Origin of the sequence: Afifella sp. IM 167, from assembly GCF_020144925.1 — a bacterium.
Classification (GTDB): Bacteria; Pseudomonadota; Alphaproteobacteria; order Rhizobiales; family Afifellaceae; genus Afifella.
Window position 1 is genome coordinate 54,586 of sequence record NZ_NSLC01000004.1, and the last position, 57,253, is coordinate 111,838.

50 protein-coding genes (2 of these 50 running past the window's edge) are annotated in these 57,253 nt (G+C 66.4%); 25 read left to right on the plus strand and 25 right to left on the minus strand.

Annotated elements, in window-relative coordinates:
• The 3 genes from CLD20_RS07740 to CLD20_RS07750 all read left to right on the plus strand — a co-directional run.
• Positions 1-1,385: the 3' portion of an FAD-dependent oxidoreductase gene (locus tag CLD20_RS07740; RefSeq protein WP_224406043.1), read on the plus strand. It extends 127 nt beyond the left edge of the window; only the last 1,385 of its 1,512 coding nucleotides appear in the window; the start codon falls outside the window, past its left edge; its stop codon occupies positions 1,383-1,385.
• Complete coding sequence (locus CLD20_RS07745) at positions 1,378-1,875, plus strand: DUF4405 domain-containing protein (RefSeq protein WP_224406044.1); 498 nt, start codon at positions 1,378-1,380, stop codon at positions 1,873-1,875. Before CLD20_RS07740 ends, CLD20_RS07745 begins: the two co-directional genes overlap by 8 nt.
• Before the next feature lie 189 nt (positions 1,876-2,064).
• Positions 2,065-3,225 carry a 5-methyltetrahydropteroyltriglutamate--homocysteine S-methyltransferase gene (locus CLD20_RS07750; RefSeq protein WP_224406045.1) on the plus strand — a complete coding sequence of 387 codons (1,161 nt, stop codon included), beginning with the start codon at positions 2,065-2,067 and terminating at the stop codon, positions 3,223-3,225.
• Between the two features lie 81 nt (positions 3,226-3,306).
• Here CLD20_RS07750 and CLD20_RS07755 read toward each other — a convergent pair whose 3' ends face one another.
• The 3 genes from CLD20_RS07755 to CLD20_RS07765 all read right to left on the minus strand — a co-directional run bounded on the left by CLD20_RS07755 (position 3,307) and on the right by CLD20_RS07765 (position 5,193).
• Positions 3,307-3,597 (minus strand): hypothetical protein, encoded by a 291-nt coding sequence (locus tag CLD20_RS07755; RefSeq protein ID WP_224406046.1) that lies wholly within the window; start codon positions 3,595-3,597, stop codon positions 3,307-3,309.
• A 103-nt stretch (positions 3,598-3,700) separates the two neighbouring features.
• Complete coding sequence (locus CLD20_RS07760) at positions 3,701-4,375, minus strand: hypothetical protein (RefSeq protein WP_224406047.1); 675 nt, start codon at positions 4,373-4,375, stop codon at positions 3,701-3,703.
• Between the two features lie 110 nt (positions 4,376-4,485).
• A complete protein-coding gene (locus tag CLD20_RS07765; protein WP_224406048.1) occupies positions 4,486-5,193 on the minus strand; it encodes a hypothetical protein in 708 nt (235 codons plus the stop codon).
• 300 nt (positions 5,194-5,493) lie between these two features.
• Here CLD20_RS07765 and CLD20_RS07770 point away from each other — a divergent pair, with 300 nt between their 5' ends.
• From CLD20_RS07770 to CLD20_RS07780, 3 genes are all read left to right on the plus strand, one after another.
• Positions 5,494-5,820 (plus strand): heavy metal-binding domain-containing protein, encoded by a 327-nt coding sequence (locus tag CLD20_RS07770; protein ID WP_224406049.1) that lies wholly within the window; start codon positions 5,494-5,496, stop codon positions 5,818-5,820.
• 51 nt (positions 5,821-5,871) lie between these two features.
• Positions 5,872-6,891, plus strand: a complete 1,020-nt coding sequence (gene meaB, locus CLD20_RS07775; protein WP_224406050.1) for a methylmalonyl Co-A mutase-associated GTPase MeaB — start codon at positions 5,872-5,874, stop codon at positions 6,889-6,891.
• A 72-nt stretch (positions 6,892-6,963) separates the two neighbouring features.
• A complete protein-coding gene (locus tag CLD20_RS07780) occupies positions 6,964-7,263 on the plus strand; it encodes a hypothetical protein (RefSeq protein ID WP_224406051.1) in 300 nt (99 codons plus the stop codon).
• Here the strand turns inward: CLD20_RS07780 and CLD20_RS07785 are convergent.
• The 11 genes from CLD20_RS07785 to CLD20_RS07835 form a co-directional block, all read right to left on the minus strand.
• Entirely contained in the window at positions 7,249-8,256 is a 1,008-nt protein-coding gene (locus CLD20_RS07785; protein ID WP_224406052.1) for an asparaginase, read from the minus strand. The genes CLD20_RS07780 and CLD20_RS07785 overlap by 15 nt on opposite strands.
• An 8-nt stretch (positions 8,257-8,264) precedes the next feature.
• Positions 8,265-9,008, minus strand: coding sequence for an SDR family NAD(P)-dependent oxidoreductase (locus tag CLD20_RS07790; protein ID WP_224406053.1), 744 nt, complete (start codon positions 9,006-9,008; stop codon positions 8,265-8,267).
• A 141-nt stretch (positions 9,009-9,149) separates the two neighbouring features.
• Complete coding sequence (locus CLD20_RS07795) at positions 9,150-10,562, minus strand: adenylate/guanylate cyclase domain-containing protein (RefSeq protein WP_224406054.1); 1,413 nt, start codon at positions 10,560-10,562, stop codon at positions 9,150-9,152.
• Positions 10,559-11,452: an MBL fold metallo-hydrolase gene (locus CLD20_RS07800; RefSeq protein WP_224406055.1), complete on the minus strand. Its 894-nt coding sequence runs from the start codon at positions 11,450-11,452 to the stop codon at positions 10,559-10,561. Before CLD20_RS07800 ends, CLD20_RS07795 begins: the two co-directional genes overlap by 4 nt.
• A gap of 1 nt (position 11,453) precedes the next feature.
• Complete coding sequence (locus CLD20_RS07805; protein WP_224406056.1) at positions 11,454-11,918, minus strand: cyclic nucleotide-binding domain-containing protein; 465 nt, start codon at positions 11,916-11,918, stop codon at positions 11,454-11,456.
• A gap of 15 nt (positions 11,919-11,933) precedes the next feature.
• A complete protein-coding gene (locus CLD20_RS07810) occupies positions 11,934-14,585 on the minus strand; it encodes an ABC transporter ATP-binding protein/permease (protein WP_224406057.1) in 2,652 nt (883 codons plus the stop codon).
• A gap of 50 nt (positions 14,586-14,635) precedes the next feature.
• Entirely contained in the window at positions 14,636-15,811 is a 1,176-nt protein-coding gene (locus CLD20_RS07815) for an ABC transporter permease (protein ID WP_224406058.1), read from the minus strand.
• The gene (locus CLD20_RS07820; protein ID WP_224406059.1) at positions 15,808-16,833 is read right to left on the minus strand and encodes an ABC transporter permease; all 1,026 of its coding nucleotides are present in this window, start codon (positions 16,831-16,833) and stop codon (positions 15,808-15,810) included. Before CLD20_RS07820 ends, CLD20_RS07815 begins: the two co-directional genes overlap by 4 nt.
• A 126-nt stretch (positions 16,834-16,959) precedes the next feature.
• Complete coding sequence (locus CLD20_RS07825) at positions 16,960-18,942, minus strand: ABC transporter substrate-binding protein (protein WP_224406411.1); 1,983 nt, start codon at positions 18,940-18,942, stop codon at positions 16,960-16,962.
• The gene (locus CLD20_RS07830; RefSeq protein WP_370636851.1) at positions 18,942-20,747 is read right to left on the minus strand and encodes a dipeptide ABC transporter ATP-binding protein; all 1,806 of its coding nucleotides are present in this window, start codon (positions 20,745-20,747) and stop codon (positions 18,942-18,944) included. Before CLD20_RS07830 ends, CLD20_RS07825 begins: the two co-directional genes overlap by 1 nt.
• Before the next feature lie 203 nt (positions 20,748-20,950).
• Entirely contained in the window at positions 20,951-21,640 is a 690-nt protein-coding gene (locus CLD20_RS07835) for a methyltransferase domain-containing protein (protein ID WP_224406060.1), read from the minus strand.
• Positions 21,641-21,788: 148 nt separating this feature from the next.
• On the opposite strand from CLD20_RS07835, the gene CLD20_RS07840 reads away from it, so the two are divergent.
• Genes CLD20_RS07840 through CLD20_RS07865 form a run of 6 tightly spaced genes read left to right on the plus strand, consistent with a single transcriptional unit; the run spans position 21,789 to position 28,294 of the window.
• Positions 21,789-22,985 (plus strand): glycosyltransferase family protein, encoded by a 1,197-nt coding sequence (locus CLD20_RS07840; protein WP_224406061.1) that lies wholly within the window; start codon positions 21,789-21,791, stop codon positions 22,983-22,985.
• Between the two features lie 13 nt (positions 22,986-22,998).
• Positions 22,999-24,213, plus strand: a complete 1,215-nt coding sequence (locus tag CLD20_RS07845; protein WP_224406062.1) for a glycosyltransferase — start codon at positions 22,999-23,001, stop codon at positions 24,211-24,213.
• Positions 24,210-25,307 carry a glycosyltransferase family 4 protein gene (locus CLD20_RS07850; RefSeq protein WP_224406063.1) on the plus strand — a complete coding sequence of 366 codons (1,098 nt, stop codon included), beginning with the start codon at positions 24,210-24,212 and terminating at the stop codon, positions 25,305-25,307. The genes CLD20_RS07845 and CLD20_RS07850 overlap by 4 nt, the downstream gene beginning before the upstream one ends.
• Positions 25,304-26,446 (plus strand): glycosyltransferase family protein, encoded by a 1,143-nt coding sequence (locus tag CLD20_RS07855; RefSeq protein WP_224406064.1) that lies wholly within the window; start codon positions 25,304-25,306, stop codon positions 26,444-26,446. The genes CLD20_RS07850 and CLD20_RS07855 overlap by 4 nt, the downstream gene beginning before the upstream one ends.
• Positions 26,443-27,213, plus strand: a complete 771-nt coding sequence (locus tag CLD20_RS07860; protein WP_224406065.1) for a polysaccharide deacetylase family protein — start codon at positions 26,443-26,445, stop codon at positions 27,211-27,213. Before CLD20_RS07855 ends, CLD20_RS07860 begins: the two co-directional genes overlap by 4 nt.
• Complete coding sequence (locus tag CLD20_RS07865; RefSeq protein WP_224406066.1) at positions 27,206-28,294, plus strand: Stf0 family sulfotransferase; 1,089 nt, start codon at positions 27,206-27,208, stop codon at positions 28,292-28,294. The genes CLD20_RS07860 and CLD20_RS07865 overlap by 8 nt, the downstream gene beginning before the upstream one ends.
• Before the next feature lie 6 nt (positions 28,295-28,300).
• Here CLD20_RS07865 and CLD20_RS07870 read toward each other — a convergent pair whose 3' ends face one another.
• Positions 28,301-29,272 (minus strand): heparin lyase I family protein, encoded by a 972-nt coding sequence (locus CLD20_RS07870; protein ID WP_224406067.1) that lies wholly within the window; start codon positions 29,270-29,272, stop codon positions 28,301-28,303.
• 450 nt (positions 29,273-29,722) lie between these two features.
• On the opposite strand from CLD20_RS07870, the gene CLD20_RS07875 reads away from it, so the two are divergent.
• The 5 genes from CLD20_RS07875 (at position 29,723) to CLD20_RS07895 (ending at position 34,364) form a co-directional block, all read left to right on the plus strand.
• On the plus strand, positions 29,723-30,475 hold the full coding sequence (locus CLD20_RS07875; protein ID WP_224406068.1) for an ABC transporter ATP-binding protein: 753 nt from the start codon (positions 29,723-29,725) through the stop codon (positions 30,473-30,475).
• Positions 30,468-31,181, plus strand: a complete 714-nt coding sequence (locus CLD20_RS07880; protein WP_224406069.1) for an ABC transporter ATP-binding protein — start codon at positions 30,468-30,470, stop codon at positions 31,179-31,181. Before CLD20_RS07875 ends, CLD20_RS07880 begins: the two co-directional genes overlap by 8 nt.
• A 39-nt stretch (positions 31,182-31,220) precedes the next feature.
• Positions 31,221-32,444, plus strand: coding sequence for an ABC transporter substrate-binding protein (locus tag CLD20_RS07885; RefSeq protein ID WP_224406070.1), 1,224 nt, complete (start codon positions 31,221-31,223; stop codon positions 32,442-32,444).
• 64 nt (positions 32,445-32,508) lie between these two features.
• Positions 32,509-33,399 (plus strand): branched-chain amino acid ABC transporter permease, encoded by an 891-nt coding sequence (locus CLD20_RS07890; protein ID WP_224406071.1) that lies wholly within the window; start codon positions 32,509-32,511, stop codon positions 33,397-33,399.
• Entirely contained in the window at positions 33,396-34,364 is a 969-nt protein-coding gene (locus CLD20_RS07895) for a branched-chain amino acid ABC transporter permease (protein ID WP_370636842.1), read from the plus strand. Before CLD20_RS07890 ends, CLD20_RS07895 begins: the two co-directional genes overlap by 4 nt.
• Positions 34,365-34,389: 25 nt before the next feature.
• Here CLD20_RS07895 and CLD20_RS07900 read toward each other — a convergent pair whose 3' ends face one another.
• The gene (locus tag CLD20_RS07900; protein ID WP_224406072.1) at positions 34,390-35,082 is read right to left on the minus strand and encodes a thermonuclease family protein; all 693 of its coding nucleotides are present in this window, start codon (positions 35,080-35,082) and stop codon (positions 34,390-34,392) included.
• 397 nt (positions 35,083-35,479) lie between these two features.
• Here CLD20_RS07900 and CLD20_RS07905 point away from each other — a divergent pair, with 397 nt between their 5' ends.
• Positions 35,480-36,190 (plus strand): thermonuclease family protein, encoded by a 711-nt coding sequence (locus CLD20_RS07905; protein WP_224406073.1) that lies wholly within the window; start codon positions 35,480-35,482, stop codon positions 36,188-36,190.
• Here the strand turns inward: CLD20_RS07905 and CLD20_RS07910 are convergent, their stop codons facing one another.
• The 6 genes from CLD20_RS07910 to CLD20_RS07935 form a co-directional block, all read right to left on the minus strand.
• Positions 36,191-37,210, minus strand: a complete 1,020-nt coding sequence (locus CLD20_RS07910) for an NAD(P)H-binding protein (RefSeq protein ID WP_224406074.1) — start codon at positions 37,208-37,210, stop codon at positions 36,191-36,193.
• A gap of 129 nt (positions 37,211-37,339) precedes the next feature.
• On the minus strand, positions 37,340-38,104 hold the full coding sequence (locus CLD20_RS07915; RefSeq protein WP_224406075.1) for a FadR/GntR family transcriptional regulator: 765 nt from the start codon (positions 38,102-38,104) through the stop codon (positions 37,340-37,342).
• A gap of 26 nt (positions 38,105-38,130) precedes the next feature.
• Positions 38,131-39,123 (minus strand): ABC transporter ATP-binding protein, encoded by a 993-nt coding sequence (locus CLD20_RS07920; protein ID WP_224406076.1) that lies wholly within the window; start codon positions 39,121-39,123, stop codon positions 38,131-38,133.
• The gene (locus CLD20_RS07925; RefSeq protein ID WP_224406077.1) at positions 39,116-41,053 is read right to left on the minus strand and encodes a dipeptide/oligopeptide/nickel ABC transporter permease/ATP-binding protein; all 1,938 of its coding nucleotides are present in this window, start codon (positions 41,051-41,053) and stop codon (positions 39,116-39,118) included. The genes CLD20_RS07920 and CLD20_RS07925 overlap by 8 nt, the downstream gene beginning before the upstream one ends.
• Positions 41,053-41,997, minus strand: coding sequence for an ABC transporter permease (locus tag CLD20_RS07930; protein ID WP_224406078.1), 945 nt, complete (start codon positions 41,995-41,997; stop codon positions 41,053-41,055). Before CLD20_RS07930 ends, CLD20_RS07925 begins: the two co-directional genes overlap by 1 nt.
• A gap of 90 nt (positions 41,998-42,087) precedes the next feature.
• Complete coding sequence (locus tag CLD20_RS07935) at positions 42,088-43,647, minus strand: ABC transporter substrate-binding protein (RefSeq protein ID WP_224406079.1); 1,560 nt, start codon at positions 43,645-43,647, stop codon at positions 42,088-42,090.
• A 129-nt stretch (positions 43,648-43,776) separates the two neighbouring features.
• On the opposite strand from CLD20_RS07935, the gene CLD20_RS07940 reads away from it, so the two are divergent.
• Both CLD20_RS07940 and CLD20_RS07945 read left to right on the plus strand, forming a co-directional pair.
• On the plus strand, positions 43,777-45,021 hold the full coding sequence (locus CLD20_RS07940) for a Zn-dependent hydrolase (protein ID WP_224406080.1): 1,245 nt from the start codon (positions 43,777-43,779) through the stop codon (positions 45,019-45,021).
• 181 nt (positions 45,022-45,202) lie between these two features.
• Positions 45,203-46,123 (plus strand): IclR family transcriptional regulator, encoded by a 921-nt coding sequence (locus CLD20_RS07945; RefSeq protein ID WP_224406081.1) that lies wholly within the window; start codon positions 45,203-45,205, stop codon positions 46,121-46,123.
• A 21-nt stretch (positions 46,124-46,144) separates the two neighbouring features.
• On the opposite strand, the gene CLD20_RS07950 is transcribed toward CLD20_RS07945, so the two are convergent.
• Positions 46,145-46,906, minus strand: coding sequence for an SDR family NAD(P)-dependent oxidoreductase (locus CLD20_RS07950; protein ID WP_224406082.1), 762 nt, complete (start codon positions 46,904-46,906; stop codon positions 46,145-46,147).
• A gap of 211 nt (positions 46,907-47,117) precedes the next feature.
• Here CLD20_RS07950 and CLD20_RS07955 point away from each other — a divergent pair, with 211 nt between their 5' ends.
• Both CLD20_RS07955 and CLD20_RS07960 read left to right on the plus strand, forming a co-directional pair.
• Positions 47,118-48,197, plus strand: a complete 1,080-nt coding sequence (locus CLD20_RS07955) for a TAXI family TRAP transporter solute-binding subunit (RefSeq protein ID WP_224406083.1) — start codon at positions 47,118-47,120, stop codon at positions 48,195-48,197.
• 205 nt (positions 48,198-48,402) lie between these two features.
• Positions 48,403-50,367 (plus strand): TRAP transporter fused permease subunit, encoded by a 1,965-nt coding sequence (locus tag CLD20_RS07960; RefSeq protein ID WP_224406084.1) that lies wholly within the window; start codon positions 48,403-48,405, stop codon positions 50,365-50,367.
• 119 nt (positions 50,368-50,486) lie between these two features.
• Here CLD20_RS07960 and accB read toward each other — a convergent pair whose 3' ends face one another.
• Positions 50,487-50,996 (minus strand): acetyl-CoA carboxylase biotin carboxyl carrier protein, encoded by a 510-nt coding sequence (accB, locus tag CLD20_RS07965; protein WP_224406085.1) that lies wholly within the window; start codon positions 50,994-50,996, stop codon positions 50,487-50,489.
• A gap of 207 nt (positions 50,997-51,203) precedes the next feature.
• Here accB and CLD20_RS07970 point away from each other — a divergent pair, with 207 nt between their 5' ends.
• From CLD20_RS07970 to CLD20_RS07980, 3 genes are read left to right on the plus strand one after another with little or no spacing between them, the layout of a single operon-like run.
• Positions 51,204-52,571 carry an acetyl/propionyl/methylcrotonyl-CoA carboxylase subunit alpha gene (locus CLD20_RS07970; RefSeq protein WP_224406086.1) on the plus strand — a complete coding sequence of 456 codons (1,368 nt, stop codon included), beginning with the start codon at positions 51,204-51,206 and terminating at the stop codon, positions 52,569-52,571.
• Positions 52,568-54,016 carry a pyruvate carboxylase subunit B gene (locus tag CLD20_RS07975; RefSeq protein WP_224406087.1) on the plus strand — a complete coding sequence of 483 codons (1,449 nt, stop codon included), beginning with the start codon at positions 52,568-52,570 and terminating at the stop codon, positions 54,014-54,016. The genes CLD20_RS07970 and CLD20_RS07975 overlap by 4 nt, the downstream gene beginning before the upstream one ends.
• 31 nt (positions 54,017-54,047) lie before the next feature.
• A complete protein-coding gene (locus tag CLD20_RS07980; RefSeq protein WP_224406088.1) occupies positions 54,048-54,881 on the plus strand; it encodes a 3-keto-5-aminohexanoate cleavage protein in 834 nt (277 codons plus the stop codon).
• Positions 54,882-54,977: 96 nt separating this feature from the next.
• Here CLD20_RS07980 and CLD20_RS07985 read toward each other — a convergent pair whose 3' ends face one another.
• Positions 54,978-57,253, minus strand: partial view of a bifunctional diguanylate cyclase/phosphodiesterase gene (locus CLD20_RS07985; RefSeq protein WP_224406089.1) — the 3' portion only. 247 nt of this gene lie beyond the right edge of the window; only the last 2,276 of its 2,523 coding nucleotides appear in the window; its start codon lies off the right edge, out of view; it ends in the stop codon at positions 54,978-54,980.

Sequence of the window (57,253 nt, forward strand, 5' to 3'; positions counted from 1 at the left end):
GCGGCTCTCGCGGCAAGGGCATCCAGCCGCGCACGCAGGAGGTTTTTGAGGATCTCGGGATCCTCGACCGGATTGTTTCGGTAGGAGGCGTCTACCCGCCGCAGCGAGAATATCGAGCGGATGGCAGCTTCATGGACTCGGACGTCGTGGAGCATGAAGACCCGACGCCTGCCGAGCCTTATCACTTGCCCCTTATGGTGCCGCAGTTCCTGACCGAAGGCGTGATGCGGGAGCGGCTTCTTGAACTCGGGCACCGCCCGGAATTCGGTTGCGAACTCGTCGGTTTCGAGCAGGACGCGGATGGCGTGACCGCGCGGCTGCGCACAAAGCACGGCGACGAGACCGCACGGGTGCGCTGGCTCGTCGGCGCCGATGGCGGGCGCAGCTTTGTCCGCCACGCGCTCGATATCGGCTTTCCCGGCAAGACGCTCGGCGTCCGCGCCATCGTTGCTGATGTCACATTGTCCGGGATCGACCGCGATGTCTGGCACCGTTTCGCTGAAGGTGACACGGAGCGCCAAATCTCGCTCTGCCCGCTCGCCGGAACCAACCTTTTCCAGATCCAGGGGCCGATTCCGATGGAAGGTGAGGTCGATCTGTCCGCCGATGGATTGACCGCCCTCGTGGCGGAACGCACAGGTCGCAACGACATCCGCATCCGCTCTGTTTCCTGGGCCTCAGCCTTCGCCATGAATGCCCGGCTGGCCGACCGTTATCGCATCGGCCGAGTGTTCCTCGTCGGCGATGCCGCGCATACGCATCCGCCGACCGGCGGACAAGGCCTCAATACCAGCGTCCAGGACGCCTATAACCTTGGCTGGAAGCTGGCGACGGTCGCTTCAGGCGCTGCCGACGCGCTGCTCGACAGCTATGAGGAAGAGCGCCGCCCGGTCGCAGCCGCCATGCTAGGTCTCTCCAGCAAGCTGCTCGAGGCCCACAAACGGGGTGAGATGCGGCGCGGACGGGAAGTGCATCAGCTCGACATCGGTTATCCAGAGTCCTCGCTTGCGCTGGAAAAGCCGACGCAACAGGGGCTGCTCGCAGGCGACCGCGCTCCCGACGCACCGGTCCTCGGCGCTGCCGGCCGGCAGACGCGGCTGTTCGAGCTGTTCAGAGGCTCCCATTGGACGCTCATCGGCTTTGACGTGGATCGCACCTGCGTGTCGCCAAGACCGGGATTGCATATCCACACATTCGGATCGCGGGGCGACATCCTCGACGCGAACGGACACTTCACTGCGGCCTACGCCCTGCCGCCGGGCCACTGGGTGTTGGTGCGGCCTGACGGCTATGTCGGCGCCATCGTCTCATTCGACAATCTCGATGCCCTCGAAGGCTATTTCGACGATACAGGCCTTCACGCGGAGCACGTGCACCATGGCTAGACCTCTCTCGCTGCGAACATGGTCGACGCCACTGACGATCGGCTCCTTCATCCTGATGTCGATCACTGGCGTCCTCATGTTTTTCGAATGGAACCCGGGCCTCACCACAGTGGTCCATCAATGGTTCTCATGGTTTTTCCTGCTCGGGGCCGGTGGGCACATCGCCGCCAACATTCGCCCGTTCAAGGCGCATCTCAGGTCGACCTGGGGCAAATCCAGCGTGACGGTGTTTGCGCTCATCGTGGCCGCATCCTTTTTCTCATGGGGGCTGATCACAGGACCTCAGCTGCAACGGCCCATCGAGGAAGCGTTGGTCGATGCCCCGCTGTTCGCCTTAGCGAGCACGATACGCACCGATCCCGATGCCCTGCTGCTGCGACTGAAGGCCAGCGGTATTCCCGCGACCAGTCAGCAATCCATTCGCGAACTCTCGGCTGCGCACAGCGTGGGCGAAAATGAGCTTCTCGGCATGGTGTACCTGCGGGATTAAGGCCGCGGCCAAGATAAAGCGAAGACGGCTCCTATGTCACCGGTCAGACAATCCACGTAAACGGGGGCATGCCGGTCAACGGCTGAGGCGGGAGATGCGCCTTTGCAACGACCATGCTGCGCTGCATCTTGCACGCCCGGGGCGGTAGCCGTACCAATTTACTTAACACGTTCATTGGGAGGAACGACAATGGCCGAAAATGCGGCTGCACGCGCCACGAGCGAACAGACGGCAAAGACCGGCGCGCCCTACCGCGCCGACCAGGTGGGAAGCCTTCTGCGTCCCGCCCGCGTCAAGGAAGCGCGCAAGAAGCACTATGAGGACAAGAGCCTTTCGGCCGAGGAGCTGAAGGAGGTCGAGGACGAGGAAATCGCCCGCGCCGTCCGCAGCCAGGAATCGATCGGCATGCCCGCCGTCACCGACGGCGAGTTCCGCCGCTCGTTCTGGCACTACGACTTCCTGGAAGGCCTCGACGGCATCGAGCTCTACCAGAAGGACGAGGGCATCTCCTTCCACGGCGCCAATCTGCGGCCCTACTACCCGGCCGTGACCGGCAAGGTGGACTTTTCGGGCCATCCGATGCTGGAGCACTTCACCTATCTCGCCGGCACCGCCAGGGCGCAGCCGAAGATCTCCATCCCCGCGCCGAGCGCGGCGCATTTCCGCACCAAGCCGGAAGACATCACTTTCCCGGCCTACAAGGACGACCTCGAGGCGCTCTTTTCCGACCTGACGGCGGCCTACAGGAAGGCTGTGCAGGCCTTCTACGACGCAGGCTGCCGCTACATCCAGCTCGACGAGGTGTTCATCGTCTATCTCTGCGACCCGAAGATCCGCGAGGACGTGAAGGCACGCGGGCTGGATCCCGACTGGCTCATCCGCCAGTACGCCAAGATGATCGACGGCGCCGTGTCGGGCCGGCCGGCCGACATGGTCTCGGCGATGCATCTTTGCCGTGGCAATTTCCGCTCCACCTGGGTGGCGGAGGGCGGCTACGACCCGGCCGCCGACATCCTCTTCAACGACATCGACATCGACATCTACTTCATGGAGTACGACAGCGAGCGCGCCGGCGGGCTCCAGCCCCTCTCCGCCCTGCCGAAGGGCAACAAGCGCGTCATGCCGGGCTTCATCACCACCAAGACGGGGGACCTTGAAGACATCGAGGTCATCAAGCGCCGCTTCGACGAGGCCGGCAAGTATGCCGATCTCGGCCAGCTCGGCATCGCCCCGCAATGCGGCTTCTCATCCACCGAGGAGGGCAACCTCCTCTCGGAGGACGACCAGTGGCGCAAGCTGGAGCTCGTCGTGAAGGTCGCCGAGAGCGTCTGGGGCGGCGTCGACCGGTAAAGGAACGGCGGAGCGGCGTACCGAGCGAGAACGAAGCGGGGGCCGAGGCCCCCGCCTCCCGTTCAGGCTCTCGCGACACGCTCACTGGCAGGCGACGTTGTGGTTCGCCGAGATCCAGGTCAGCGCATTGCGGTGCGCGCAACAGGCCACGCAATTGAGGTTGTTCAGAACCTCCGGCGGATTGTCGAGCGTGCACCGGCCGAGTTCGCCCGTCGGAATGCCGTTGCAGGCGGCGGCATCCTGCGCCTGCGCGAGCTTCAGGGCGTTCTCCACCACGCCGGTCGGCGCAGCCTTCTCCTCCGCATAGGTCGGCGCGGCGGCCGCGAGCAGCAGCGTCGCCGCCGCCAGGCCCGCAATAATATACTTTCTCATTTCCGCATCTCCTGTGTCCGCAAGCTTTTCTTGCGGGATATATTATACAGTAGAAGCATGTATTTGCAGAACTATTCATTCTCATACAGTAAATACGGACAATTCATGCAAAGATCATCTGACTCGGGATGACAAGTTTTTCCTGGAGCTTGTCTCCCGCAGCGACCAGTTCGTAATCGATGGTCGGGTCGACGACCCAGCCCTCGTCGATATCGAAGGTGATCGTGGTCTCGCCCGCCGGCAGATCGAGGATGATTCCAGCGCCGAACGACTGCTCGATGATCGTGCCGATATCGAACTGCTGCGAAGCGAACATGAAGAACACCTTGTCGGTCGGGGTGATGACCACGAGGCCGCCGACGGTGATGTGGAAGGCGCAGTAATTTCCGCCGACATCGGGCGCGCCGATGATCCCGCAGGTGTAGGCAGAACTGCTGGAATTCTTGATCTGGAAGCGGCCCTCCAGATCGCCGCTCTCCGCTTTCAGAACGCCCGGCTCGGAGATGACGGCCATCTGCGATGGCGCGATCACGACACTCCCCTGCGGACGGACGGTCTCGTAGGGCGTGAGCGGATCGGTCGAGATATACGCCGCGTAGGTGGAATCCCAGGTGAGGTAGTTCGCCGTCAGAAGGCTCTTGTTGCTGTACCAGACGGCCGGTTCGCCGGTGCGGTCGGCCGAGGTGACGGCGCGCAGGGCGTAGAGCCGCGCGCCCTGGTTTTTCAGCTGGGTCAGCGTGTCGGCATCGAGGTCGATGATCACGGTTCGCGAGACCATTGCGGAGCGTACCTGGCTCTGGGTGCATGGGGACCGCAAGGGCGGCAGACAGAGAGCGGCAGTCGAAAGGAAGGGACCTTGCGGCCCCTTCCTCGCGCGCCGAGGCCGGATCAGGCCGCGGCCACCAGCCGCCTCGCAGCCCGGCTCGAGCTGACCTGGGGCAGGATCAGCAGGGGCTGCAGCGGGCTGTTCGCCGGGATCTTCGTCATCCAGGTCGCGGTGCCCGCGTCCCATCCCTTGTTGATGTCGAAGTCGAGGGAGCGAGAGCCCACGCCGGTGAGATCGATCAGAGCGCCCTGGGCGAAGGCCTGGGCGATCACCGTCGCCGTCTTCACCGGCTTGGTCGCGAACATGAGAAGCACGGTCTCGATCGGCACGATCAGGTCGAGGCCGTTGCCGTAGAGCGGGAAGGCGCAGAGCGAGGTGTAGTCGCCACTCGGGTTCTCCTGCGACAGGCCGCAGGAATAGGGCGTGGAGGAATTGTTCATGATCGACACCGCGCCTTCCGTGCCATCGCCGCTGACGGAGACGTTGCCGACGTTGTCGACGTTCAGCGTCTGGCCGAGATCGATGTCGGACTTGGCCGAAGCGTGGATGACGACGTTGGATTCGATCTCGTCGTTGGAGATGTAGGCCTGATAGTCCTCTTCCCAGCTGAGGGTGGTCTCGTTCAGGAAGTTCTGGCTGGAGAACCAGACGGTCGGCATGCCCGATGCCTGTCCGCGGACGGCCTTGAAGCCGTAGAGATAGTAATTCGACTCCTTCAGGGCCTGGACTGTCTCGTTGTCCATCCCGACCGTAATAGAATAACTCGCCATTTCAGCCTCCTTTGAGCGCACGTCTCGCCTGAGGCCACCGCGCCCCCCGAGACGGCAACTTGAATGCTAGATATACAACTTCTACTAGTCAACAGTCGTTTATGTATATCTTAAGTCGAGCGTTGTATTCACTTTCTTTGAATAAATGTTTGTCAGTTATCGATGGTATTTTGACTGTCTTCCTGTTCCATTTTGAGCATTCCGCCGCGTAGCGGCCGCTTCCTGTGAAGGGCGGGCGGGCACCGCTTCTCAAGCACGGCGCGCTCGGGCAGATTGCGGCCATCAAAGGAGAGGCCGCGTATGCTCAGCACCACCACCCCGACCCTCGAAGGGCGCGTCATCCGGGAATATTTCGGCGTCGTCACCGGCGAGGCGATCCTCGGCACCAACATCTTCCGGGATTTCTTCGCCGGCATCCGCGACATCGTCGGCGGGCGTGCCGGCGCCTACGAGAAGTCGCTGCGCGAGGCGCGCGACACGGCGCTTGCCGAGATGCAGGCGGAGGCGCGTGCGCTCGGCGCCAATGCGGTCGTCGGCGTCGACATCGACTATGAGTCGATCTCCATCGGCGAGCGCGGCGGCATGCTGATGGTGTCGGCTTCCGGCACGGCCGTCTTCGTCCAGTAGCGGCTCGCAGCGGGGATTTGGTGGAGTAAGCCCCGCATCCCGCCCGGCGGCATGGACCGCGCGGGCCCCGCCCGCTACCACACCGGCATGGGCGGGAGCGCATCACCGATCGATGAACTGGCAAGGGCCGTCCGGGCCGGCGAGCGCCGGGCGCTCGGGCGCGCCATCACGCTGGTGGAATCGCGCCGGGAGGACCACCGCGCCGAGGCGGCCGAGCTGATGGAACAGCTCCGCCCCTTCACCGGCACCGCCGTGCGGATCGGCATGACCGGCGCGCCGGGCGCCGGCAAGTCGACGATGATCGACACCTTCGGCTCCAACCTCACCGCCGCCGGCCACAACGTGGCGGTCCTTGCCGTCGACCCGACCTCGACGCGCACGGGCGGCTCCATCCTCGGCGACAAGACGCGGATGGGCCGGCTGGCGCAGGACGAAAACGCCTTCATCCGCCCCTCCCCCACCGGCGGCACACTCGGCGGCGTCGCCGCCAGGACGCGCGAGGCGATGCTGGTGCTGGAGGCGGCGGGCTTCGACGTGGTCATCGTCGAGACGGTCGGGGTCGGCCAGTCGGAGACGGCCGTCTCCGACATGGTCGACGTCTTCGTGGCGCTCACCCTGCCCGGCTCGGGCGACGAACTGCAGGGGCTGAAGAAGGGCGTCCTCGAACTCGCCGACATCCTGTGCGTCAACAAGGCGGAAGGCGACAATCTGAGACGCGCGGAGGATGCGGCGGCGGATCTGCGCGCGGCGCTGCGCATCCTCTCCTCCGAGCGCGACGGCTGGGCGGTGCCGGTTCTCCTGACGGCCGGGCTCAGCAATACCGGTCTCGATGCGCTCTGGGCCGCGATCGGTGAGTTTCGCAAGGCCGCCGAGAAGGCCGGCACGCTGGCGGCGCGGCGCCGGCGCCAGGCGGTGATCTGGTTTCGCGCCATCCTGCAGGAACGGCTTTCCGAGCGGCTCTTCCACGGGCCGGCCGAGGAACGCATCAAGGCGCTTGAGAGCGCCGTGGAAAGCGGCGAGACGAGCGCCACAGCGGCGGCCGAAGAGGCGCTTGCCGCAGCGCTCGGCTGAGGACGGCGCGCTCCCCCCCACCGCGGATTTTCACTCCACTTTGCCTGTGTATATTAACTTTGTCTTAACCCAATGCGCGCCAAGCGCGCGCCGATCGGGCAGGGTCCGGCGATGCACCGCTCCAATTTCCTGCGCCGTTTTTCAATTCTCGCCGTCGCCGCGCTGCCGGCCCTGCTGTTGCCCGCGTGTCAGGAAGAGAGTTCGATGGGCCTGCGCGGCACGATCGACGCCTCGCATGAAGGCGTGCATCCGGGCATAGAGCGCCCGAGAAGCCCGATCTTCCGCGAAGCGCTCGTTTGGCCCGCGCATCATGGCGGGCGCACGCTGACCCGCGCACGGAACCTGCCAGGCAAAAGCTCAGCCCAGGGCTGAAAAGGCCTCAGCCACGGCCCGCACCTCGCCGACGGCAATCTCGCGGCGATTGACGAGCTTCGACGGCCTCCAGGGCGAGACACCCTGAGCGCATTCGGGCACCAGGCGGGCGAGGATTTCCGCCATCGCCGCCTCCGAGCCACGCGTCGCCCCGTCGTCGATCTTGAGCGCGATACCGAGCCCCGTTTCGGGCAGGCTCGCGCAGAAGACACCCTCCGCGCCGGTCTTCACCAGCCCGCGGCGGCCGAGGGCGGCCATGGCGGTGGTGCAGAAGCGCCCGCTGCCGGCCACAAGGAACGGGTATTCCACCGCCGCCTCGAAGATCTTCCTGGCCGCCGCGGCGCGCCCGGCGGCCAGACCCTCTCCCGTGCCGAAGCGGGCAAAGCCGAGGGCGAGAGATTTCAGCGGCACCGCAAAGGTCGGGATGGAGCAGCCATCGATGCCGCAGGTCGCGCTTTCATGCGCGGCGCCCGTCACATCCTCCAGCGCGGCGCGCACGAGGCGCTGCACGGGACGGGCCGCCTCCACATAGCCGGCGGGATCGAAGCCGGAATGCATGGCGACGGCCAGCATACCGGCGTGCTTGCCCGAGCAGTTGTTGTGGATCTGGCCGGGCTTCCTGCCCCGGCGCATCATCGCCTCGCTGGTCGGCTCATGGCTCGGCCATTGCGCCCCACAAAGAAGGGCCCCTTCCGACAGTCCGGCACGTTCCAGCATCGCCTTGGCGAGCGCGGTATGGGCGGGCTCGCCGCCATGCGAGGCCTGGGCGAGGGCCAGCTCGGCCGGACCGAAACCGAAAGCGGCGGCGGCTCCCGTCTCCACCAGCGGCAGGGCCTGGATCGCCTTCACCGCCGAGCGCGGAAAGACGGGCCTTTCGATATCGCCGGCACTTGCACGCAACTTTCCCTGCGCATCGATCACCACGAAGGCGCCACGGTGAAAGCTCTCCACCACGGCACCGCGGGTTACCTCGGCAAGTACGGGATTGGCCATGATGCGGATCAGTCGGGACGCAGGACGCCGGCGGCCATGAAGCCGCCATCGACGCAAAGCGTGTGACCGTTGATGTAGCTGCCGGCGTCCGACAGGAGGAAATGGATGGCGGCCGCGACCTCCTCCGGATCGCCATAGCGGCGCTGGGGGATGCGCTCGCGCCAGATGCGGCGGGCCTCGGCGCTGTGCAGTTCGCGCACGAGCGGCGTGTCTATCGGACCCGGCGCCACAGCGTTGACGCGAATGCCGCGCGGCCCGAGCTCGGCGGCCATCACCTCGGTCATGGTGATCAGGCCGCCCTTGGATGCGCCGTAGGCGACGCGGCCGGCATTGCCGCGCATGCCGGAGACGGAGGCGACGTTCACCACCGCGCCGCCATCCGACATGCGCAGCACGGCCGCCTTGGCCGCGATGAAGGCACCCGTGAGGTTGATCTCCAGAACCTGGCGGAAGAGCTCGGCATCCGTCTCCTCGAAGGGCACGTCCCGGGCAATGCCGGCGGAATTGACGAGGCCGAATGGCGGGCCGAAAGCCTCCTCGGCCTCGTCCAGCGCCTCCTCGACCGCTTCCTCATCGGTGATATCCGTCTCCACCAGAAGCGCGTCGCCGCCGCGAAGCTCGCCGTCGGCGGCCGCCAGGGCATCGCGGCTCACATCGAGCACACTCACCTGCCAGCCGCAGCCGGTGAGAAGCTTCGCCGTGGCAAGGCCGATTCCGGAGGCCCCACCGGCGATGATCACGTGCCCGCTCATCCGCGGGCCGGGCCGCGCCTGACGGCGGCCTCTTCGCCGACCTTCCGGTACGTCACACTGCCCTCCCCCGCAGATTCCCTGCCGAAAGCGTATGCCGGGCTGCAGCGCCCGACAAGCGCCGCAGGCAAGAGGCCCAAGCTCTCAGGTGGAACGGCTCGGCCGCTTGACGACAAGCGCGGGGTCTTTGGCGGACTCCGTCTTCGCGGCAGGAGGCGGCAGGGGAGCGGTTTTCGCCGGGGCCAGAATGACGAGATCGACGGGCTCCGCGATGCCCTCGACCGCGCAGAGCCCGGGCATCTCGATGCTGCCTGGCGGGGTGAAGCCCTGCTCGCGCGCGATCTCCAGCATCGCCCTTGTCGTGAGCGCCGCCGTGCCCTGCGCACGGTTTGCGTCCTCCAGCTTCGCGGCAAGGTTGACCGGCGGGCCGATCACCGTGTGCTCCAGCCGCTCCTTGCCGCCGACGACGCCGACGACGGCCGGACCGCAGGCGGCGGCGCAGCCCACCAGCAGCGGGGCGCGCCCACGCCCGGAGCCCATCTCCCCGTCCAGCACTTCGGCCGCGGCAAGCGCGGCGTAGCAGGCGCCGAGCGCGTCGGCGGCGTAGCTTTCGCTCGGCTTCACCGCGCCGAAGGTGACGAGAATGCCATCGCCGAGAAACTTGTCGATATGGCCGTTGAAGCGCTGGATCGCATCGGCCATCAGCGTCTGGTAGCGGGTCAGGAGATCCATCACGTCGTCCGGATCGAGCTCGCGCGCGATCTGGGTAAAGCGGCGGATGTCGATGAAGACGGCGGCGACGTCGCGCGTGGCGCCCGTGCCGGGCATCAGATCGTCGGGATCCTGGCTGCCCACCGTCTCGGCGACCTCCGGGGCGAAAAAGCGGGAGAGATTGCCGACCGTCGCGTGATCGCGCACCGCGGTGACGAGAAGCTGACGCGAGCGCACCAGCGCGAAGGCGAGAAGGAAGGTCGTCGCGGCGATGACGATGACCTTGTCGAGCTCGGCGCCGATGAGAACCCGGTTGCCGCTCGAATACTCGACATAGTTGCGGGTGATGCCGACGAAACGATCGTCGAAGAAGATGGCGAAACCGGCAAGCGACAGCCAGGCGCATACGGCGAGCGCACCCGTCAGGATGAGGAGCGTCGGGTCGAAGCGGAGCGCGCGCAGCGCGATGAAGAGGAAGAAATAGAGCACCGTCGGCGCCTTCAGGTAGAAGGCGGCCGGCTCGTCATACTGGATGTGGTAGGAAAAGATGATCGCCGTCAAAAGCGCCACGTCGATCACGATCGAGACGACGAGGAGCGGGGCGAAGAGCTTGCGCCTGTAGGCGAGAATGAGGCGCAGCATGGTGAAGATGGCATAGCCCGCCAGCGCATAGGGCACGAAATTGAAGCCGGCCGTGCCTTCGGCGCGCGGCAGGAGAAGGTAGGCGGAGCCGAAGAAGGTGATGAGGGCAAGCTGCGCCCAGCCGATGCGGATCTCGGCCTTCTCGTCGAGTTCGTCGATCTGCCGTTGAAGGCTTTGCGGCAGTGCCTGCCTGACCCGGCTCATCGGCCGCCGACCGGCGCCTCCCTGGCCTCCATCGGGCGGGCGAGCATTCGCGCGGCGGCATCGGCCTCCAGGAGCATGCCCTCACGCGCCACTTCCGCCGCCGGGAAAAGCGTTTGGATCTCTTCCCGGAGCCGGTCGAATTCGTCGTCGGAGCGTTCGGGATGATGGTGGAACATGACCGGCTGGGCGATGCCGGCCCTGCGGGAAAGGCTGAGCGCCTCTTGCCAGGTGGAATGACCCCAGCCCACATGGCTGCGGTATTCGGCGTCCGTGTAGGTAGCGTCATAGACCATGATGTCGGCCCCCTCCACGAAACGCTCCACGGCGTCGTCGGTGCCGCGCTCGCCATGCTCGTGGTCGGTGATGATGACGATGGAGCGGCCCTTGAAGTCGAAGCGGTAGCCGAGCGCCCCGCCGGGATGGTTGAGGCATTCGGTCGTGACGGAAAGGCCGTTGGGAAACCGCAGTGCCTCGCCGATTTTCAGGTCATGGAAGGCGCATTCCTTGAACACCACCGGCTGCACCGGAAAAAGGACCGGGTCCATGAGCCTTTCGAAGATGTCCTGCAGCTTGATGTCGGCGAGAAGGTGCCCGGCCATGAAGCGCACCTGGAAGTCCGGCTTGTAGGCCGGAGCAAAGAAGGGCAGGCCGCAGATGTGGTCGAGATGCGTGTGGGTGAAGAGCACCGTCACGCATTTGCGGCCGGAGGCCAGCATCGCCTTGCCGAGATCGTGCACGCCGCTGCCGCAATCGACGACGACGCATTCATCGCCGGCGCGGATCTCCATGCAGGAGGTGTTGCCGCCATAGCGCACCGTTTTCGGGCCCGGCACCACATAGGAGCCGCGAACCCCCCAGAATCGGATGGAAAGGCCTGAGGATCCGCTCATCTCAGGCGGCGTCTTGGGCCAGCTGGCTGCGCAGCTGCGCCAGGTCCTGGGTGGTGCGCTCGAGGCGCCGCGCCAGGACGCGCATGATGTCGAAGCTCATTTCCGGGAACTCCCTCATCAGGGTGAAAAGCTGATCGCGCGACAGCGTCAGCGCCTCGGTCTCGGCGGTCGCCACCACGGTGGCGGTGCGCGGCACCTCGAAGAGCACGGCGATCTCGCCGACGATGTCGTTGCGCGTCAGGCCGGCGACCTTCTTCTGGCCGCCGCCGCTGTCGACCAGCACCTCGCAGGCGCCCTTCAGGATGATGAAGGCGGTGTCGCCCTCGTCGCCCTGCCGGCACAGCGATTCGCCCGGATGGAAGACCACCCGCTCGCTGATGAAGGCAAGCAGCTTGAGCTTGGAGACGTCGACATTGGCGAGGATCGGCACCGCCGAGAGCGCCCTCACCTCTTCTTCCATGCTCATCTGCCCACTCCCTCTCTACTCTGCAGCAACGTCTTCGCCGGCGCCCGCCTCGCCGGCCTGCGGATCGGTCGGCCCCGCCTGGGGCCTTTCTTCCGAAATGATCTCGCCACCTCTCATTTCAATGACATGGTCGAACCTGTCGGCGAGTTCCTTGCCCGACATGCCGATGATGAGCGTGCGGCCTTCCACCATCTCCTGCAGCCTCTCCAGCTGCTGGCGCTCGCCGGGATCGCCCGCGCCCTTGAAGAGATCGTCGAGAATGAGGACCGTCGGCCGGCGGATCAGCACCCTGAGGAGGCCGATCTTGACGCGCTGGCCGGAGGACAGGCGCGAGCCGTTGATGCCGACGCGGAAATCGAGGCCGGCGCGCAGGATGAGCGGCGTCAGCCCGAATTCCTCGACGCAGTCGGCGATCGCGGTCTCGGCGCGCTCGCGGCTCTTCGGGCGGTCTGCCCTGAGGCGGCCGAACAGGAGGTTCTCCTCGATCGAAAGCGCCTCGGAATAGGCCTCCCTCGAAAAGAAGTCGAAAGCGTCGGGGACGCTCGCCGTCAGCGTCTCCCAGACCTGCGGCCGCGCCTTGACCGATTTCTCCTCGATCTCCGGCGTGACGATGCCGAGGCGGTGCTTGTTGGGAATGAGCTGCAGGGCAAGACCGATGAGGAGATTGCGGTCCTTGCGCTTCAGCTTCTCGGGCCCGTCCTTCGCCCGGCGCAGCAGCGCGGTCACTTCCGGCAGCTCCTCCATCGGAATGAAAGAGTAGGTGGCGAGCGCGTCGCTGCCCTCGCTGACGGAGGAGAACAGCTCGACCATGGTCTCGGCGAGGCTGTGGCCGGCCGCCAGCAACAGATCCTCGAGCCCCGCTTTGGCGACGGCGGTCTCGAAAGCCGGCATCTCGGCGAGCTGGCGCGGCGTCATCGCCGGATCGCGCGGCACGCCGAAGACGATGTTCTCGGCGAGCGTGGCGCTGCGGTTGAAGGCGTCCGCCTTCCAGAATTCGACGAAATCGGACTTGCCGCCGCCCGCGCCCACCTTTTCGGAAATCATGGCGCGGGCCGAGAGGATCATCTCGCGCGCCTCCTCTCCGATCGCATCGGGCAGGCGCGCCTGCAGGCCCATCCGATAGACCTCGTCGCTCATGCCGAAGGCCTTGATCTTCTCGATGAGGCGCATGTCGAGCTCGCGCACGGAGGCAACGCCGGCCTCGGAAAGATCCTCCCAGGCGCTCTGGTATTCGTAAGGCGCGTTGTCGGTCCGCATCGCCTCGGCCAGACGGCGGCGGCGCGCTTCCTCCGACAGGACGTCCGTCGGCGCGATCGGCCGGTGCAGGAGGCCGTAGACGAGATTGAAGCGGATGGTGTCGTTGAGGATGTAGGGATGGCCGGAGGCATAGCCGATGCGCCGGCCGAGGACGGATTGCGGCAGGGCATCGAGGGACTGGCCGTCGAGTTCGATCCTTCCGGAGACGGGCGAGAGGAGACCCGCCAGCATCTGCAGGAGCTGGGTGCGCCCGCTGGATTCGGCCCCGACGATGGCGACCCGTTCGCCGAGACTGATCTCGGCGCTGATGTCGTTCACCTCCTGGCCCGCCCCCTCGCCCGCATAGGTGACGTGGTTGAGGACGAGGCGCGAGCAGGAATCGAGATCGAATTCCGGCTCCGCATGCAGGCGCTCTACCGGATAAAGGTCGGGCGGGTCGAACTGCTCGACCACGGAGACGTACTTCACCTGGGTATCGGCGAGGCTCTGGTAGTAGTCGAGAAGCTCCTTCCACGGGGAGGCGAGGTCCTTGTAGGCCGCCAGGACGGCGACGAGCGCACCGAAGGAGATATCCCCGTTGATCACCAGATAGCCGCCGATCGAATAGAAGAAAAACGGGGTGATCTGGTTCATGAAATTGTTGATGAACTTGATCATGAACTTCCGCTTGAAGATCTCATAGCGGATGTCGAAATTTCTCTGCAGCCGATTGGTGAATTCGGCGAGGTGGTAGGCGACCGTGTTGTTGGCGTGAATGTCGCGCACGCCGCCGATGGCGGCGCCGACATCCTCCGAAAGCTCCCGCAGATTGCGCACGCGCTCGCGCGCCAGCTGGTTCACGCGCTTCTGCATGCGCGGGATCAGCCAGCCCTGGACGGGATAGAGCGCCACCGCCGCGCCACCCAGGAGCGGGTCCTGCATGAAGATGAAGAAGAGATAGACGAGCAGCGTGCCGCCCTGGAAGACGGGCACGGCGATCGCATCGGCGATGAAGCCGCCGAGCGGCTGCACTTCGGAGGCGATCATGGCGATGATCTCGCCGGAGGAGGTGCGCGAGAAATACGGCAGGCGGAAGCGCAGAACCCGCTCGAAGAGCTGGTAGCGCAGGCGCCGCAGGGTGCGCTCGCCCGCGAGGCCCTTGTAGACGTTCATCACGTATTTGACGACGCCGTTGAGGCCGACGAAGAACAGGAAGGTGAAGGACAGAAGCAGCAGAAACTGGATCTGATCGAACTCGAAGCCGAGATATTGCTTGGGGAAATCCTTGCCGCCGATCGCCTGATTGACGATCATCTTCGGAAGTTCGAGCGTGACGTAGAGGATCGGGAACGAAACGAGCGTGATCGCCAGGATGATCAGCTGCTGGGCGCGCGAATAGCGCCAGATGTAGCGAAAGAAATTCCGGTCCAACGGCTTCCCGCTCTTCCCTTCAGCCCTCCGGCGCCGACGACGGATGCCTGCTACTTGTACGGATCTGCCGCGTCGCGCAGCCCGTCGCCGAAGAACGAGAATGCTAACACGACTATGATCACCGGCACTACTGGCGCAACGAGCCATGGGTAGACTGTGATAATTGTCACAGACTGAGCCTCGTTGAGCATGACACCCCATGAGATCGTCGGCCGTCTCAGACCCAGATTGAGGAAGGAGAGCGCCGTCTCACCGAGGATCATGGAAGGCACCGAGAGCGTCGCGCTGGCGATGAGGTGGCTCATGAAGCCCGGGACGAGGTGGCGCGAGATCACGCGGCTCGGCGAGGCGCCCATCAGGACGGCGGCCTTGGCGTATTCCTCCTCGCGCAGGGCGAGCAGCTTGGAGCGCACGGCGCGCGCAAGGCCCGGCCAGTCCAGGAGCCCGAGAATGATGGTGATGCCGAAATAGATCAGGATCGGGCTCCACGTCACCGGCAGGGCGGCGGAGAGGGCCATCCACAGCGGCAGTTCCGGCAGCGAGCGCAGCACCTCGATGACGCGCTGGACGAGCGAGTCGATCCAGCCGCCGAAATAGCCGGCCATGCCGCCGATGACGACACCGAAGAGGGTGGAGATGGCGACGCCGATGAGGCCGACGGTGAGCGAGATGCGGGCGCCGTGAACGAGGCCGGAGAAGACGTCGCGCCCGAGCCGGTCCGTGCCGGCAAGGAAAGCGGTGCCGCCGAGGGGAGGGCAGAAGAGATGGAAACGGCCCTCCACGAGGCCCCAGAAACGATAGGGCTCGCCCAGGCAGAAGAAGCGCAGGCGGTCGACGCCCGTCTCGTCGCGCTCGTAATCCCAGCGCAGGAGGTCGAGGTTCACCGAGGCTGTGTAGGGGTGCACGAAGGGCCCGACGAACTCGCCATCCTGGAAGAGGTGCAGGCCCTGCGGCGGCGCATAGAGGTAGTCCACGTGCCGCTGGTTCGGCTGGTAGGGCGCGATCACTTCGGCGAAGGGCACGCAGAGATAGAACAGCAGCAGGACGATGCCGGAGACGACGGCGAGGCGATGGCGGCGGAACTTCCACCACATGATGGTGAAGGCGGAGGCGGAGTAGAAGCGCTCCTGCGCGGGCGTCAGCACCTCCACGGCGCCCGGATCGAAGGGCGCCTTGTCGACGTAATGCGGGAAGTGGCCGGGCTCCGGCGGCGTTGCCTCGGTCATGAGCGGGCGCTTCCTCCGAGGCGGATGCGCGGATCGAGAACGGCGAGCAGGAGGTCGGAGACCAGCATGCCGATCAGCGTCAGAACCGCGACGAAGAGGAGAATGAAGCCCGCCAGGTACTGGTCCTGCGACTGCAGCGCGTCGAGGAGGATCGGGCCGACCGTCGGCAGGTTGAGGACGACGGAGACGATGACGGAGCCGGAAACCAGCGAGGGGATGAGGTTGCCGATATCGGCGACAAAGGGATTAAGCGCCATTCGCAGCGGATATTTTGCCACCAGCCGGCGCTCCTGCAGCCCCTTGGCCCGGGCCGTCATGACGTATTGCCGGTCGAGCTCGTCGAGGAGGTTCGCCCTCAGCCGCCGGATCATGCCGGCCGTGCCCGCCGTGCCGATGACGATGGTCGGCACGATGAGATGGGAAAGCACTGAGCCAATCTTTGCCAGGCTCCATGGCTGATCGACATAGACCGGGTCCATCAGCCCGCCGATCGACATGCCGAACCAGACGTTGAAATAGTAGAGAAGGATGAGGCCGAGCAGGAAGTTCGGCGTCGCCAGACCGATATAGCCGATGAAGGTGAAGAGGTAGTCGCCGAAGGAATACTGCCGCATCGCCGAGTAGACGCCGATGGGCAGCGACACGACGTAGACGAAGAGGATGGTGGCGAAGTTGAGGATGATGGTCAGCGGCAGCGCCGGGCCGATCACCGTCGCCACCGGCTGGTTGTATTCGAAGGACCAGCCCCAGTTGCCCTGGATGAGGCCGGAGAAACCGGTCGGCCCCGGCCATGCGCCGACCCAGATGAGATAGCGCTCCAGGAAGGGCCGATCGAGTGCGAACTCAGTCCTCAGGAAGGCGATCTTGTCGGCACTCGCCCCCTCCCCTGCGGCGCGCAGCGCGGCGATCTGATTGGTCAGATAGTCGCCGGGCGGCAACTCGATGATGAAGAATATCAGAAAGCTGATGACGAACAGCGTCGGGATCATCCCGACCAGCCGTCTGAGCGCGTACCGCAGCATTCAGCTTCGCCTCTCCCCCAGCGGCGGGAATTCTCCCGCCCGTTCCTCCCGGCCGCACACCGAACTTTTTCGGCGGCACCATCCGTTTTTCAGCCGCAGCGCCCCCAAACGCTGAAGCAGGCGTCTTCACTTCGTCCCGATGCCGACCTCGTTCCTGCCGACCTTCACCGGTGTCACTTCCATAGCGTCGTCGTCGAACCAGAAGGCATCCATGCGATGCAGGCCGAACTGTGCGCCCGGATCCCAGCCGTATATGCCGGCGAGCGGCACGTTGCGAAGATAGTTGGAGCGCACCACCGGCTGGAAGACATCGGCGACGATGCCGATGGAAAAAGTCTCGGCCGCGTGGATCTGCAACATCTGCTGCCAGATGCGCCGTCGCTCCTCGGTCGTGATCGTGCGCTGCCAGGCGCGGTAGAGCTTCACCAGCTGGCGCGCGGGCCCGTAATCGACCGGCTTGCCCTTCTCGCCATGGTGGGCGAAATATTCGCCCCAGGCCGGCCAGATGAAGTTCTCGTAGACGATCGGAGCGAAATCGTCCGGCGGCATGTCGGCCGTCGGGATGCCGTTGTCGAAGCCGGCATCGGCGACCATCTGCAGCAGCCCGGCATTCGCCCGGCGGCGGATGTTGTCGCGCTCCGATGGCTTGATCATCATGTCGACGCCGATCTCGCGCCAGGTCTCGCGCACCAGTTCCAGCGCATCGACGATCTCCGGGCTCTCGCCATCGGTCTCCACGATGATCTGCAGCGGACGCCCGTCCGCCATCAGGCGGATTCCGTCGCCGCGCCGCTCGGTCAGGCCGATCTCGTCGAGAAGCGCGGAGGCGAAATCGGGGTCGTACTGCGTCCAGGCGGTGCGGTACTGCGGGCGGAAAAGCGGGCTCAGCGGCGTGACGGAGTTGTTGCTCGGTGTCGCCAGGCCGAAGAAGAGCACGCGGTTGATGAGCTCGCGGTCGATGCCGAGCGACAGGGCGTGGCGGAATCGCACGTCGAGGAAGAGCTTGCGCCAGCCCTCGTCCTCGATGTTGAGGTTGGGATAGAGCGCGATGCGCGCCGCCTTGGCGTCGGGCCAGAAGAGGGTCTGGTAGTCGCGCTCTTCCTCGCCGTTCTTCAGGACGGTGATGTCGGAGAAGGAGAGGCCGCGCGCCTGCAGATCGGCCTCGCCGGCATGCACCTTGGCCGCCACGAGCCGGGCATCGGCGACGTCGAGCACGATGCGGTCGACATAGGGAAGCTGGCGGCCGTTCCTGTCGATGCGATGGTAATAGGGATTGCGAATGAAGGTGAAACGACGTCCCGAGGCCGGCTGCACGACCCATGGCTGCAGGGTCGGCATCTCCGGATGCTCGTTGCCGTACATGTCGTCCATGAGGTTGTGCTCGGCCGCCCAGCTCCGCTTCTTGTCGCGCGCCATTTCCGCTTCGATGAAGGCGAGGTCGCCGTAGCGCTCGTGCCATTTCTTCAGGAAGTGCGCCGGGCGGTAGATGAAGGGCGGACGGGCCCTCGCCAGATTCTGCAGGAAGCCGGGATTGGGCTTGTCCCAGGCATAGCGGACCGTCAGCGGATCGATGATCTCGAAACGCGGTCCCTTGCCGTCGACGAGCAGGAAGGCCGGCAGGCCGCCCGGCGTGAGCTCCGCATTGGAGGCGATGTCCTCGAAATAGTAGCGAAAATCCTCGGCGGTGAAGGGATGGCCGTCCGACCATTTGTGGCCGGCGCGCAGGTGGAAGGTGAAGACGCGGTCGCCCTCGACATCGACGGATTTCAGGATGTCGGGCTTCAGCTCCAGGTTCCGGTCGAAGACGACGAGGCGCGCATAGCCCCAGACATTGACGAGGCGCACGTCCTTCTTGCGCGTGATGATGCTGTGGAGTTCGCCGCCGTGCCGGCCGGGTCCTCCGCCCTCCGGAAAGGTATCGTAGACGAGCGGGTCCTGCGGCACCCTTTCCTCGATCGGCGGCAGGGCGGAAACGTCATGGGTCTTGGCAAGCGTCTCCGTCTCTATGAGGGGCGGCTGGGCGGCCGCCGCGCCTGCCGGGATCGCGCCTGCCGGGATCGCGAGGAGCGTGGCGGCGAAGAGCGCGGAGAAAAGCCCGGAAAGACGCATCACGCCGCCCTTTGCCGCGCCTGCGGCACGCAGACGAAGTGGCCCGGCGCGACTTCCTGGAGCTTCGGCTCCATGCCGTCGACCAGGCGGTAGGGCTCCGGCCAGCAGGCGGGATCGGAAGCGCCCTCCTGCGCCAGCGCGGCGAAGTCGAGCTTCTGGTCGAGGCTCGGCGTCGGGATCGCCTTCAGGAGCGCCTGCGTATAGGGGTGGCGGGCTTCCTCGATGATCGCCCGCTTGTCCGCCAGTTCCACGATACGGCCCGCGCACATCACCGCGACGCGGTCGGCGATGTAGTCGACGACGGCAAGGTTGTGGCTGACGAAGACGAAGGTGAGGCCGAGCTCGGCCTTGAGATCCTTCAGGAGATTGAGGATCTGCGCCTGCACGGAAACGTCGAGGGCGGAGACCGGCTCGTCGCACAGAAGCAGCTCCGGCGAGAGGGCGAGCGCGCGGGCGATGCCGATGCGCTGGCGCTGGCCGCCGGAGAAGGAATGCGGGTAGCGCCGCAGGTGGCTGACGTTGAGCCCGACCATGCGGATCAGCTCCTTCACCCGCTCCTGCCGCTCCTCCGGCGTGCCGACCTTATGGATGACGAGCGGCTCGGCGAGGATGTCGCGCACCGTCATGCGCGGGCTCAGCGAGGAAAACGGATCCTGGAAGATGATCTGGACACGGCGGCGGAAGGCGAAGCGCTCGGCCGAAGAGAGGGTGGAAAGGTCGCGCGCCTCGCCGTCGAAGCGATAGAGGACGGAGCCCCGATCGGGATCCTCGGCGCCAAGGATCACCTTTGCCGTCGTCGTCTTGCCCGAGCCGGACTGGCCGACGAGACCGAGGCATTCGCCGCTCTTCACCCTGAGGCTGACATCGTCCATGGCGCGGATGGTGCGCAGGCCGGCCGCCGGCCCGGTCCGCCGCAGATGATAGATCTTGGAGACATCGCGCAGTTCCAGGAGAGGCGTCGCGCTCTCCGGCGCCGCGCGGTCGCGATGCAGGAACACCGCCGGGCGCGCGTCGATGGGACGGATCGGCTGCAGCCTCTCGTCCGGCCCCATATCGAAGCGCGGCACGGCGTTCAGGAGCGACTTCAGATAGGGGTGGCCGGGATGGCGGAAGACATCGTCGATGGAGCCCGATTCCATGATGCGGCCGCGATAGATGACGGCGACATGGTCGGCCATGTTCGCCACCACGCCGAAATCGTGGGTGATGAGCAGGACCGACATGTCGAGCTCGCCCTGCACCCGGCGGATGAGATGCAGCACCTCGGCCTGGATGGTGACGTCGAGAGCCGTCGTCGGCTCGTCGGCGACGAGGAGCGCCGGGCGGCACATCAGCGCCATGGCGATGACGGCGCGCTGGCGAAGGCCGCCGGAAAGCTCGAACGGATAGACCGAAAGTGCGCGCTGCGGGTCCGGGAACTGCACGAGGCGAAGCATCTCGGCAGAAAGCTCGCGCGCCTCGCGCCGGCCGACGCCGCGATGCAGGCGCACCACCTCGCCGAGCTGGTCGCCGATCGTATGCAGCGGCGAAAGCGCCGTCATGGGCTCCTGGAAGACGATGGAGATGCGGTCGCCGCGAATGCAGCGCATCGCTTCGCTCATCGGGTCGAGGCCGGCGAGATCGACGGTCTTGCCGCTCCGCGGATCGCAGAACAGCATCTGGCCGGAGACGATGCGCCCCTTCTTCGGAAGGATACCGAGGAGGGCCTGCGAGATCACCGTCTTGCCCGAGCCGGATTCGCCCACGAGCGCCACCGTCGAGCCGCGCGGGACCTGCAGGGAGACCCCGTCCACCGCCCGGCTCACGCCGTCGTCGCCGGTAAAATCGACAACGAGGTCGCGAATGTCGAGGACCGGCCCGGCACCTGCAGCCGGCGCGGCCGTTTCACTCTGCGGGGAGGCGGATCTGGGCGGACTAAGCTCGTTCACGAAAAGCAGCTTGGCGAACAGTTTGGAGGCGCGCAAGAATTATCGCATCGACCCACACAGGCCGATGACAGGCGCGGTAACTAGGCTTTCGCGGCGGCTGCTCCGCCTTTGCGGGCCTCGACATAGAGGCTTTCCCATGCGCGTTGCGGCGTATCGAGCAGCAGCCGCGGCTCGGCTCCCTCGCCGAAATCGCAGCGGCGGATATCCTCAAAGCCCGCTTCGGCCAGAACCTCCGCCATCAGTTCGAAATCGTAGCAGCATTTGTGCCCCCAATTGTGGTTTAGGTTCCACATCGCCTCGGCGCGGATCTTCCATTTGAGAAAGTTCTCGTGGGGCACCTCGCCGGCATAGTAGGCCGCGTACTTCTCCAGCGAGGGAACGATGATGCGGATGACGGCGCCGGGCGCCATCACGCGCCAGAGCTCGGCGAGAAGCCGGCGCGTATCGGCGATCCTGAGGTGCTCCAGCACATGCTCGGTATAGACGCCCTCGAAGAAGGCATCGTCGCATCTGAGGGGCCGGCGAAGATCGAGCGCCCAGTCGACCTTCTGCGGCTCCTCTCCCTTCAGGCGGTGCAGGAGGTTGAGGGGGAAGAAGTCGGCGTTGACGTATGCCTCGCGCCGGTTCCTGCCGAAGCCGAGATTGAGGAGGCCGTTCTTCTTCGGCGGCCGGGAGCGGAAGGGCGAAAGGAGCGCCGAGACCGCCTCGAAGGCGAGGTCCTCGCGGCCCCGCCGCCACTTGTTGCGAAAGTCGTGCTTGCTGCCGGCCATGTCCCCTGCGATAGGCTGGCGCGAGCCGCAGGGCAATGCGCCTCGGCCTCCTTGTTGAAACCCCTGAGCCGGTCTACGTTCGAGCAGAGGAAGTCAGGCTTCGGGGACCGCGGCCTTTTCCAAAGCATGCGGCAGGCGCCTCGACGGCATGACTCAAAAATCGCGCATCCTCATCTACAGCCACGATACCTTCGGGCTCGGGCATCTGCGGCGCTGCCAGGCCCTGGCGGAGGCGCTCGTGGAGCGCTTCGAAAACGCCTCGGTGATGATCCTTTCCGGCTCGCCGATCATCGGCAGCTTCGAGTATCGCTCGCGCGTCGATTTCGTGCGCGTGCCGGGCGTCATCAAGCTGAGGAACGGCGAATACACCTCGCTCAACCCGAAGCTCGACATCAACGAGACGCTGTCGATCCGCTCCTCGATCATCGAGCATACGGCGACGATCTACCGGCCGGACATCTTCATCGTCGACAAGGAGCCCTACGGCCTGAGGGGCGAGGTGCGGCCGACCCTGATGGCGCTGAAACGGATGGGCACGCGGCTGGTGCTCGGCCTCAGGGACGTGCTCGACGACCAGCAGATCCTCGCCACCGAATGGGCCCGCAAGGAGGCCTATCACGCCCTTACCTATATCTATGACGAGATCTGGGTCTACGGGCTGAAGTCGATCTACGATCCGCTCGCCGGGCTGCCGCTGCCGGAAGCGGTGCGCGACAAGATGGTCTTCACCGGATATCTGCGGCGCCATCTGCCGGCGATGGAGAGCTACCAGCCCGACCCCTTCGAGGGCGATCCCTACATCCTCGTGACGCCCGGCGGCGGAGCGGACGGGATGGAACTCGTCGACTGGGTGTTCCGCGCCTACGAGGCGCAGGAACGCGCCCTCTACCCCGCCCTTGTCGTTCTCGGGCCTTTCATGGCCCAGAGCGAGCAGCAGGCCTTCATGGAACGGGCGGAAAGCCTCCGGAACGTGAAGATGATGCGCTTCACGCCGCAGCTGGAGCCGCTGATCGACGGGGCGATCGCCCTCGTGGGCATGGGCGGCTACAACACCTTCTGCGAGGCGATTTCCTTCGACAAGCCGACGCTGCTCATCCCGCGCATCGTGCCGCGGCGCGAGCAGGCGATCCGGGCCGAAAGGGCCGAGGCGCTGGGGCTCGCCACGCACCTGCCGATCGACCGATATCCGGACGTCACGGCCATCACCGATGCGCTCTCCAAGCTGCCGGAGCGCAAGCCGCCTTCGGCCAGTAGCATTCCCGGTCTCCTCGACGGCTGGCAGAACATCTACGAGCAGGTCGCGCAGGTGCTGGAGCCGGATATCCTGAAACGCACCCTGCCCTAGGGCAGGCCGGGCCATGCGCGTCGCGACACTCCTCAAGGGCTATCCGCGCCTGTCGGAGACCTTCATCGCCCAGGAGATTCTCGGCCTGGAGAGGCGAGGGATTGCGCAGATGATCGTCTCCCTGCGCCACCCGACAGACCCCTACGAGCACGACCTTCACCGCGAGATCGGGGCGGAGCGCTACTATCTTCCCGAATACCTGAAGGACGATCCGGCGCGGGTCCGGCGCGCGCGGCGGCTCGCCGAAGAGCTGCCGGGATACAAGGCCGCCCTCGCCGCCTTCGAGGCCGACTTCGCCGCCGACCGGACCGCCAACCGGCGCCGGCGCTTCGGCCAGGCCTGCGTGCTCGCGGCCGAGATGCCGAGCGACATCGGCTGGATGCACTGCCATTTCCTGCATACGCCGGCCTCGGTCGCGCGATATGCCAGCCTGATGACGGGCATCGGCTGGTCCTTTTCGGCCCATGCCAAGGACATCTGGACGACGCCGGCGCCCGAGCTTTCAGCCAAGCTTGCCTCGGCGCGCTGGGGCGCGACCTGCACGGCGGCGAACGTGGCCTATCTGAAGAGCCTTTCCGACGATCCGGGAAAGATCTCGCTCGTCTATCACGGGCTCGACCTTGCCCGCTTCCCTTCGAGCCCGCCGGAGCATCCGCAGGCAGAGGAGATCACCATCCTCACCATCGGGCGCGCGGTGGAGAAGAAGGGCTTTTCGGACCTCCTGCGCGCCCTTGCGCTGCTGAAATCCGATCCGCGCTGGCGGCTGGTGCATATCGGCGGCGGCGGCCTGATCGCGCGGCTGCGCGCCGAAGCGGAGAAGCTTGCCATCTCGCAGCGCTTGGATTTCCGTGGCGCACAGCCTCGCGAGAATGTCTTCGACGCCCTCAAGGAGGCCGATATCTTCGTGCTGCCCTCGCGCATCACCCGTTCCGGCGACCGGGACGGCCTGCCGAACGTCCTGATGGAGGCGGCGGCCTTCGCGCTGCCGGCCGTCGCCACGACGGTCTCGGCGATCCCTGAATTCGTCGAGGACGGCAAGACCGGGCTTCTCGTTCACGAGCGCGACCCGAAAGCGCTGGCCGAGGCGCTTTCGGCCATGATGGACGATGCGGGCAGGCGCCGCGAGCAGGGGCTTGCGGCATTCGCACGCGTGCATTCGCGCTTTTCCTGCGAGCCCGGGATCGATTTCATGGCGGAGAAGCTGAAAGCCTCTCTGGCAGGACGATGAGAATTGCCTTCGCCGCGCCGATGAAACCGCCGGACGACCCGGTGCCTTCGGGCGATCGCACCTTCGCCCGCGCGATCCTCGCCGCCCTTTCCGGCCTCGGCCACGATGTGGAACTCGCCAGCCGCTTCCGGTCCTGGACACGCGAGCCCGACAGGCAGCCAGCGCTCCGGAGCGAAGGTCTCAGGGAGGCGGCCGCCGTCCTGGCACGGCTTCGCGAGAACCCGCCCGACTTCTTCCTCACCTACCATCTCTACCACCGGGCGCCCGACTGGATCGGCCCTGCCGTCTCGCAGGCGCTTGCCATCCCCTACGGCATCATCGAAGCGAGCTTTGCCCGGAAGCAGATGGCCGGCCCCTGGGCACAGGGCGCTGCCGATGCCCGCGCCGCGCTGGAAGGCGCGTCCCTCGTCGCCGCCATCCAGTCGGAGGATGAAGCGGGGCTCAAGGCGGTCGTGCCGGAGGCAAGGCTGACGCGGCTTGCGCCCTTTTCCGACCTTTCTCCCTTTCTGGAAGCGCCGCTGCATCGCCCAGAGGGCAGGACGCTGAAGCTCCTTTCCGTCGGGATGATGCGGCCGGGCAACAAGGCCGAGACCTATCGCGCCCTCGCCTCCGCACTCTCGGCCTGGGAGTTTTGCGACTGGCACCTTTGCGTGGTCGGCGAAGGGCCGGAACGGGGCGCGATCGAGCCGCTCTTTGCCCCTGAGAAAACCCGCTTTCTCGGCGGCGTGCCGGCCGAAAGGCTGCAGGCGCTCTACCGCGAGGCCGACATCTTCGTCTGGCCCTCGGTGAAAGAGCCTTTCGGCTTCGTCTTCATGGAGGCGATGGCTTCCGGCCTGCCGGCGATCGGCGGGCGGAGCGGCGGCGTGCCGGACGTGGTACGGGACGGAAAAACCGGGCTTCTCGTCGAGGCCTCCGATCCGGCGACGATCCTCGCCGCGCTCGACACGCTTCGCGACCCGGCGGTGCGCGCGCGGATGGGCGAAGAAGCGCGGCGGATCGCCGTCGCCGAGCACAGCCTTAAGGCCGGGCAGGCAAAGCTCGCCGCCTTCCTGGAGCGCACCTGCCGCAACTTCGCGGACAGGCCCCTCCCATGAAGGCGCTGATCTGGGTGCAGCACCTCCTCGGCACCGGCCATTCGGTGCGCGCCGGCGCCATCGCGCGGGCGCTTCGCGACAAGGGCGTCGCCGTCACGCTCGCCACCGGCGCTCGCCTGCCCGCCTCGGTTGATACGTCCGGGATCGAAATCGTCGCCCTGCCCCCGGCGCATGCCGCCGACAACGCCTTCAGCGCCATCCTCGACGAGCATGGCCGCTCCGTCGACGAGACCTGGTGGGAGAAGCGGCGCCGGATCCTGCTTGAGACCGCACGGCGCATCGAGCCGGATATCCTCCTCACGGAGGCTTTCCCGCTGGCCCGCCGCGCCTTTCGGGCCGAGCTTCTGCCGCTGATCTCGGAGGTGCGGGCTGCTCGCCGAAAGAGCCTCGTCGCCGCCTCTGTCCGGGACATTCTGGTGCGCAAGCCGCCGGAGAAGGAAGGCGCGATGGCCGAGCTCGCGCTTGCTCGCTACGACGCGATCCTCGTTCATTCCGATCCCGCCTTCGTGCGCCTGGAAGACAGTTTCGGCGCCGCGGGCCGGCTCGCAGGGATCACGCATTACACCGGCTATGTTTCGGGCGCCTCCGCCGTGCCCGCCCCGCCCGGCATCGGCGAGGCAGAGATCATCGTCTCCTGCGGCGGCGGGGCGGTCGGCAGGGCAATCCTCGACGCCGCCATCGCGGCGCGCGCGCATAGCCGCAAGGCCGGGCACCTCACATGGCGCATCCTCGCCGGCGCCAACCTGCCGGAAGCGGATTTCTCGCAGCTGGCGGCAGCAGCGCCGGAAGGCGTGATCGTTGAGCGGGCCCGGCCCGACTTTCCCGACCTTTTGAAACGGGCGCGCCTTTCCGTCAGCCAGGCGGGCTACAACACGGCCGTCGACATCCTTGCCGCAGGGGTCGCGGCCGTCTTCGTGCCCTTCGCCGAGGGCTCGGAAAGCGAACAGACGCAACGCGCCGAGCTTCTGACAAAAGGAGGTCTTGCCGTCCTCCTGCCGGAGGCCAGACTTTCGCCCGAGACGCTCGCCGGGGCGATCGACGAGGCAATGGCACTTCACCCGCCCAGATCCTCCTTGCGCCTCGACGGCGCACGGGAATCGGCGCGATACCTGATATCTGCTGCCGGAGAGAAGCGATGACGAAGGCCGAAGACGAAAAGAGCCGCTTTGTCGAGGCGCTCGACAAGGCCGCGAACGAGGGCTGCGCCATATCCTTCTTCTGGCGCGACGACGACGCCACCGAGCCCACCGACGAACTCGACCGGCTGCTCGCCCTCTTCGCCGAGGAGGAACTGCCGCTCGGCCTCGCCGTCATTCCCGAACCGGCGAGCCCGGAACTTGCCGAAAGGCTGAAGCACCTGCCGGGGGTCGCCGTCCTGCAGCACGGGCTCGCCCATCGCGACCATTCTCACGAGGGCGAAAAGAAATCGGAATTTCCGGCCTCGCGCGATCTCAGGCGGTGTCTGACGGACATCGAGCTCGGTCGCGAGCGCCTGCATGCGCTCTTTTCCTCGCCGCTGCCGGTCTTCGTTCCCCCCTGGAACAACATTGCCGATGCCGTGGCGGAGGCGCTGCCGAGCCTCGGCATCTTCGGCCTGTCGCGGCTCGGCCGCAGCCGCGGGCTTGCGGGCGAGCGCAACGCCCATCTCGACGTCATAGAGTGGCGCACGACACGGGCCTTCATCGGACGGGAAGTGGCCTGGCGGTGCCTGGCAGATGAGGCGCAGAAGCGGCTTGCGGGAGAAGAGGGCCCGATCGGCATTCTCACGCATCATCTTGCCCACGACGATGGCTGCTGGGATTTCTCGGCCGAGCTTGTCGAACTCCTTTGCGACCATCGCGGCGCGGCGATGCCGCCGGTCGCCGACATATTCGGCCTCGCCACGAGCGGGGGCGGCGGTGACTGAGGCTCCGACGGCGGATGCGCTCTTTCGCGCGGTGAAGAAACTCGGCCTGCTGGAGCATCTGGCCGGACGCGAGGATGCCCGCCTCCTTGCCGATCCCGCCGCCGCCGCCTTCCTCAAAACGTCCTGGCAGGGCGAGTTCGCCCATCTTCTCGTTTCCACCGACGCACCGGCGGCCGAGCGCGCGCGGATCGGCCATCTGTGGGCGCTCTCGCTCCAGGACGAGCCGCGCCTGAAGCGCTACGCCGCCACCCATTTCCCGAAGGCTGCCGTGAAGGGCTTCGTCGGCGACGCGGCCGTGATGGCCTCAGCCCGAGCCGACCCTTTCGGCGAGGAAGCGGAGGTGATGGCGAGCCCGCCGCCCGAGGTCACCTGGGCCATCCTCTGCGCGCCGCGCACGGGCTCCACCTGGCTCTCCAACCTCGTGCGCGAGACCGGCCTTCTCGGTCGTCCGACCGAGCATCTGCGCCCGCTCATCCGCTTCATGGTGGAGAACCGCCGCGTCTTCGGCTTCGACTTCGCGCGCTGGCTCGCCCTTCTCGCCCGCAGCGACCAGAAGGATGGGATCTTCGGCACTAAGATCATCCACGATTTCGCGCTGGAACTGTCGCCGCTCCTGACCCTGGAGGAACGGCGAAGCGTCGACCGGCTCGCCGCTCGAAGCCACTTCGTGCATTTCCGCCGGCGCGACCGGGCGGCACAGGCGGTCTCCGAATACCTCGCCGAAGCGACGCGCACCTGGCATGTGCGCAGCCCCGACGGGCTCGCCCGCTACGAGGCGGAGAAAGCCGCCGTTCCCTATGACGGGGAGAAAATCGGGGCCGCCTTCGCCCGCCACGGCGCAGCCGAAGAGCGCGTCGCCAGCTGGCTGAAACGCTCCGGCCGGCCGGTGCTGACCCTCTGGTACGAGGACGTGCTGGCGGCGCCGCGGGCGGCGATCGAGGAGCTGCACCTGTTTCTCACCGGGCGGCCCGCTCCCGCTTTCCGAATTCCGGAGACGCGCTACCAGCGGCTCGGCAACGGCCTGAACGAGGAAATGGCCGGGCGCTTTCGGCGCGAGGCCGGACGGCAGGCCGATCTCTAGCCGGGCCTAGAGGCCGAGTTCCCCGCAGGTCGCGGCCGAAAGCATGTCCGTGCAATCGGCCGAGCGGGCGAAATCGTCGTAGATCAGGCTCCAGCTGCCCTTGTCCGCATCCCGGTAGGGACCGAACTTGAAGTACTGGCGAGGACCGAGATCGCGGTGGCCGATCTTGCCGGTGACGCTAGCGACGTGCTTTTCGTTCACAAAGATCTCGATCCGCCCGTCACCCTCAGGGTCCGGCCGGACGAAGACGACGAAGTTGAACCAGCCGTCCTCGGCCTCGGGCAGGGCCGGCAGGTAGCGCTTCACCGAGATCTCGCGCGTGCAGGCATCGTATTCCGACTTGCGCTCCGGCCGCTCGCCCGCCTCGGCGATCACCCAGCCGCGGCTTTGCGCATCATAGGGCCGCGACCAGATCGCCATCTCCTCGCCGGTGCAGGGGAATTTCGTCGTGCCGTCCGGGTTCTTCTCGCCTTGAAGCAGATGCGTCTCGACGGTGAAGAACATCTTCCCCTCGCGCAGGCGCAGCGCCAGGAACGGACTGGAATTTCCCGGCACGCCCTTGGGCACGGTGCGCTTCCACTGGGCCATGACATGGCGATGGTCGGCCATCGGCCGGCCGCCCGCAAAGCGGACGGAAAACCGGTACCAGACCGGCGTGCCGTAGGGCAGCTGGCGGTCCTTCGCCTCCCACAGTTCGGCGCGCTCGGAGCAGTCCTCGGCGCCCTTCGGGCAATGCTCCGAAAGGGTGAGCTCGATGGCGCGCGAGCCATTCCGACCGGCGCCTTGAAGGAAGCGGAAATGACCGGCCTCCTGCTCGAAATTGTCCTTGTAGTAGAGCGCGCCGCGGGTCGTGAGGTCGCCCGCCTCAAAGTCCTCGGAGAGCGCGGCGCCTGGCGCGTCCGTCTCCTGCGCGGCGGCGATTGCCGGCGGCACGAGAAGGCTCGCCAGCAGCAGGACAACGACCGGTCTCAGGCTCATTCGGCTCCTCCGGAAAGTCGGCGGACCCTAGCGGCGCCCGCGCGGCTGCACAACGGATCGATCCCGCAGGCAGTAGGAAAGCCGGCGGCAAGTATTGCCGCGCATCGTCGTGTCTGTCGTCCACATGTCATGGCAGGCGGCTAAGCTTTCCTTGCGGCGCGGCCCCGCGCTGCAGCCGGGCTTGCAAAAAAGTCCGACGACCTGCCGGTCCCCAGCCTTTGCAGGTTCCCTTCAGCCCGCTTCGGCGGGCGTTTTTTTGCACCGGTTTCCGTAACGACAGGGCCAAAATTCAGGCAACTTGGCGTCTTGCAGGCATCACCGCCGAGTGCGACAACAATTGCCAAGCACTTGAATCTGCGAAGGCGCCGAAGAGCACCGGCAGAGCTTCTGCGGACAGGGGAACAACTCCTGCCGCATGTCCAGCCCGCACCCGCGGGAACAGGCGAGGAAATGTCCGAGTTCATTCTGGAAACCCAGAATCTCACCAAGTATTTCGCCGGCTTCGCGGCCGTGAGCGGCGTCAATCTCGCAGTTCGCGAGGGCACGATCCATGCCCTGATCGGCCCGAACGGCGCCGGCAAGACGACCTGCTTCAACCTCATTACCAAGTTCCTGCAGCCCTCCTCCGGGACGATCCGCTACGCCGGCCACGACATCACGAAGACGTCGCCGCACGCCGTGGCGCAGGAGGGGCTGGTGCGGTCCTTCCAGATCTCGGCGGTCTTTCCGCATCTGACGGCGCTGGAGAACGTGCGCCTCGCGCTGCAGCGCCCGACGGGGCTCTCCTTCCATTTCTGGAAGCCGGCGAGCGCCCTCCACCGGCTGCACGAGCGGGCGCACGAGCTGCTGGAAGCCGTCGGCCTGTCCGAATTCACCAACACCCAGGCCGTGGAAATGCCTTACGGGCGCAAGCGCGCGCTGGAGATTGCGACGACGCTGGCTCTGGAGCCGAAAATGATGCTCCTCGACGAGCCCATGGCCGGCATGGGGCACGAGGACATTTCGCGCGTCTCCGAGCTCATCCGGCAGGTGGCGAAGAACCGGACGGTGCTGATGGTGGAGCACAACCTGGAGGTCGTCGCCGACCTTTCGGACACGATCACGGTGCTGCAGCGCGGCCAGGTGCTGGCGGAGGGCTCCTACGAGGAAGTCTCGCGCAATCCCGAAGTGCGGCAGGCCTATATGGGTACCGGCGATGAGTGATGGCACGCCCATCCTGGAGGTGGAGAACCTCCACGCCTGGTACGGCGAATCCCACATCCTTCACGGCATCGACTTCTCCGTCCACGAGGGCGAGGTGGTCAGCCTCCTGGGCCGCAACGGCGCGGGCAAGACCACGACGCTGCGCGCCATCATGGGCCTGGTCGGCAGGCGCGAGGGCTCCATCCGCCTCAACGGCGAGGAGACCATCGGCCTCAAGCCCGACAAGATCGCCCGCCGCGGCATCGCCTACTGCCCCGAGGAGCGCGGCATCTTCGCCAGCCTGACGGTGAAGGAGAACCTGCTCCTTCCCCCGCAGGTGCAGGAGGGCGGGCTGCCGCTGGAGGAGATCTACGAGCTCTTCCCCAACCTCAAGGAACGGCTCTCCGGCGCCTCCGGCACCCGGCTCTCGGGGGGCGAGCAGCAGATGCTGGCGATCGGCCGGATCCTCAGGACGGGTGCCCGCCTGCTGCTTCTCGACGAGCCGACCGAAGGGCTCGCCCCCGTCATCGTGCAGCAGATCGGGCGCAGCGTGCGCCGTCTGCAGGAGCTCGGCTTCACCATCCTGCTGGTGGAGCAGAATTTCCACTTCGCGGCCCGGCTTGCGGACCGCCACTACATCGTCGAGCACGGCCACGTGGTCGACAATTACAAGCGCGCGGACATCAAGGAACGGATGGACGAGCTCAACGAGCTTCTGGGCGTGTGAATACGGGTCCGGAGGAAAGAAACGAATGAGAGGAACCCCATGAGACTTCATCGACTGGCACTCGCATCCTCGGCTCTCGTAGCTTTCGGCACGGTCCTCGCCGGCGCGGCGCAGGCCGAAATTTCGGACGACGCCGTGAAGATCGGCGTCCTGAACGACCGCTCCGGGCTCTATGCCGACCTTTCCGGCGAAGGCTCCGTCGTGGCGGCCCGCATGGCCGTGGAGGATTTCGGCGGAACGGTGAACGGCAAGGCGATCGAGGTGCTTTCGGCCGACCACCAGAACAAGCCGGATGTCGGCTCCAACATCGCGCGGCAATGGATCGACCAGGACGGCGTCGACGTCATCGTCGACGTCCCGACCTCCTCCGTGGCGCTCGCCGTCCAGCAGGTGACCTCGGAGAAGGACACCGCCTTCCTGGATTCGGGCGCGGCGACGACCGCCCTTACCAACGACCAGTGCGCCCCGACCTTCGTGCATTGGACCTACGACACCTATGCGCTCTCCGTCGGCACCGGCAAGGCGGTCGTCGACGAGGGCGGCAAGAGCTGGTTCTTCCTGACGGCCGACTACGCCTTCGGCCATCAGCTGGAGAAGGACACGGCCGCCGTCGTGGAGGCAAACGGCGGAACGGTGGTCGGCTCGGTGAACCATCCCCTGTCGAGCAGCGACTTCTCCTCCTTCCTGCTGCAGGCGCAGGCTTCCGGCGCCGACGTGATCGGCCTTGCGAATGCCGGCGGCGACACCACCAACGCCATCAAGCAGGCGAACTCCTTCGGCATCGTGCAGGGCGGACAGAAGCTGGCGGCCCTCCTCGGCTTCATCACCGATGTCGACGCGCTCGGCCTCGATGTCGCCCAGGGGCTGACGCTGACCACGGGCTTTTACTGGGACCGCAACGAGGACACGCGCAAGTTCGCCGACCGCTTCGCGGAGAAGATGAACGGGCAGAAGCCGACGATGGTCCAGGCGGGCGTCTATTCGGCCGTTATGCACTACCTGAAGGCCGTGGAAGAGATCGACGACGACGGCGGCAAGGCGGCTGTCGACCAGATGAAGAAGATGCCGATCAACGACTTCTTCGCCGAGGACGGCACGATCCGCGAGGACGGCCGCATGGTGCACGACATGTACCTCGTGCAGGTGAAGAAGCCCGGCGATTCCGCCGGAAAGTGGGACTATTACGAGATCGTCAAGACGATCCCCGGCTCGGAGGCCTTCCTGCCGATCGAGAAGAGCTCCTGCAGCCTCGCGAAGAAATAGGCCGCGCAGGATTTCAAACCCGGGGCGGCGCGCCGCTCCGGGCCCTCGCTCACAGGGAGCCTCGATGCAGGAAATCTTCGGCGTGCCGGCGCCGCTCCTTTTCGGCCAGCTTCTCATCGGGCTGATCAACGGGTCGTTCTACGCCCTGCTCAGCCTCGGCCTGGCGGTGATCTTCGGCGTCCTCAACATCATCAACTTCGCCCATGGGGCGCTCTACATGATGGGCGCCTTCGTCGCCTGGCTGTTGCTCAACTATCTCGGCATCGGCTACTGGCCGGGCCTCATCCTGGCGCCGCTCATCGTCGGCGCCGTGGGCATCGTCATCGAGCGCGCGATGCTCTCGCATCTTTACGACCTCGACCACCTCTACGGGCTGCTGCTGACCTTCGGCCTCGCCCTCATCATCGAGGGCACCTTCATCAACTTCTACGGCGTCTCCGGCCAGCCCTACGCGCCGCCGGAAATCCTCAACGGCGGATACAATCTCGGCTTCATGTTCCTGCCGAAATACCGGGCCTGGGTAATCGTCGCCTCGCTCGCCGTCTGTCTCGGCACCTGGCTTCTCATCGAGCGCACGCGGCTCGGCGCCTATCTGCGCGCCGCCGTCGAAAGACCCGACCTCGTGCGCGCCTTCGGCATCAACGTGCCGCTGATGATGACGCTGACCTACGGCTTCGCCGTCGGGCTGGCAGGCTTCGCCGGCATCCTGGCCGCCCCCGTCTATACCGTCAGCCCCATCATGGGACAGAACCTGATCATCGTCGTCTTCGCCATCGTCGTCATCGGCGGGCTCGGCTCGATCCTCGGCTCGATCGTGACGGGCCTCGGAATCGGCCTCATCGAGGGGCTGACGCGCACCTTCTATCCGGAAGCCTCCTCCACGGTCGTCTTCGTCATCATGGCGATCGTTCTCATCCTGCGGCCCAACGGCCTCTTCGGGAGGCCGCGCGAATGACCGATACCGCCATGAAGCCCGCCACAGGCCTCCGCGGCCGGCGTTTCGTCACGCCCGTCCTCGCCCTTCTCGGCATCGCGCTTCTCATCGCCGCGCCGTTCTTCGGCATCTATCCCGTCTTCCTGATGAAGCTCCTGTGCTTCGCGCTCTTTGCCTGCGCGTTCAATCTGATGCTCGGCTTCGTGGGGCTGCTTTCCTTCGGCCACGCCGCCTTCTTCGGCATGGCGGCATATGTGACGGGGCACGCGGTGAAGGCGTGGGAGCTCAATACGGTCCTCGGGATTGGCGCCGGCACCGCCGTCGCCGGTGTGATGGGGCTCGTCTTCGGCGCCATCGCCATCCGCCAGAAGGGCGTCTACTTCGCCATGATCACCCTGGCGCTCGCCCAGATGGTCTACTTCTTCTGCCTGCAGGTGCCCTTCACGCATGGCGAGGACGGCATCCAGGGGATTCCGCGCGGCACCGTTTTCGGCCTCTTCGACCTGCGGGACACGCTGACGATGTACTATTTCGTGGCGGCGGTGTTCCTCGTCGGCATCTTCGTCATCTACCGCACGGTGCATTCGCCCTTCGGCCAGGCCTTGAAGGGCATCCGCGAGAATGAGGCGCGGATGATCTCGCTCGGCTATCCCGTGGCGCTCCTGAAGGTTCTCGCCTTCACCATGTCGGCGGCGCTGACCGGGCTCGCGGGATCGACCAAGGCAATCGTCTTCCAGACGGCGACGCTGACCGACGTCAACTGGCACATGTCCGGCGAGGTCGTGCTGATGACGCTGATCGGCGGCATGGGCACCATTTTCGGCCCCGTGGTCGGGGCCGGCGTCATCATCGCGCTGCAGAACTACCTCGCCACCATCGGCTCCTGGGTGACGGTGGTGATGGGCACGATCTTCGTCATCTGCGTCCTCACCTTCCGGCGCGGCATCGTGGGGGAGATCCTGGCGCGGTGGCCGAAGAAGGGCTGATCCGCCCCATCTGGAGGGTCAGGCTCTACGGATCGACGCGCCAGCCGCCGTTCCAGGCGCCGGCCTCGGCCGTCATCGCCTCCTGCAGCGCTGCCGCGTAAAGCTCGAAGCCATAGCCTGACGGCCGGGCAAAGCCCGCCCGGACCTGCCGCCTCGCAAGGTCCTCGCCCCCGGCGAAGCACTGATAATCAGGCCGTTCGCCGGCAATGAAGCGCGGCTCGCAATAGACCTCGAGCCCATGCAGGAAGTTCTGCAGCCATGCCCGGCCCATCAACCCGCATGGAAGGCGCCTGCCCTGAGCGACGCGGCAGACCGCGTCGCGGGTGAGCCCCTCGACATAGGCGAGGTCGATCGCAGGCCGGCCGTTCCCGGCAAGCCTGGTGGAGGAGACGGCCTCGAAGGGCGGCAGCAGCTTGATGCCGGCGTGCAGTTGCAGGGGAAAGTCGGCAGGATCGAAGGGCGTGACGGGTATCGACATCGTCTCCTCCGCCCGATTGTCTTCAAAGGGGAGCTCAACGGCCGCTTGCGGCCGAAAGAGAAAGAAGAGGAGACCCGCGGCGAGGAGAGTGAGGAGCAGGAGCGAGAGGGTCGCGGCGAGCGCCGCGCGATGACCAAGGGCGAAGCCGTCCGCTCCCGCAGACGCCCCGTTGACCGGCGCACCGGAATCTCGGCTCTTCTTCTGGTCGTCAGCGTTTCCGTGCAAAGCTACACTCGCCATGATCGGGCCTCGTCCGCCGTTCCGGCAAAAGGAGGCTCAGGAGATCGACGCAGGGGCATTTCTTCCGCGCCTTGCGGCAAAACTGCACCGTCGCGCCGGCCCGGGAGGGAGGACGGTTCCTTTGTCTCTGGAAGTTCTCGCCCGAAAAGCCCCCCGGCGCGCCGGGCGGACTAGATACGCGCGCGAACATCAAATCAATACTCGCGGTTGTATCCTCAGGGCCGCGATGGTGAATATCGCCATCATGCGGCGGTGGACGGGCTTTTCGGCAACACCTGAAGGAGAGCGGGAATTATTGCGGCAAGACGGCTACATGACGCATCCTTGCCTGCGCGAATCCTTCGGCTCCCGATAGATGGGTGCCGGGACGGTGCGGCATCTTCCGGGAGCCTCTGGAATGCGCTCGGCTAGCCTTGCGGGAATCGCGTTGCTGGCAGCGCTTCTGGCTGCCCTCCTCGGCCTGACGGGGCTCGATCCGGCCACGACGGACAGGACGGCGGAGAGCGATGCTCCGGCCGGGACCGCGACGCCGGCCGAGAGCAAGCCGGAAGTCGTTCCGCCCGCCTCGCGGGACGTGACGCCCCGCGGCTTCACGCACGGGCCGGTGGTGACCGGACCTCTCCTGCGTGTGGCGCCCACCCCCTCCCCGCCGGAGCCGGAGCCCGATTTCGACGGCCCGGTGCGGGCGCTGAAATCGCCGGTGCCGCTCGATGCGGAAACGCTGCGCGAGGGGCGGCAGGACATCGCGCTCTACGGCATCAAGGGCGTGCCGATCCGGCTCGGCTGCGGCAAGCCGGTCTGGCCCTGCGGGACGATGGCGCGCACGGCGCTGCGGCGGCTCGTCAAGAGCGGAACGGTGGAATGCGTCGTGCCGGAGGACAAGGCGGGCGCCCAGCAAAAGACCGTCTGCCGGGTGGCGGGCGTCGATGTCGGCGAATGGATGGTGCGCCAGGGCTGGGCGCGGTCGAGATCGGCGCGTTACGAAACGGCGGAGAAGGAAGCGCAGGATGCGCGCCGCGGCATGTGGAGCCGCAAGCGGCCGCGCTTCATCTCGGGCAAGGGCCTGCCGGAGGCAACGGGCGAGGCCGAAGCGAAAGGACCCGCCTGATCAGAAGACGGCATGCTCGCCTCGTTCCACCGAGGCTTCGCCGGCAAGAAGGCTGGCGTAGAAGTCGAAAAGCGTCTCGGTGCCATGGGAGGGGGTCATCTCAGCGCTGTAGCGACCGGTCTTCGGATCGAGAACGAGCATCGATTCCGTCGCATAGTAGCGGCCGATGCGGGCGAGCTCGGCCTTTTCCTTCAGCCCCGGAGCGAGGCGGGACGCGGCACCGAGAACCGCCGCGATGCTCGACAGAATCGCCACCGGCACCTTTCTGATCTCGGGCTTTCTTCCAAGGAGAGCAAAGAGCCGCTCGCCCTGCTCCATCGGGGTGATCGCCTCGCCGGGGCCGCCGATCGGCAGGATCCGGTTGCGGCGGCTCTCCTCGATGAGGCATCCGGCGAGATAATCGGCGAGGTCGCCGTCGCTGATCGGCTTGCAGGCGGTAAGGCGCCCGTCGCCGAAGACGAGGAAGGGCTTGCCCGCCTTTACCCGCTCCACCTGGCCGGAGAGCGACTTGAAGAAGGCGGTCGGGCGGACGATCGACCAGGCGAGGCCGGATTCCATCAGCTCCCTCTCGAAGGCGAGTTTGGCCTTCTGGAAGGCCAGCAGCGGCTTCTGCACGCAGATCGCCGAAAGCAGCACCATCTCAGCCACACCCGCCTGTTTGGCGGCGGTGAGCGCGCTCGAATGCGCCTGATAATCGATCGCCCAGGCGTCGCGCGCCACGCCGGTGCGCGAGGCCATGCAGGAGAGGAGCGCATCGAAGCGCTCGCCGGCAAAACCGTCGCGGGAAAGGCTCTCGGGATCGGTGACATCGCCGAAGCGGAGTTCGGCACCTTCCAGCAGACGGGCGAGCTCTTCGGAGACCGGAACCTTGTCGGTGCCGGAACGCGGACGCAGGAAGCAAACGACCTCGTGGCCGCGCGCCAAGAGCGCGCGCACCGTGGCGCGGCCGATCGTGCCGGTGGCGCCGAGGACGAGGACGCGCTTTGTGGCTCTCGGCTCGCTGGTGTCGATGGAGTTCATCAATCTTCGGACAATCTGGAGCCTTTGAAAGATCCGGCCCTGTGCCGTGCCGCCTCGATCCGCCGGCGAGCTTACAGCCCGGCAGGGCGGCGACCAACCGCCCGGTCCGGGCGAAGTGACGCCCTTTGCTCAGGCCTTTCCGAGGCCCCTGCGGAGCGACATGGCGGCGCGTTCCAGCATGTATTTCTCCGCTTCGGCCATGTGCTCGCGCATGACGGTGCGCGCCCGCTCCGCATCCCCGGCGCGGATAGCCCGCAGGAGGCGGACCTGATAGTTGAGCCCGCTCTCGCGCAGCTCCGGGTTCGGCTGACGGTAAATATCGCGGCAGACCGCCATGTCGCGCAGAAGGCTTGCGAGGAAGGCCGCGACGAAACCCAGAACGCGGTTCGGCGAACGGCGCGCGAGCTCGATATGGAAGTCGAGTTCGGCCATGCGCTGGTCGTACTCCTCCTCGCTGGAGACGGGCTCGGCCTCGTAGAGGCGCACCGTCGCCTCAAGCGAGGCGAGCGCCTCCGGCGTGAGCGCGCCCGCCGCCACGGCCGCCAGCTCCGGCTCGATGAGCTTGCGGATCGCATAGATCTCGGCGATCGACGGGGGCTCGTAGAGGAAGAGGTTGTCGAGCATCCTCAGCGCGCTTTCCGGCTCGACGGCGGTGACGAAGACGCCGCCGCCGGGTCCCGTCTTGGAGGCGATCAGCCCCTCCACCTCCAGCGCCTTCAGCGCCTCGCGCAAAGTGCCGCGCGAGACCTTCAGGCTCTCCGTGCCGAGCCAGGCGGCGGGCACCCGCTCACCCGGGACGAGCCCCTCTTCGATGATGCGGGCACGGATGGCATCGGCGACGATGTCGGAGCGCTTGCGGCGGCGCGCCACGGCGGGGGTCATTTTCCCGGCCAAATGATTTTCCCGGCGACCAAGGCGGCTCAATCCTCGCCGTGCGGGTGATAGCAGGCGGAAAGATGGGCCGGCGCGCCCGGCGCCGGATCCAGCGGTGGAACCTCCTTCATGCAGATTTCGGTGCCGCGCGGGCAGCGCGCATGAAAGGCGCAGCCGGGCGGCGGGTCGTAGGGATCGGGAAGCTCCGTATCGGCGTCCTCCGGGATGAGCGACTTGCGTCCCGGGGCGGGCGCCGATTTGAGGAGGAGGCGCGTATAGGGATGGCGCGGCGCGCGGAAGACGCCGCGCCCCGGCCCGATCTCGACGATGCGGCCGAAATACATGACGGCCACGCGGTCGGAGACGCTCTCCACCACCGAGAGGTCGTGGCTGATGAAGACATAGGTGAGGCCGAACCGGGACTTCAGCCCGTCGAGGATGTTGAGGACCTGCGCCTGGACGGAAACGTCGAGGGCGGAGACCGGCTCGTCGAGGACGATCAGTTCCGGATCCGCGGCAAGGGCGCGGGCAATGCCGATGCGCTGGGCCTGGCCGCCGGAGAATTCGTGCGGATAGCGATCGAGAAATTCCGGCGCGAGGTTCACCGCGTCCATCAGCTCGGAAAGCCGTTCGGCGCGCTCCCTGCGGTTCTTTCCAAGAAGATGGACGAGCGGCGCCTCCAGGATGGTGCGGATCGTCTTCCTTGGATTGAGCGAGGAGACCGGATCCTGGAAGACGTACTGGACGCGCCGGGCGAGACGGCGATGATCCATCTTTTCGCCGAAGACATCCTCGCCGCCGAAGCGGATGGTGCCGCCGGTCGGCGCGTCGAGCCCGACGAGGAGGCGCGCCAGGGTGGACTTGCCGCAGCCGGATTCGCCGACGATGCCGAGCGTCTCGCCCTTCATGACCTCGATCGAGACGTCCTGGACGGCGTGCACCGCCGGCTTGCGGCGCCCCAAGATGTTGCGCCCGCCGCCGAAGATGCGCTCCGCCCCGTCGATCTCCACCAGAGCTTCCCCCGCGACAGCTTCAGGCATCGGCCTCTCCCCAAAGCGGATGGAGGCAGCGGACCGAGCGCCCTTCGGCAAGCTCGACCATCGGAATCGCGCCCTTTCGGCAGTCGTCCTCAGCCCGCGGACAGCGGGGCGCGAAGGCGCAGCCTTCCGGCAGGGCGTTGACCATGGGCGGGCGGCCCTCGATGGCGTCTAGTCGGCGCTCCGGCTCGCCGAGAACCGGGACACAGTCGATCAGCTTGGCCGTATAGGGATGGGCGGGAGAGGAAAGGATCTCCTCCGTGCCGCCGGTCTCCACGAACCTTCCCGCATACATGACGGCGATCCGGTCGCAGATCGCCGAGACGACGCCGAAATCGTGGGTGATGAACAGGATGCCGGCGCGCCTCTCCTTCCTCAGCTTGCCGAGCAGCGAGAGCACCTGCGCCTGCACCGTCACGTCGAGCGCCGTCGTCGGCTCGTCGGCGATGAGGATGCGCGCATCGTTGGCAAGCGCCATGGCGATGCAGACGCGCTGGCGCATGCCGCCGGAGAGCTCGTGCGGATAGGATTTCAGCCGTTCGGCGGGATTGGGGATGCGCACCAGATCGAGGAGAGACCTCGCCTTCTCCTCGGCCTTGCGCCTTGCGACGGGCTCGTGCGCCTGGATCGCCTCCACGAGCTGGCGGCCGACCGTGAAGAGCGGATGCAGGGTCGAAAGCGGATCCTGAAAGACATAGGAGACGGCGCCGCCGCGTAGCTGGCGGATGCGCTCGTCGCTCGCGGCGAAGAGATCCTCGCCGTCGAGAAGCGCGGCGCCGCCGGCGATGCGGCCGGGCGGCGTCGGCACCAGGCCCATGATCGACATGGCCGAGACGGATTTTCCCGAACCGGATTCGCCGACGATGCCGAGGCATTCCCCCTCGCGGATATGAAGGTCGATGCCGCCGACCGCCCTGTAGACGTCGCCGCCGAGGCGGAACTCGGTGCGCAGGCCCTGCACGTCGAGCAACGCACCTTCCTGGGGCACGATGTCGGGGACAGCGTCCCGCATCACGGCCGTGCGCGCCACCGGCCGGGTCAGCGCGCCGGATTTCAGCCGCGGATCGAGAACGTCGCGCACGCCATCGCCCAGAAGATTGATGCTCATGACGAGGGCGAAGATCATCAGGCCCGGGATGACGGAGACATGCGGGGCGGTGAAGAGGATCTTCCTCCCCTCCCCCAGCATGGAGCCGAGATCGGCCTGGGGCGGCTGCGCGCCGAGGCCGAGGAAGGAAAGCCCCGCCGTCTCCAGGATCATCCAGCCGATCGTCGTCGACATGGTGATGATGATGACGGGAAGAACGTTGGGCAGCACCTCCACGAGGAGGATCTGCACGTTCGACTTGCCGGAGAGCCGCGCCGCATCGACGAATTCGCGCCGCGACAGGCCGAGGGCGATGCCGCGGATGTTGCGGGCGAAGAAGGGGATGTTGACGACGGCGATGGCGTAGAGCGCGTTGAGAAGGCCCGGCCCGAGCACGGCGACGATGGCGAGCGCCAGCAGGATGTAGGGAAAGGCCATCACCATATCGATGCCGCGCATCAACAGCGTGTCGGCGCGCCCGCCCGCATAGCCCGCGACGAGGCCTATAAGCGAGCCGAAGAAGGCCGCGATCAGCGTCGCGGAGATGCCGACGGCAAGGCTGACGCGCGTGCCCCAGACGAGGCGCGAGAGGATGTCCCGGCCAAGCGCGTCGGTGCCGAGGAGATGGCCCTCGGCGAGCGGCCGCAGGAGCCTGTCGGCCGGCGCCGTCGCGTCCGGGTCCGGCAGCGGCAGGACGGGGGCGGCGAGCGCCACGATGACGACGAGGCCGAAGACGAGAAGTCCGGCCGTCGCCAGCGTGTTGTTGAAAAGAAGACCCCAGGCCGAGGGACGGCCGGAACGGCGCTTCTTCTGCGGTCGGGCGCCCACGGCGGCGGCTTCGGCCATCAGCGCAGCCTAGGATCGAGAATGGTCTGGATGACGTCGGCGGCGAGGTTGAAGAGCACATAGGCGGCCGCCACGACGAGCACGCCGCCCTGCACGAGAAGGAGGTCGCGCGTCGAGATCGCCTTGACCAGCATGGAGCCGATGCCGGGCCACTGAAAGACGGTCTCGATGTAGACGGCGCCGCCGAGGACGAAGCCCGCCTGGATGCCGATGACCGGAATGATCGTCACCAGCGCCGCCTTGAAGGCGTGCCGGTAGATGACGCCGCGCTCGGAGACGCCCTTGGCTCTGGCCGTGCGGATGAAATCCTGGCGCAGCACCTCCAGCATCGCCGTGCGCGTCAGCCGGGCGATGACGCCCGTCGCCACCACCGCCAGCGTGAAGGCCGGCAGGACGAGATGGTAGGCGAGGTCCTTCAGGTCACCGCCGCCGTAGATGGCGTACATGCCGCTCGCCGGGAAGAGCTGCCATTTCACCGCGAAGAAGAGAATGAGGATGAGCCCCAGCCAGAAGGAGGGGACGGAAATGCCGACGAGGACGACGAAGGTGATCGCCTTGTCGGCCCAGGAATACTGCCGCACGGCCGAGACCACGCCGGCGAGGAGCCCGAGCACGGAGCAGAGGAGGAGCGAGGTGCCGGCGAGGATGAGCGTTGCGGAAAAGCGCTCCATGACCTCGTCGATGACGGGCCGGTTCAGCGTGTAGGAGCGGCCGAAATCGCCATGCAGCAGGTTGCCGAGCCAGATGACGTATTGCTGCGGCAGGCTCTTGTCCAAGCCGAGCTCGCGGTTCAGCCTTTCGACGTTATCCGGCGTCGCGTAGGAGCCGAGGATCGCCGTCGCCGGATCGCCCGGGATCATCGCCATGATGAGGAAGACGATCACCGTCAGCCCGAAGAGGACCGGGATCGCGGCGAGGAGGCGCTTGGCGATGTAGGAGAGCAAGGGCCGGCTCCCGGCTGGTTGCGGTGGAACGCCGGCGCCGCCTGGGGCACGCGCCGACGCCGGAATTTCAGCGCAGGATCACCTCGAGCATCACTGCGGCTTCGCCACATCCTGCAGCATCAGGAAGAAGGAGGGCTGCAGCTTGAAGTTCTCCACCGAGGCCGTCGTCACCGCGTTCTGCTTCCAGTTGGCGACGAAGACCCAGGGAGCGTCCTCCTTCACGATCTCCTGCATCTGCTTGTAGAGCCCGGCGCGCTCGTTCTGGTCGGTGGATGAACGCGCCTTCTCCAGCAGTTCGTCGACCTTCGGGTTGGAATAATAGCCGGAGTTGAAGCCGCCGGAATCGGGCAGCGCCTCGGAACGCAGGGTCAGGAAGGGCAGCGTGTCCGGATCGTTGGTCATCCAGGCCATCTCGGCCATGTCGGCCCTGCCTTCGAGGCCGGGGTTCACCTTGCCGAGGAAGGTGTTCCACTCATAGGTCTCGATGTTGACCTTCATGCCGACGGCTTCGAGGTCTGCCTGGATCGCCGTGCCCATGGCGACGGGATCGAGCATGCCGGAGCCGCCCTCGGTGACGTAGAAGGTCAGTGGCGAGCCATCGTATCCGGCATCCGCCAGGAGCTGCTTCGCCTTCTCCGGATCGTAGGGATAGGGCTCGAGGGATTCGTTGTAGGCCCAGGCGAAGGCCGGCGGCGTCGGCCCGGCGGCGACCTCGGCCGTGCCCTGCAGGATGTTGTCGACCAGCGCCTTCTTGTCGATGGCGTAATTGGCCGCCTGGCGGATCTCCTTCTTGGCGAAGGGACCTTCCTTGGTGTTGAGGATCAGGAACCACAGGTGCGGACCCGCCTGTTCGTAGACGGTGAAGGCGGCATCGTCGCGGAACTGCTTCAGGCTGTCGGGCGGCACCTCCACCATGACGTCGAGGCCGCCGGAGAGCATCTCTGCGATGCGGGTATTGGCGTCCGTGATCGGGCGGTAGATCACCGCCTCCAGCGGGGGCGCGCCGTCCCAGTAATCGGGATTCTTCTCCACCACGACGCGGGAATTGGCCTCCCATTCGACGAACTTGAAGGCGCCGGTACCGACCGGATGGCGGCCGAAATCCTTGCCGTCCTTCTCCACCGCGGCCGGCGAGACGATGAGGCCCGTGGGATAGGCGAGGTTCGACAGGAAGGGCGCATAGGGCTCCTTCAGCTTGAACTCCACGGTGGTGGCGTCGATGGCGTTCACCTCCTCGACGGCCGAGAAGAAGAAGGCGAGCGGGAACGGGCCCGTATCGTGAAACGGATGATCCTCCTTCAGCATGCGGTCGAAGTTGAACTTCACCGCCTCGGCGTCGAAGGGCGTGCCGTCGTGGAAGGTGACGCCTTCGCGGAGCTTGAAGGTGTAGGTCTTGCCGTCGTCGGAGATCGTCCAGTCGGTCGCCAGCGAGGGCTCGACCTCCAGCGTGCCGTCCTTGTAGCGCACCAGCCCGTCATAGACGTTGACCAGGATGCGGAAGTCGTTGACCGCCGTCACCGCATGGGGATCGAGCGATTTCGGCTCGGCGATCTGGCCGACGATGAGAACGTTCGGCGGCGTCTGCGCGAAGACGGGGGAAGCGAAAGCCAGTGCCAGGGAGGCGAAGGCGGCAGCCAGAAATTGTTTCATGGCGATCTCCATCGGGTCCGGTGGCGGATAATTTCTCCTGAAAAATTACCCTTGCGCAAGCATTCATTACGATAAATTTTTGTGCAACTGCCGCGGGGAGAGGCCCTGGCGGAGACGACGGGACGTCCATTGCCGCAAGAAACACCGCGCATCGACATCGAAAGGCTGAAGGCGCTGCTTGCCGGCGTGAACCGGTTCGGGCGCAACCTGGATACCGGGGGCTTCAACCGCGTCGGCTATTCGCCGGCCGACATGGCGGCGCGCGACTGGCTGAGGCACGAGATGGAAAAGGACGGGCTTTCGGCGCGGCGCGACGGCGCCGGAAACCTCTTCGCCCGCTTCGGCCCGGCCGAGGGTCCGGCCATCCTCGCCGGCTCGCATCTCGACACGGTGCCGGAAGGCGGTGCCTTCGACGGAGCGCTCGGCGTCTGCGCGGCGCTCGAATGCGTGCGGGCGATGAAGGATGCCGGCATCCGGCCCGAAACGGCGATCGAGGTGGTCGCCACTGCCGAGGAGGAGGGCCGCTTCGGCGGCATGCTCGGGTCCGAGGCCATCGTGGGCCACCTCACGCGCGAGCGAATCGAGGCGGCGAAGGACGCCGACGGCGTGCCTCTCGTCGAGGCCATGCGCGAGGCGGGACTCGATGCCTTCGAGGCGCTTTCGGCCCTGCGCCCCAGCCGCGAGGTGAAGGCCTTTATCGAGCTCCATATCGAGCAGGGGCCGGTGCTGGAGCGGGCCGGCCGGCCGATCGGCATCGCCCATGGCGTGTCGGGCGTCCTCAACCGCCAGGTCACGCTGACGGGCACCGCGAACCATTCCGGCACGACGCCGATGGAGATGCGCGCCGACGCCTTTGCGGGCCTTGCCGAGATCGCCACGCTCATTGCGGCGGCGATCGGGGAAGAGGGCACGCCACAAAGCCGCATCACCATCGGCAAGGTCGACCTCCAGCCGAACGCAGCCCATACGATCCCCGGAAAGGCCGTCTTCTCGCTCATCATCCGCGACACGTCCGACGAGGTGATGCGGGCGCTTCGGGCAGCGATGGAAGCCCGGATCGCGATGGTGGCGCGCAAGCACGGGCTCGGCGTGTCGGTCGAGGAGAAGAGCTGGATCGCGCCGGTCGGACTCGACCCGGCGCTGAATGCGATGCTGCACGAGGAGGCCCGAAAAATGGGGACTGCGGCGCTCGACATGCCGTCGGGCGCCGGCCACGACGCGCAGACGATGCAGGCGCTCTGCCCCGCGGCGCTCATCTTCGTGCCGAGTCGCGGCGGCATCAGCCACGCGCCGGAGGAATTTTCGGAATGGTCCGACATCGGGCGGGGGACGGAGCTGATGCTGCGCGCGCTGATGCGGCTTTCGAGCCGCTGACGGGGCCGGCCTGACGGCACCACGCCCAGGCCCTGACGCCAGAGGCATTGCTACCGGGAGCCCGCATCCCCGCCTCGCCCTGCATCGCGGCCATCGGCTCCGTTGCCTTCGCGAAGCCGGCGCTGTTCGTCTATGATCGCGAATGCTGGGCGTATCCGATCGCCCTTCAGAAGGTGAGAATGTGACGGAATCAGAATCGCCGCAGCGCAACCGGAAAGAGCAGGCGAAGGCGCCGACCAGCGCGCCCCGAAAGCCTGCAAAGAGCGGCAACAAGCGCACCACCGGCAAGGAACCGCCCTCCTCGGCAAAGAGCACGCTGAAGGCGCTTCAGATCCTGGAGGCGGTGGTCGCCGGGGGCCGTCCGGTCTCGGTCGCCGAACTGTCGAGCGGCCTCGCCTATTCCAAGCCCACCACCCATCGCATTGCGACCTTCCTGGAGGAGCAGGGCTATCTGGAGCGCGAATTCGGTAGCCGCCGCTTCATCGCGAGCCAGCGGCTGATCGAACTTGCGCTCAACGTCCTCATTGCCGCCGCGCAGCGCCCGACGCGGCGCAGCATTCTGAACTGGGTCGTCGAGCAGACCGGCGAGACCTGCAATATCGGCGTCATGCACAATGGCGAGCTCGTCTATATCGACCGGGTGGAATCGCACTGGCCGCTCGGTCTGCGCTTCGAGCCCGGCAGCCGCGTTCCGCTGCACTGCACGGCGATCGGCAAGCTCGTCCTCAGCCAACTTCCGGAGGAAGCGCTGACGAAGCTTCTCGGCACCCTGCGCCTCGCCCGCTACACGGACAACACGGTGACGGATCAGGCCGAGTTGCGGCGACGGCTGGAGGAGATCAGCCGCGCCGGTTTCAGCATCGACAATCAGGAGTTCATGTCCGGCGTCGTCTGCGTCGCCGTGCCCATCTTCGATGCATCCGGCCGCGCCTGCGCCGGCCTGGCCATCTCCGCGCCGGAGGCGCGCATGAGCGCCGAGCGCGCCGAAGAGCACGTTGCGGTGCTGCGGGCGGCCGCGGCCCAGATGCAGGAGACCATCCTCGCCTCACCGCCCGGGCGCAGCCCCGCCGAGGAGGCGGAGGAGCTGGTCAAGACCGGCTGAGCGCGGGGCGCTTTCCGACCCTCAGACGAGCGTGCGGCCCCCATCGGCATAGATCGTCTGCCCGGTGATGAAGGCGCCGCCCGGCGAAAGCAGCAGCAGCGCCGGCGCGACGATATCGCCGGGGACACCGAGGCGCCCCATCGGGATGTGGGAGACCGCCTGGGCCAGAAACGCATCTTCTTCCAGGCGCGAGCGCACCAGCGGGCTCTCGGTCATGGCAGGACCGATGGCATTCACCCGGATGTGGCGCGGCGCCAGCTCGCGTGCCGTCACGCGCACCATATGCGACAGCGCCGCCTTGGAGCTGGCGTAGGCGGCATAGCCGGGGTTGGAGACCTGGGCCGAAACGGAAGAGAGGTGCAGGATCGACCCGCCCTCCCCCATCACGCCGGCGGCAGCGCGCGTCAGAACGAAGGCGCCGGTGAAGTTCGCCTCCATCGAAGCGCGTAGATCGGCGAGTGCGAGTTCCTCCATCGGCGCGGTGCGATAGACCCCCGCGGCGTTCAGCAATCCGTCGAGACGCCCGCCGGCGGCGTGCACATGCCGCACGGCGGCCTCCACGCCCTCCTCGTCGCAATTGTCGAGCCCGAAAGCATCGATCACGCTTTCCTTCGGGAAGAGCGCGGCCAGCTCGTCGGCTGCGCTCGCGTGCAGATCGGCCAGAGCCACCCTTGCTCCGCGCTCGACGAGCGCGCGCGCGACGGCCGAGCCGAGCAGGCTCGCCGCCCCGGCGCAGAGGAAGACCCTGCCTTCGACATCAAAGAGCGGATCGCTCTCGGCCATGATCGGATTCTCCCCTTTCGATAAAGCACGACGTTTCTTCCCCGGGAGGGTGCGTTCCCGCCTCCCCCTCTCCGATGTGGATTTCATAATGTGGTACGAATCGTTCAATAAATGAAGACGCACTGAAAGCGATCATGTAAGGTCGAGGCGACGAGCGGGGGCCAACTCCGCCGTCGAGCAACGAAAAAAGCGCGATTAAAGGAGGGAACGCATGTCCTTACTCGAAAAGTTGGGAACGACAGCCGCTGCCGCACTGGTGGGCGCGCTCGCTTTGGCGGGTGTCCCCGCCCCGGCCCGGGCGGCGGATGCCGTGCCGGTGCTGCTGTGCCCCTTCGGCTGCGGGCCGATCGCGGGCGACACGATCCTGATGAACCAGCTCATCAAGGAGAACGCCCCGGTCATGCTGCTGCCGCAGGAAACCCCCGGCTACATGTATAATGTCCGCGAGATGGGACAGAACGAGGGGAAGTGGAAGACCTCCGTTTTCGCCACCGAGGACACCCTCATCCAGCTCGCCTATTCCGGCGGCTCGGAGGACATGAAAGAGTTCCTCCCCGAACCGGTGACGATCCCCTGGAAGCTGCTCTACGGCGAAGCCTGGTGGGGACAGGGCAAGTTTCTGGCGACCTTCGACTGCAGCCTGAAGTCGCTCGCCGACCTGAAGGGCAAGCGCATCTCGCTCGGCCTTCGCGGCCAGTCCGACTGGGGCGTCTTTTCCCGCCTGTTCCTGAAGACCATCGCGGGAATCACGCCCGACAACACCGATATCCGCCACATGACGCCCGCACAGCTGACGCAGCAGCTGATCGACGGCGCCACCGACGCTGCGGTGACCCCGATCGGAGCCGAGCCCACGAAGACGACCTTCATCGTCCCCGGACCGGTGCGCCAGCTGGAGGCGACCGGCAAGAAGATCTGCTATCTCGGCGTCAGCCAGGCGGACGTCGACAAGGTCAACGCGGAGTTCCAGACGACCTTCGAATGGGTCGAGCTGCCGCCCAACACGCTTCCCGGCCAGGACCAGCCGCTCGGCATCGGCTTCGACAAGGCCTTCAAGGCGGCGCATGCCGACTTCCCCGAAGAGCTCGCCTACAAGCTGGTCAAGTCCGTCGGCGAAATCGGACCGAAGATGAAGGAGCTGCACGCGCTCTGGGGAATCTGGTCGCCGGAGCTGATGACCTGCGGCCTTTCGGAGGAGAACACCCATCCGGGCGCCATCCGGGCCTACAAGGAACTCGGCTGGTGGGATCTGCGCAACAAGTGCGATCCGATGACCTATCCGAAAACCTGATCCGGCGAGGGTCTCGCCCGCTCAGGGGCCGGGGCATTCCCCGGCCCGCTTCCCGGCCTCCGGCGTGAGCGCACGCCTTTTTCGGGAGGAGCGGGCCTCGCCGACCTGACGAAGCGGGAGCGGCGGCGCGCCGCCGGGCCTTCGGGCTCCAGGAACATCCCGTTTCGAAGTGGTGGTCCGTCCCAGATTTTCCGGAAGAAACTCCATGTCCCTGTCGTCCTGGAAGCGCCTCAGAGCCATCATTGACGTGCCCTTCATCGCCGCCGGCCTGCTGCTGACGGCCTATATCGCCTTTTCCGCCTTCGGCTACGTCAAGAACTCCTCGGAGCATTATTCCAATTTCATTCTCGGCATCTGCCTGATGTCCGGCCTGCTTGCCCTCCGCAACCTGTGCGACGAGCAGATCGGCAACAAGAACCTCGCCTCCGAGACCGGGGAGGACTTTCACATGCGGCCGTTCTTCTGGCCGCGCTTCGTCTTCGCCGCGCTGGCGCTCGTCGCCAGCGTGATCGCCATGGGCTATGTGCGCTTCAACGCCGTCCATCTGGAGACCTCCCAGCCCTTCTTCAGCGACACGGACATGGTGTTCGGCTGGCTGATGACCGCCTCCATCCTGGCGCTCACCTTCATCCACTGGGGGCCGCTGCTGACCGGCGTCATCTGCGTGGCGATCGCCTATTTCTTCTTCGGCTACCTGATCGAGAACCCGCTCTTCCTCACGCCGCATTACGACGCCAAGTTCGTCATGAACTACATCGGGCTCGGCACGAACCAGGGCTTCTACTACCTCGCCCAGATCGCGGCCGATTCCATCTACTTCCTCATCATCTATGCCGCGATCCTGCTCGGCATCGGCATGCTCGACATGGTGCTGGAGGTCGGCAAGCTGACGGGCCGGCGGATCCCCGGAGGCGCGGCAGGCCCCGCCCTCATCGGATCGGGCATCGTCGCCTCCATCATGGGCCAGGCGGTCTCGAACGTCGTCCTGACGGGCCGCCTCACCATCCCGATGATGAAGAAATACGGCTATTCGCCCTCCATGGCCGGCGCCATCGAGGCGACCGCCTCCACGGCCGGGCAGATCATGCCGCCCATCCTCGGCCTCGCCGCCTTCATCATCGCCTCCTTCCTGAACCGCCCGTATATCGACGTGGCGCTCTCGGCGATGATCCCGGGCCTTCTCTATCTGGTGGGCGTCGCCATCGCGATCATCGTCTACGCCAAGCGCCACGACCTGCCGAAGCTGACGGAGAAGGTCGACAAGCAGATGATCTTGCGGCTGCTGCCGACGTTCCTCGTTTCGTTCGGCGCGGTCCTGTGGCTCCTGCTCGGCTATCGGTCGCCGGCGATTGCCGGAATGTGGGGCATCATCCTGGCGCTCGCCCTGTCGCTCCTGCAGGGCAAGTACCGGCCGAAGGCCCGCAAGCTCTACGAGGGGATCGAGGAGGGGCTTTATCTCGTCACCATCCTGTCGCTGCTCCTGATCGCCATCGGCCCGCTCGGCCAGGTGATGCTGACCACCAATCTTTCCGGCCGTCTGGGCTCGGCGCTCGTCGCCTATCTGCCGGATTCGCAGCTTCTCCTGCTGCTGGGCGCCATGGTCGTGTCGCTGATCCTCGGCATGGGCCTGCCCACGCCGGTCGCCTACATCATCGTGGCGCTGGCGCTCGTGCCCTTCATGCAGCAGATCGGCGTTCCCAAACTGCAGGCGCATTTCTTCGTCTTCTACTTCGCCGTGTTTTCGACGCTGACACCACCCGTGGCGGTCAGCGTGCTGGCGGCGGCCAAGCTCGCCGATGCGCGTTTCCTGAAAACGGCCGCCGATTCCATGAAGATCGCCGCGACGACCTTCATCATCCCCTTCGCCTTCGTCTTCTCGCCCTCGCTGATGTCGTTCCCGAACCTCACCTGGGCGGTGGTTCCGGCGGTGGCGGAAGTGCTGGCGATCCAGGTTACCGTGTCGGTCGCCGCCTATGGCTACCTTCTGCGGGTGCTGGTGGCGTGGGAGCGGCTGGTGATCGGGGTAGCCGCGATCTGCGGCTTCTTCGCCATGACCCTCGGCGACTATTACTGGCACGCCGGATTGATCGGGATCCTCGTCACGATGCTGGTCTGGCTGGCGATGACGCGCTCACGGCAGGTCGTGGCACCGGAGGGCGCGGCCGAATAGGCCGGGCTCACATCCGCCCAAGCACACAAAGGGCCGGCCGATCCGTCCGCCGGCTTCCTCCCCCGTCACAGGGGAGAGGCGATGGCATGATGCGTGAAGACGGAGACGTTCGGCAGAATTCAGGCGCGCAGCCGGAAGAGGAGCTGGTCGAATTCCACCAGCGCGCCTTCCTCCGCCACGATAGCCTCGACGGTGCCGTCGGCCGGCGCCTCCACGGTGGTGAACAGCTTCATCACCTCGATCAGGCAGAGCGGATCGCCCTTCTTCACGGCCTTGCCCTCCTCCACGAAGGGCGGGGCGTCCGGCGACGGCCGGCGATAGAAGGTGCCGACCATCGGGGCCCGAACATCGCTCATGCCCGGGCTCATGCCCGGCTCGCCAGACTGGCCGGCGGGGGCCGCCTGCGCGGCACTTCCGCCGGCTGCCGCCGAAGGCGCCGTGCGGCCGGCGTCGCCAGTTGGCGCTGCGGCCGCAGGGGCTGCCGGGGCGGCTGGAGAGGTCTCGATGCCGCCGCGGGCGCCGCGCCTGACGACCAGCTTCGCGCCCTCCAGCTCAAGGATCAGCTCCTCGCATTGCGAGGCGTCGATCAGCTTCAGAATCTCCGCAACGTCCTTAAAGGTGAGTGGCACGTTCGTTCCCGTCCCTTCCACATATGCGGCTTCAAGATACCGCTTGACCGCCGAAGCGCTGCTGGACACTATGCCGATCACATAAAATGAAATCAATCGTCTCGTATTGTGGAATATTTCGCAGACAGAGGCGGTGAGGGAGGGTTTGGCTTCGTCCCGCGCAGATCGCGCCCGGCCTCCCCAAGGAAGGAGCAGGCCGAGGGCGCCATGCAGCATGTCCTGATCGCCAATCGCGGAGAGATCGCGCTCCGGGCCGCCCGCGTGTGCCGGCAGCTCGGCATTAAGACCACCGCCGTTCATTCTCGCCCGGATGGCAACCTCCCCCATCTCTGGGCGGCCGATCAGGCGGTATGCATCGGCCCTGCCCCTTCCCAGCAGAGCTACCTCAACGTTCCCGCACTCCTGCATGTGGCCAGGAACGAAGGCTGCGACGCCATCTATCCGGGCTACGGCTTCCTCGCCGAAAACGCCGAATTCGCCGAGCGCTGCATTGCAGGGGGCTTTGCCTTCATCGGCCCCCGTCCGGAGGCGATCCGGATGATGGGCGACAAGTCCCGCGCCCGTGAGACCGCCGTGGAACTCGGCCTTCCCGTCGTGCCGGGGTCAGAGGCGGCCTACGAGGACGCCGCGACGGCAGAGGAGGCGGCAAGGCAGATCGGCTTTCCGCTCCTGCTCAAGGCGCGCTCCGGAGGCGGCGGGCGCGGCATGCGCGTCTGCCCGGAAGCCTCGGCCTTTTCCGGCCTCTTCGGCCAGGCCCACAGCGAGGCCGCAGCCGCCTTTTCCGATGGTGCCATCTATCTGGAGCGCTTCTTTGACAAGGTGCGGCACGTGGAAGTGCAGATCGTCGGCGACCGGCACGGCAATGTCCGCCATTTCGGCGAGCGCGACTGCTCCGTGCAACGCCGCCACCAGAAGCTGGTGGAGGAAGCGCCCTCGCCGGTTCTCGACGCGGAGACGCGAGGGCGTCTGCACGAGACGGCTGTCACACTTGCCAGGGGCATCGGCTACGAGGGCGCCGGCACGGTGGAGTTCATCTACGTGCCGGAGGAAAATCACTTCTATTTCATCGAGATGAACACCCGCATCCAGGTCGAGCATCCGGTCTCCGAGGAGATCTACGGCCTCGACCTGATCGCCCTGCAGATGCGCGTTGCGCGCGGCGAGTCGCTCGCGGAGATGTCACTCCCCCAAACGCCCAAGGGCCACGCGATCGAATTTCGCATCAACGCCGAGGACTGGCGCCGGAACTTCCAGCCCTCGCCGGGCACCATCTCCGCCTGGGCTCCGCCGGTGCGCCAGGGCGTGCGCACGGACAGTCAGGCCTACGAGGCCTACCGCATTCCGCCCTACTACGATTCCATGATCGGCAAGCTGATCGTGCATGGCGCGGACCGCGATGCGGCGCTGGCGCTCGCCGAAAAGGCGCTGGCCGAATTCACCTGCGAGGGCGTGGCGACGACGCTCGACCTGCACCGGCAGTTCCTGAAGGACCCGGATTTTCGAAGCGGCGCCGTCGATACACGCTGGGTGGAGAACGTGTTTCTGCCCCGCATGGCGGAAGGAGGCGGCAGATGAGCCGCAAGGTGCGCCTGATCGATGTGACGCTGCGCGATGCGCATCAATGCCTTTGGGCTACGCGCATGACGACCGGCATGATGAAGGAACTCGCCCCGCGCCTCGACCGGGCCGGCTTCGAGGCCATCGACCTCGTCGGCGGCGCCGTTTTCGACGTCGCGGTGCGCTATCTGCGCGAAGATCCGTGGGAGCGCATGCGGATCCTCAATTCGTGGGTGAAGGAAACGCCGCTCATCATCCATACGCGCGGCCAGAGCCTCTTCACCTTCGAGTTCTTCCCCGACGACGTGGTGGCGCTCGCCGCCGAGCGCTTCGCCGCCAACGGCATGCGCTACCACACGCCCTACGACGCGCTGAACGACATGCGCAATCTGGAGATCCCGATCCGGGCGGCGAAGCAGCAGGGTCTCTATGTCGCCGGCGGCCTCGTCTACACCGTCAGCCCGGTCCACACGGACGAATATTATTCGAAGAAGGCGGCCGAGCTGATGAGGCTCGGCGTCGACGCCGTCTATCTGAAGGATGCGTCGGGCCTGATGGTGCCGGAGCGCGTGGCAACCCTGGTGAAGGCGGTGAAAGCCGTGATCGGCGAGATGCCGCTCCAGATACACACGCACTGCAATTCCGGTCTTGCTCCCTACGTGGTCCTGCAGGCGGTCGAGCACGGCGTGGAGGTCATTCATACCGCCACCTCGACGCTGGCCAACGGGGTCTCGCATGCCCCCACGGAGCGGGTCGTGCGCAACCTGCGCCGCCGCGGCCACGAGGTCGATCTCGACCTCAGCGAGGTCGAAGAGGTCGCCGAACGCCTCGCCTATATCGCGGAGAAGGAAGACAAGCCCGTCGGCCAGGTGCGCGAATACGACGAGTTCCACTACCACCACCAATGCGCCGGAGGCATGGTCTCCAACCTGCAATACCAGCTGGAGACAATGGGGCTGGAGCACCGGCTGGAAGAGATCCTGGAAGAGGCCGGGCATGTGCGCGCCGATCTCGGTTATCCGATCGTCGTCAGCCCCTTCGCGCAATACATCGTCACCCAGGCCGTGCTGAACGTCATGGGCAAGGACCAGGGCAAGGCCCGCTACGATTCGGTGCCGGACGAGGTGCGCCTCTACGTGCGCGGCGGCTACGGCGAAATCGCCGGCGAGATCGACCCGGACCTTTATGACAAGATCACCCGGGGCGCAGACCCGATCACGGAGCGGCCCGGGGCCCTGGTGGAACCGGCGCTGGAGCGCCTGCGCCGCACGCGCGGCCCCTTCGCCTCCGACGACGACCTGCTGCTCGCCGCGTTCTACGACGATTCCCAGTATTCGGCGCTCAAGGCCGCCGGATCGATCGACACGAACTATTCGCTGATGGAAACGCCGCTCGTCACCCTGATCAGGGAGATCTCCGAGCGGCCCGGCGTGCGCGCCTTCCATTTCAGCAAGCCCTCGTGACACCCCGGCACGATTTGAACAGGAGCTTTCCATGACCGACCGGCCGACTGTCATCACGGTTGCCATCACCGGCGCTCTGCCGACCAAGAAGGACAACCCGGCCGTGCCGGTGACGCCCGACGAGCAGATCGAATCCACCCATGAGGCCTTCGAGGCCGGCGCCGCCCTCGCCCATATCCATGTGCGCGGCCCGAACCAGGAACCGAGTTCCGACCCCGAGCTCTTCGAGCGTGTCGGGGAAGGCATTCGCAAGCACTGCCCGGGCATGATCGTGCAGTATTCGACGGGGGGTCGCGGCCGCGACCAGGCCCAGCGGGGCGCCATGCTGAGCCTGAGGCCCGACATGGCTTCGCTCGCCACCGGCTCGGTCAACTTTCCGAACAGCATCTACGAAAACCCGCCGGAATTCGTGGAAGGGCTCGCCCGTGAGATGCTGGCAAACGACGTGAAGCCGGAGATCGAGGTCTTCGACGTGGCGATGCTCTACAACGCCGCCGCCCTCGTGAAGAAGGGGCTGCTCAAGGGGCCGGCGCATGTGCAATTCGTCATGGGCATTCCGAACGCCCTGCCGGCGCGGCGCACACTCCTCGAATTCCTGATCTCGGAGATGAACGAGGTCCTGCCGGGCGCGACCTGGACGGGGGCCGGCATCGGCCGCCACCAGTTCGAGGTCAACAAATGGTGCCTCGAACTGGGTGGGCATTGCCGCACGGGCCTTGAGGACAACGTCAAGGCCGCCAGGGACCGCCTCGCGGCCAGTAATGCCGAGCTCGTCTCGATGGTCGCCGAGGCGGCGGGCGAATACGGCAGGCGGCCGGCCACGCCGCAAGAGGCGCGGGAAATCCTGGGGCTTGCGCCCGCCTGAGGCCCGCCACGGGCTCGGCTGACCGCCGCCCGGTGATCGGCCGGCTCGCACGGGCGGTCCGGCAAACCCGAAAAGACCTGCGGCTCCCGCGGCGGCTCAGGCTGCCGCGTCGACGCCCTCTTCCTCCGGCCCGTCGCGCTCGAACGGCAGGGGGCCGTCGACGAGCAACATCGCCAGCTCATGGGCTGGGCGCGGCTTGCTGAACAGGTAGCCCTGCACCTCGTTGCACCCCTCACGGCGCAGCTTTTCGAGCTGTTCCGGGGTTTCCACGCCCTCGGCCGTGGTCAGCATCCGCAGGCTTCGTCCGAGCCCGGTGACGGCGCGGATGATCGCCATCGCTTCCGGCCGGTCGGAGAGTTCGCGCACGAAGGACTGGTCGATCTTGAGCTTGTCGAAGGGGAATTTCTGCAGGTAGCTCAATGAAGAATAGCCGGTGCCGAAATCATCCATCGAGATGCGGATGCCGAGGTCCTTGAGCTCTTTAAGGACCGCCAGGTTGCTGGCGCTGCCGTGCAGCAGCACCGATTCCGTGATCTCGAGCTCCAGCCGGCCCGGCTGCAGGCCCGAGGTGGCCAGCGCGTCGATGACAGTTTCGACCAGGCGGTTGCTCTTGAACTGGACCGGCGAAAGGTTGACGGCGAGCTTGATCGGCTCGGGCCAGCAGGTCGCCTCGGCGCAGGCCCGGCGGAGCACCCATTCCCCAAGCTGCACGATCAGGCCGATTTCCTCCGCCACAGGGATGAAATCGGCCGGCGAAACCATGCCGCGGACCGGGTGCCGCCACCGCAGCAGGGCCTCGAACCCCGTCACGCGCTGCGTGTCCACGTCGAGCTGCGGCTGGTAGTAGAGCTCGAACTCGTCCTTCGCCAAAGCGGTGCGGAGGTCCAGTTCGAGCGCGCGGCGGGCCTGAAGCCTTGCATCCATGCCCGGCTCGAAAAAGCGGTAGGCGCCGCGCCCGTCGGCCTTGGCCCGGTAGAGAGCCGTATCGGCGTTCTTCAGAAGCGTGTCCGGCTCATCGCCGTCGCACGGCGCAAAGGCGATGCCGACGCTGGTCCCCACGGCGATCTGATGGCCGTCGATTTCGAACGGTGCGCCGATCGCTTCGATCAGGCGGGCGGCCAGGCCGCTCGCATCGCCGGAATCCTGCAGATCCGTCTGGATGATCGCGAACTCGTCGCCGCCGAGCCGGGCGACGAAGTCCATCTCGCGCAGGTTCCTGTTGAAGCGCCCGGCGACTGCCTGCAGCAGCTTGTCGCCGACCGGATGGCCGAGCGTGTCGTTGACGCTCTTGAAGTGGTCGAGATCCAGGCACAGGACCGCGAGCGAGCGCCCGAGCCGCCGGGAGCGCGCCAGATCGGCCTCCAGCCGGCTGCGGAACAGAAGGCGGTTCGGCAGATCGGTCAGGGCGTCGTGGTGGGCCATGTGCTTGACCTGCGCCTCGGCCTTGCGCCGCTCGGTGACGTCGATGACCGACAGCAGGATGACGGGCTTGCGCTCGACGACGAGTTTGCGGGCATAGGGAAAGACCTCGATGCGGCGCCCGTCTGCCGTGAGATGGATCCAGGAATCCTCGACCGGGCGGCTCAGGCCGACCGCGTCGAGGAAGTCCTGCATGCGGCTGCGGTCGGCCGGGGAGGCGACGTCGAGCATGTTCATCGCCAGGAATGTCGCGCGGTCGTAGCCGTAGTGCTGAATGGCGGCCTCGTTCACCCGGATGATCCGCAGGCTTGCCTGGTCGGCGAGCCACATCGGCACCGGGTTGTCGTCGAACAGCGAGCGCAGGGCATTTTCGCGCGCCCTTATGTCGGCGATGTCGGTCAGCGTGACCGAAACCAGATCGCCGATCGGCGCGACGCCGAAGCGCAGATGGCGCTCCGCCTCGGTGTCGCAGAACGTCGCCTCGAAATGGGTCGTGGCGAGGCTGAAGACCGATTGCGCCAGCGCCTCGATCAGGTCGGTCTCCGGGAACGCCGCCTTGAAATCGGACACCCGGTGCCAGAGCAGCCGGTGCAGCGGAAGGCTGAGAAGCGCCGCCGCGGCCTCGTTCAGGGCGATGATCTGGAAATCGATCGGCCGGCCCTCGCCGTCGCGGATCGCCTCGAGCGCCAGCATGCCCTCGTTGGTCGCCCCGAACATCGTCTCCAGCAGGTCCTGGCGGGCCTCGTGCTCGTCGAGGAGGAGGATGTAGCTCGTCGGCCCCCACCGGTTGGAAAGCGGGAACGCCCACAAATCGTAGGCGGCGACGACACCGTTCACCACGCGATGCGTCTGCACGCATTCGGGACGGCCGGATTCCTGCGCCTTGGCGATGGCTTCCCGGATGCTGCGCGAGCGGTCGCGGCGCAGCCGGTCGACCCTTGCCTCTTCCTCGC

Coding starts and splice junctions, on each gene's coding strand:
- CLD20_RS07745 (WP_224406044.1), top strand. CDS start 1,378: ATGGCTAGACCTCTCTCGCTGCGAACATGGTCGACGCCACTGACGATC.
- CLD20_RS07750 (WP_224406045.1), top strand. CDS start 2,065: ATGGCCGAAAATGCGGCTGCACGCGCCACGAGCGAACAGACGGCAAAG.
- CLD20_RS07755 (WP_224406046.1), bottom strand. CDS start 3,597: ATGAGAAAGTATATTATTGCGGGCCTGGCGGCGGCGACGCTGCTGCTC.
- CLD20_RS07760 (WP_224406047.1), bottom strand. CDS start 4,375: ATGGTCTCGCGAACCGTGATCATCGACCTCGATGCCGACACGCTGACC.
- CLD20_RS07765 (WP_224406048.1), bottom strand. CDS start 5,193: ATGGCGAGTTATTCTATTACGGTCGGGATGGACAACGAGACAGTCCAG.
- CLD20_RS07770 (WP_224406049.1), top strand. CDS start 5,494: ATGCTCAGCACCACCACCCCGACCCTCGAAGGGCGCGTCATCCGGGAA.
- meaB (WP_224406050.1), top strand. CDS start 5,872: ATGGACCGCGCGGGCCCCGCCCGCTACCACACCGGCATGGGCGGGAGC.
- CLD20_RS07780 (WP_224406051.1), top strand. CDS start 6,964: ATGCGCGCCAAGCGCGCGCCGATCGGGCAGGGTCCGGCGATGCACCGC.
- CLD20_RS07785 (WP_224406052.1), bottom strand. CDS start 8,256: ATGGCCAATCCCGTACTTGCCGAGGTAACCCGCGGTGCCGTGGTGGAG.
- CLD20_RS07790 (WP_224406053.1), bottom strand. CDS start 9,008: ATGAGCGGGCACGTGATCATCGCCGGTGGGGCCTCCGGAATCGGCCTT.
- CLD20_RS07795 (WP_224406054.1), bottom strand. CDS start 10,562: ATGAGCCGGGTCAGGCAGGCACTGCCGCAAAGCCTTCAACGGCAGATC.
- CLD20_RS07800 (WP_224406055.1), bottom strand. CDS start 11,452: ATGAGCGGATCCTCAGGCCTTTCCATCCGATTCTGGGGGGTTCGCGGC.
- CLD20_RS07805 (WP_224406056.1), bottom strand. CDS start 11,918: ATGAGCATGGAAGAAGAGGTGAGGGCGCTCTCGGCGGTGCCGATCCTC.
- CLD20_RS07815 (WP_224406058.1), bottom strand. CDS start 15,811: ATGACCGAGGCAACGCCGCCGGAGCCCGGCCACTTCCCGCATTACGTC.
- CLD20_RS07820 (WP_224406059.1), bottom strand. CDS start 16,833: ATGCTGCGGTACGCGCTCAGACGGCTGGTCGGGATGATCCCGACGCTG.
- CLD20_RS07825 (WP_224406411.1), bottom strand. CDS start 18,942: ATGCGTCTTTCCGGGCTTTTCTCCGCGCTCTTCGCCGCCACGCTCCTC.
- CLD20_RS07835 (WP_224406060.1), bottom strand. CDS start 21,640: ATGGCCGGCAGCAAGCACGACTTTCGCAACAAGTGGCGGCGGGGCCGC.
- CLD20_RS07840 (WP_224406061.1), top strand. CDS start 21,789: ATGACTCAAAAATCGCGCATCCTCATCTACAGCCACGATACCTTCGGG.
- CLD20_RS07845 (WP_224406062.1), top strand. CDS start 22,999: ATGCGCGTCGCGACACTCCTCAAGGGCTATCCGCGCCTGTCGGAGACC.
- CLD20_RS07850 (WP_224406063.1), top strand. CDS start 24,210: ATGAGAATTGCCTTCGCCGCGCCGATGAAACCGCCGGACGACCCGGTG.
- CLD20_RS07855 (WP_224406064.1), top strand. CDS start 25,304: ATGAAGGCGCTGATCTGGGTGCAGCACCTCCTCGGCACCGGCCATTCG.
- CLD20_RS07860 (WP_224406065.1), top strand. CDS start 26,443: ATGACGAAGGCCGAAGACGAAAAGAGCCGCTTTGTCGAGGCGCTCGAC.
- CLD20_RS07870 (WP_224406067.1), bottom strand. CDS start 29,272: ATGAGCCTGAGACCGGTCGTTGTCCTGCTGCTGGCGAGCCTTCTCGTG.
- CLD20_RS07875 (WP_224406068.1), top strand. CDS start 29,723: ATGTCCGAGTTCATTCTGGAAACCCAGAATCTCACCAAGTATTTCGCC.
- CLD20_RS07880 (WP_224406069.1), top strand. CDS start 30,468: ATGAGTGATGGCACGCCCATCCTGGAGGTGGAGAACCTCCACGCCTGG.
- CLD20_RS07885 (WP_224406070.1), top strand. CDS start 31,221: ATGAGACTTCATCGACTGGCACTCGCATCCTCGGCTCTCGTAGCTTTC.
- CLD20_RS07890 (WP_224406071.1), top strand. CDS start 32,509: ATGCAGGAAATCTTCGGCGTGCCGGCGCCGCTCCTTTTCGGCCAGCTT.
- CLD20_RS07895 (WP_370636842.1), top strand. CDS start 33,396: ATGACCGATACCGCCATGAAGCCCGCCACAGGCCTCCGCGGCCGGCGT.
- CLD20_RS07900 (WP_224406072.1), bottom strand. CDS start 35,082: ATGGCGAGTGTAGCTTTGCACGGAAACGCTGACGACCAGAAGAAGAGC.
- CLD20_RS07905 (WP_224406073.1), top strand. CDS start 35,480: ATGCGCTCGGCTAGCCTTGCGGGAATCGCGTTGCTGGCAGCGCTTCTG.
- CLD20_RS07910 (WP_224406074.1), bottom strand. CDS start 37,210: ATGAACTCCATCGACACCAGCGAGCCGAGAGCCACAAAGCGCGTCCTC.
- CLD20_RS07920 (WP_224406076.1), bottom strand. CDS start 39,123: ATGCCTGAAGCTGTCGCGGGGGAAGCTCTGGTGGAGATCGACGGGGCG.
- CLD20_RS07925 (WP_224406077.1), bottom strand. CDS start 41,053: ATGGCCGAAGCCGCCGCCGTGGGCGCCCGACCGCAGAAGAAGCGCCGT.
- CLD20_RS07935 (WP_224406079.1), bottom strand. CDS start 43,647: ATGAAACAATTTCTGGCTGCCGCCTTCGCCTCCCTGGCACTGGCTTTC.
- CLD20_RS07950 (WP_224406082.1), bottom strand. CDS start 46,906: ATGGCCGAGAGCGATCCGCTCTTTGATGTCGAAGGCAGGGTCTTCCTC.
- CLD20_RS07955 (WP_224406083.1), top strand. CDS start 47,118: ATGTCCTTACTCGAAAAGTTGGGAACGACAGCCGCTGCCGCACTGGTG.
- CLD20_RS07960 (WP_224406084.1), top strand. CDS start 48,403: ATGTCCCTGTCGTCCTGGAAGCGCCTCAGAGCCATCATTGACGTGCCC.
- CLD20_RS07970 (WP_224406086.1), top strand. CDS start 51,204: ATGCAGCATGTCCTGATCGCCAATCGCGGAGAGATCGCGCTCCGGGCC.
- CLD20_RS07975 (WP_224406087.1), top strand. CDS start 52,568: ATGAGCCGCAAGGTGCGCCTGATCGATGTGACGCTGCGCGATGCGCAT.
- CLD20_RS07980 (WP_224406088.1), top strand. CDS start 54,048: ATGACCGACCGGCCGACTGTCATCACGGTTGCCATCACCGGCGCTCTG.